At 69.9% G+C, this 41,544-nt stretch carries 34 protein-coding genes and 2 pseudogenes; 12 read left to right on the forward strand and 24 right to left on the reverse strand.

The window, feature by feature from the left end; all coding sequences use genetic code 11:
* Together CcI156_RS19275 and CcI156_RS27145 are read left to right on the forward strand one after the other, a co-directional pair.
* Positions 1-706: ISAs1 family transposase (locus tag CcI156_RS19275; RefSeq protein WP_035959147.1), on the forward strand; the 706-nt coding region annotated here is incomplete at its 5' end.
* Positions 707-769: 63 nt separating this feature from the next.
* Positions 770-990, forward strand: a pseudogene (locus CcI156_RS27145) (IS66 family transposase); the annotation flags it as partial.
* Between the two features lie 771 nt (positions 991-1,761).
* Here CcI156_RS27145 and CcI156_RS19285 read toward each other — a convergent pair.
* From CcI156_RS19285 to CcI156_RS19295, 3 genes are read right to left on the reverse strand one after another with little or no spacing between them, the layout of a single operon-like run.
* On the reverse strand, positions 1,762-4,032 hold the full coding sequence (locus tag CcI156_RS19285) for a carbon starvation CstA family protein (RefSeq protein WP_076807345.1): 2,271 nt from the start codon (positions 4,030-4,032) through the stop codon (positions 1,762-1,764).
* The gene (locus tag CcI156_RS19290; RefSeq protein WP_011436880.1) at positions 4,029-4,376 is read right to left on the reverse strand and encodes a hypothetical protein; all 348 of its coding nucleotides are present in this window, start codon (positions 4,374-4,376) and stop codon (positions 4,029-4,031) included. The genes CcI156_RS19285 and CcI156_RS19290 overlap by 4 nt, the downstream gene beginning before the upstream one ends.
* Positions 4,373-4,633, reverse strand: coding sequence for a DUF3311 domain-containing protein (locus CcI156_RS19295; RefSeq protein ID WP_076807387.1), 261 nt, complete (start codon positions 4,631-4,633; stop codon positions 4,373-4,375). The genes CcI156_RS19290 and CcI156_RS19295 overlap by 4 nt, the downstream gene beginning before the upstream one ends.
* Before the next feature lie 365 nt (positions 4,634-4,998).
* On the opposite strand from CcI156_RS19295, the gene CcI156_RS19300 reads away from it, so the two are divergent.
* The 5 genes from CcI156_RS19300 to CcI156_RS26330 all read left to right on the forward strand — a co-directional run bounded on the left by CcI156_RS19300 (position 4,999) and on the right by CcI156_RS26330 (position 9,946).
* Complete coding sequence (locus CcI156_RS19300) at positions 4,999-6,546, forward strand: sodium:solute symporter (RefSeq protein WP_076807347.1); 1,548 nt, start codon at positions 4,999-5,001, stop codon at positions 6,544-6,546.
* Entirely contained in the window at positions 6,543-7,139 is a 597-nt protein-coding gene (locus CcI156_RS19305; RefSeq protein ID WP_011436883.1) for a sigma-70 family RNA polymerase sigma factor, read from the forward strand. The genes CcI156_RS19300 and CcI156_RS19305 overlap by 4 nt, the downstream gene beginning before the upstream one ends.
* A complete protein-coding gene (locus tag CcI156_RS19310) occupies positions 7,136-7,414 on the forward strand; it encodes a hypothetical protein (protein WP_076807349.1) in 279 nt (92 codons plus the stop codon). Before CcI156_RS19305 ends, CcI156_RS19310 begins: the two co-directional genes overlap by 4 nt.
* A 98-nt stretch (positions 7,415-7,512) precedes the next feature.
* On the forward strand, positions 7,513-8,697 hold the full coding sequence (locus CcI156_RS19315) for a lipid-transfer protein (RefSeq protein WP_011436885.1): 1,185 nt from the start codon (positions 7,513-7,515) through the stop codon (positions 8,695-8,697).
* A 103-nt stretch (positions 8,698-8,800) separates the two neighbouring features.
* Positions 8,801-9,946 (forward strand): TetR/AcrR family transcriptional regulator, encoded by a 1,146-nt coding sequence (locus CcI156_RS26330; protein ID WP_256382311.1) that lies wholly within the window; start codon positions 8,801-8,803, stop codon positions 9,944-9,946.
* A 54-nt stretch (positions 9,947-10,000) separates the two neighbouring features.
* Here the strand turns inward: CcI156_RS26330 and CcI156_RS19325 are convergent, their stop codons facing one another.
* The 4 genes from CcI156_RS19325 to CcI156_RS19340 are packed head-to-tail and all read right to left on the reverse strand — an operon-like array spanning position 10,001 to position 13,731.
* The gene (locus CcI156_RS19325; protein WP_011436887.1) at positions 10,001-10,912 is read right to left on the reverse strand and encodes a metal ABC transporter permease; all 912 of its coding nucleotides are present in this window, start codon (positions 10,910-10,912) and stop codon (positions 10,001-10,003) included.
* A complete protein-coding gene (locus CcI156_RS19330; protein WP_076807354.1) occupies positions 10,909-11,835 on the reverse strand; it encodes a metal ABC transporter permease in 927 nt (308 codons plus the stop codon). The genes CcI156_RS19325 and CcI156_RS19330 overlap by 4 nt, the downstream gene beginning before the upstream one ends.
* The gene (locus CcI156_RS19335; protein WP_076807357.1) at positions 11,832-12,740 is read right to left on the reverse strand and encodes a metal ABC transporter ATP-binding protein; all 909 of its coding nucleotides are present in this window, start codon (positions 12,738-12,740) and stop codon (positions 11,832-11,834) included. Before CcI156_RS19335 ends, CcI156_RS19330 begins: the two co-directional genes overlap by 4 nt.
* A 16-nt stretch (positions 12,741-12,756) precedes the next feature.
* Positions 12,757-13,731, reverse strand: coding sequence for a metal ABC transporter solute-binding protein, Zn/Mn family (locus tag CcI156_RS19340; RefSeq protein ID WP_011436890.1), 975 nt, complete (start codon positions 13,729-13,731; stop codon positions 12,757-12,759).
* A 143-nt stretch (positions 13,732-13,874) separates the two neighbouring features.
* Between CcI156_RS19340 and CcI156_RS27885 the strand changes: the two are divergent.
* Positions 13,875-14,204 (forward strand): annotated as a pseudogene (locus CcI156_RS27885) (PT domain-containing protein); the annotation flags it as partial.
* On the forward strand, positions 14,195-14,587 hold the full coding sequence (locus CcI156_RS19350) for an SCO5389 family protein (protein ID WP_076807359.1): 393 nt from the start codon (positions 14,195-14,197) through the stop codon (positions 14,585-14,587). The pseudogene CcI156_RS27885 and the gene CcI156_RS19350, both read left to right, overlap by 10 nt.
* Positions 14,588-14,849: 262 nt before the next feature.
* Here CcI156_RS19350 and CcI156_RS19355 read toward each other — a convergent pair whose 3' ends face one another.
* Positions 14,850-15,359: a hypothetical protein gene (locus CcI156_RS19355; protein ID WP_076807362.1), complete on the reverse strand. Its 510-nt coding sequence runs from the start codon at positions 15,357-15,359 to the stop codon at positions 14,850-14,852.
* Positions 15,360-15,733: 374 nt separating this feature from the next.
* On the opposite strand from CcI156_RS19355, the gene CcI156_RS19360 reads away from it, so the two are divergent.
* Complete coding sequence (locus CcI156_RS19360) at positions 15,734-16,858, forward strand: CapA family protein (protein WP_011436893.1); 1,125 nt, start codon at positions 15,734-15,736, stop codon at positions 16,856-16,858.
* A 77-nt stretch (positions 16,859-16,935) separates the two neighbouring features.
* Here CcI156_RS19360 and CcI156_RS19365 read toward each other — a convergent pair whose 3' ends face one another.
* The 12 genes from CcI156_RS19365 to CcI156_RS19415 form a co-directional block, all read right to left on the reverse strand.
* On the reverse strand, positions 16,936-18,339 hold the full coding sequence (locus tag CcI156_RS19365; RefSeq protein WP_076807389.1) for a WS/DGAT domain-containing protein: 1,404 nt from the start codon (positions 18,337-18,339) through the stop codon (positions 16,936-16,938).
* Positions 18,340-18,617: 278 nt separating this feature from the next.
* Entirely contained in the window at positions 18,618-19,667 is a 1,050-nt protein-coding gene (gene pheA, locus CcI156_RS19370; protein ID WP_076807364.1) for a prephenate dehydratase, read from the reverse strand.
* A 72-nt stretch (positions 19,668-19,739) separates the two neighbouring features.
* A complete protein-coding gene (locus tag CcI156_RS19375) occupies positions 19,740-21,032 on the reverse strand; it encodes a dihydrolipoamide acetyltransferase family protein (RefSeq protein ID WP_023841666.1) in 1,293 nt (430 codons plus the stop codon).
* Between the two features lie 4 nt (positions 21,033-21,036).
* A complete protein-coding gene (locus tag CcI156_RS19380) occupies positions 21,037-22,026 on the reverse strand; it encodes an alpha-ketoacid dehydrogenase subunit beta (RefSeq protein WP_076807366.1) in 990 nt (329 codons plus the stop codon).
* On the reverse strand, positions 22,023-23,189 hold the full coding sequence (pdhA, locus tag CcI156_RS19385; protein WP_076807369.1) for a pyruvate dehydrogenase (acetyl-transferring) E1 component subunit alpha: 1,167 nt from the start codon (positions 23,187-23,189) through the stop codon (positions 22,023-22,025). Before pdhA ends, CcI156_RS19380 begins: the two co-directional genes overlap by 4 nt.
* Before the next feature lie 1,083 nt (positions 23,190-24,272).
* On the reverse strand, positions 24,273-25,880 hold the full coding sequence (locus CcI156_RS19390) for a ubiquinol-cytochrome c reductase cytochrome b subunit (RefSeq protein ID WP_083718688.1): 1,608 nt from the start codon (positions 25,878-25,880) through the stop codon (positions 24,273-24,275).
* The gene (locus CcI156_RS19395; protein WP_023841669.1) at positions 25,877-26,728 is read right to left on the reverse strand and encodes a ubiquinol-cytochrome c reductase iron-sulfur subunit; all 852 of its coding nucleotides are present in this window, start codon (positions 26,726-26,728) and stop codon (positions 25,877-25,879) included. The genes CcI156_RS19390 and CcI156_RS19395 overlap by 4 nt, the downstream gene beginning before the upstream one ends.
* A 101-nt stretch (positions 26,729-26,829) precedes the next feature.
* On the reverse strand, positions 26,830-27,006 hold the full coding sequence (locus CcI156_RS25920) for a hypothetical protein (protein WP_157493468.1): 177 nt from the start codon (positions 27,004-27,006) through the stop codon (positions 26,830-26,832).
* An 89-nt stretch (positions 27,007-27,095) separates the two neighbouring features.
* Positions 27,096-27,539 (reverse strand): cytochrome c oxidase subunit 4, encoded by a 444-nt coding sequence (locus tag CcI156_RS19400; RefSeq protein WP_076807371.1) that lies wholly within the window; start codon positions 27,537-27,539, stop codon positions 27,096-27,098.
* Positions 27,536-29,302, reverse strand: coding sequence for a cytochrome c oxidase subunit I (ctaD, locus tag CcI156_RS19405; protein ID WP_254847519.1), 1,767 nt, complete (start codon positions 29,300-29,302; stop codon positions 27,536-27,538). The genes CcI156_RS19400 and ctaD overlap by 4 nt, the downstream gene beginning before the upstream one ends.
* Before the next feature lie 260 nt (positions 29,303-29,562).
* Entirely contained in the window at positions 29,563-31,374 is a 1,812-nt protein-coding gene (locus CcI156_RS19410) for a glycoside hydrolase family 15 protein (protein ID WP_076807375.1), read from the reverse strand.
* Between the two features lie 270 nt (positions 31,375-31,644).
* The gene (locus tag CcI156_RS19415) at positions 31,645-33,444 is read right to left on the reverse strand and encodes a thiamine pyrophosphate-requiring protein (protein WP_076807377.1); all 1,800 of its coding nucleotides are present in this window, start codon (positions 33,442-33,444) and stop codon (positions 31,645-31,647) included.
* 414 nt (positions 33,445-33,858) lie between these two features.
* Between CcI156_RS19415 and hpnR the strand changes: the two genes are divergently transcribed.
* Positions 33,859-35,367: a hopanoid C-3 methylase HpnR gene (gene hpnR, locus CcI156_RS19420; protein ID WP_076807379.1), complete on the forward strand. Its 1,509-nt coding sequence runs from the start codon at positions 33,859-33,861 to the stop codon at positions 35,365-35,367.
* Between the two features lie 83 nt (positions 35,368-35,450).
* On the opposite strand, the gene CcI156_RS19425 is transcribed toward hpnR, so the two are convergent.
* The 4 genes from CcI156_RS19425 to CcI156_RS19440 all read right to left on the reverse strand — a co-directional run bounded on the left by CcI156_RS19425 (position 35,451) and on the right by CcI156_RS19440 (position 39,600).
* Positions 35,451-36,635 (reverse strand): cytochrome c oxidase assembly protein, encoded by a 1,185-nt coding sequence (locus CcI156_RS19425; protein WP_076807380.1) that lies wholly within the window; start codon positions 36,633-36,635, stop codon positions 35,451-35,453.
* A gap of 26 nt (positions 36,636-36,661) precedes the next feature.
* Entirely contained in the window at positions 36,662-38,014 is a 1,353-nt protein-coding gene (locus CcI156_RS19430; protein ID WP_083718686.1) for a Dyp-type peroxidase, read from the reverse strand.
* Positions 38,011-38,751 carry an SCO family protein gene (locus CcI156_RS19435; RefSeq protein WP_076807382.1) on the reverse strand — a complete coding sequence of 247 codons (741 nt, stop codon included), beginning with the start codon at positions 38,749-38,751 and terminating at the stop codon, positions 38,011-38,013. Before CcI156_RS19435 ends, CcI156_RS19430 begins: the two co-directional genes overlap by 4 nt.
* A 312-nt stretch (positions 38,752-39,063) precedes the next feature.
* Positions 39,064-39,600: a MarR family winged helix-turn-helix transcriptional regulator gene (locus tag CcI156_RS19440; RefSeq protein ID WP_011436910.1), complete on the reverse strand. Its 537-nt coding sequence runs from the start codon at positions 39,598-39,600 to the stop codon at positions 39,064-39,066.
* A gap of 80 nt (positions 39,601-39,680) precedes the next feature.
* On the opposite strand from CcI156_RS19440, the gene CcI156_RS19445 reads away from it, so the two are divergent.
* Positions 39,681-41,544: chloride channel protein (locus tag CcI156_RS19445; protein WP_076807384.1), on the forward strand; the 1,864-nt coding region annotated here is incomplete at its 3' end.

Below are 41,544 nucleotides of genomic sequence, written 5' to 3' on the forward strand. Positions count from 1 at the left end.
GCTCGGGCATCAACGGGTCGTGGCCGGCGACGAGATCGCCTCGGTACGGAGGCTGGTCAACCGGGTGTGTGACCACAACACGCTGGTCACGACCGACTGCCTGCACGCACACGAACCCTTGGCCCGGGCGATCCGGGCGAAGGGCGGCCACTGGCTTTTCTCGATCAAGGGCAACCAGCCCACCGTGCGGGCGAAGCTGGCCGGGCTGCCGTGGGACGAGTTCGGAAACCAGCACGTGACCCGGGAGAAGGCCCACGGCCGGATCGAGGAACGCGCGCTGAAGGCGTTGACCCCCTCCGCGCCGTCCCTGGTCGGGTTCCGAGGTACCCGGCAGGTGGTCAAGCTGGCCCGGACCACCCGCCGTAAGAAGACCACGACCAGCCCGGCGGCGACCTCGACCGAGGAGTTCTACCTGGTCACGAGCCTGTCCACCGACCAGGCCAGCCCCGCGCAGCTGGCCCGGTGGGCTCGTGGCCACTGGACGGTCGAGGCCATTCACCATGTCCGCGACCGGACCATGGACGAGGACCGCCACACCATCCGCACCAAGAACGCCGCCCTGAACTGGGCCATCGCCCGCGATACCACGATCAGCGCACTACGCCTGGCAGGCTACAAGAACATCAGACAGGCCCGCCGAGCCACCATCAGAGACCCTGGGCTCGTCCTCCAGATCATCGCCCTGACCAGCCAAAACAGACTTTGACGGAGCCCTGATGTCATGGGGCCGCGTCTCGCGGCAGCCGAGGAGCTGGCCGGCGAGTAGGTCGCGGCCCGGGCGGTGAACGACAAGCTGGCCGCGACGAACGAACGGCTGCGGCGGGCCGTGGCGGACGCGGCCGAGCGTCACGAGACGGAGTTGGGCGCGGCACGGGCCGAGYGAGACCGGGCACGTGAGCGGGTCGGGGAGCTCGATGTTGCCAACCTGCGGCGGCGGTTGTCGATGGACAGCACAAACCCTCGGTGCTGTCGTCGAAGGAGYCGATCGGCGTGGTTGCGCGTTTCAGATGGGACCAGATACCCTCTCGGGCTGGTTCAGGTCGGGGGGTGTAGCCGGACCGGTAGCAGACCATCCCGACCACACTCACCCGCCCGGGCCCACCCCGACCGGGTACCCGCACCACCGGGGGTCACCCCACGCCGCGCCCACGTCCGCCCCGTGGCGGCCTCAGGCCCTGCCCTGTCTCGTCGAGGAAACAGACCCGGRCATCCCGGGCCGCCGCCGTGGTTGTAGCGCCGGCCACTCCCACTTGACCCACTCCCGCGCCGCGGTGTCGTCGCGTTCCAGCGCACGACGGGCCGGCATCTGACCGACCAGCCGTGCCGGCTACGCCTCTCGATTCCCAGGCGCGATACCCGCAGCCCGCCGTTTTCGGGGTCACCTTGAATTCCCGCGCCATCTCCGTTCGGGTCGTTCCCGCCGCGAACCGGTCAGCCGCAGCCATCCGGACCCGCTCCCGTTCCACCTGCTCCGCGGGCGTCAACCCGTCGCACGCCTCATGCAAAGGATCTATCACACACCCACAGCCATCACCAGGAACACTAACCCCCACACATTGACCATCAGTACACCTCGTGAACACAGCCTGACCGAAGCCCGTGGCCGTGTGACCACGCATTCCAGCCTACCGCGAAGAGCCATTTAACGTACGGCCATTGCCCCGTCGGCCGCCGGCCCGTCAATTGGTCGCGCCGGGACGAGCGGGTTCCGGCCTGATGGCCGTCGCCAGCTCGTCCCGGCGCAAACAGATTCAACTCTCGCTATTTTCGCGGAATGTTGTCAGCGGCGCAGCGGCGCAGCGGCGGTGTGACGGGCTCGGGCTGAGKGGCCCCGGCCGCCTGGACCGCATCCGCGAGCAGTTGGCGCTCTTCAGCGATCGCCAACAATCCCCCGGACGCGACAAAACGGGAGGCTACATAGTCCGCTTCGGTGGTGGTTATCGGCGCCCGGGTGCGGACAGCCCGTATGCACACCCGTACCGCATCGGCGAGCACGACGAGCACTAGCAGAGCGAACACTATCGCTATGATCCCGTCCACGGTCGAGTTCTGGACGACTTTGTGCATGTCGCTGATACTCCTCGCGGGCGCCAGAACCCTGCCGTCGTCGAGCGCGTCGGCATAGCGGTGCCGTTGGGCGAGGAAGCCGAGCTTGGGATCGTCCGAGAAAACCTTCTGCCAGGCCGCGGTGAAGGTGACGGCGACATCCCAGCCGAGCGGGACGCCGGGCACCCAGGCCCACCGCGCTCGCCCACTCTTGACGAACAGGGTGGTGACGACCGCCAATGCGATGGCGGCAAGCATCTGGTTGGCCATCCCGAACAGCGGGAACAGCTGGTTGATGCCGCCGAGCGGGTCGGTTGCCCCGGTCCAGAGGAAGTAGCCCCAGGTGCCGACCACCAGCACGCTGCTCAGCCAGACCCCGGGCCACCAGCTCACCCGGCCGATTGGCTTCCATACGTTCCCGAGCATGTCCTGCAACATGAATCGGCCGACCCGGGTTCCGGCGTCGACAGTGGTCAGGATGAACAGCGCCTCGAACATGATCGCGAAGTGGTACCAGAAGGCGGCGAGGCGGCCGCCCCCGAATGCGCCTGAAAGGATGTTGGACATGCCGACAGCGAGCGTCGGTGCACCTCCGGTGCGGGCTACCAGCGTCGATTCACCGACGGCCCGGGCCGCGGAGTCGAGGGCGTCCGGGGTGATGGTGAAACCGAGGTCGGTGACCGCGGACGCAGCCGACGCCGCGGTCTTGCCGACGACCCCACCGGGCGCATTCATGGCGTAGTAGAGGCCCGGGCTGAGCACCGCCGCCGCGATCAGCGCCATCAGTGCGACAAGGGACTCGGTCAGCATCGCCCCATAACCGATGAACCGGACCTGGGACTCCTTTTGAATCATCTTCGGCGTGGTGCCGGACGCGATGAGGGAGTGGAATCCGGACAGGGCACCGCAGGCGATGGTGATGAAGACGAACGGGAACAGGCTGCCGGCGAACACCGGCCCGTTTCCCCTGGTCGCGAAAGTACTGACTGCGTCCGCCTGAAGTACCGGAAATTCGACGAGAACGCCGATGGCGAGCAGCCCGATGGTGCCGACCTTCATAAAAGTCGAGAGGTAGTCGCGGGGCGCGAGCAGGAGCCACACCGGCAGCACCGAGGCGACAAAGCCGTAGCCGACAAGGCAGGCGACCAATGCCTTCGGGCTGAGTGTAAAGGCGGAGGCGAGGGCGGAGTCCTGGATCCAGYGGCCGCCGACAAGGGCCGCGAACAGTCCGGCGACACCGACGGCGGTGGCCTCAGCGACCCGGCCGGGTCGCAGCACCCGCAGGTAAATGCCCATGAACAGGGCGATCGGGATGGTCATCGCGATCGAGAAGGTGCCCCATGCAGAGGCGGCGAGCGCGTTCACCACGACAAGCGCCAGCACCGCCAGCAAAATGATCATTATGGCGAAGACGGCGACTAGTGCCGCCGTCCCGCCCACCGGGCCGATCTCGTCGCGCGCCATCTGGCCCAGGCTCTTGCCGTCCCGCCGCATGGAGAAGAACAACGTCACCATGTCCTGCACGGCACCGGCGAAAATAACACCGGCGATGATCCAGATCGTCCCGGGCAGATACCCCATCTGTACGGCGAGCACCGGGCCGACGAGCGGACCGGCCCCGGCGATGGCAGCGAAGTGGTGGCCAAACAGGACCCGCCGGTCGGTCGGCTCGTAGTCGACGCCGTTGTYGAGGCGTTCGGCCGGCGTCGCCCGGCTGTCATCCACCCGCAGCACCCGGTTTGCGATGAACCGGGCGTAGAAGCGGTAGGCGATGGCGAAGGATCCCAGGCCGGCGAGCAGGATCCACGCCGCAGAGATCGACTCGTGGCGGGACATCGCGAGCACAGCCCAGCTGATCGCGCCGACCGCCGACACCGTGGTCCAGATGGCTATCGATCGGAGCCGGCCGGTCCTCCGGCCATGGCCAGGCGCACGACCGCCGCCAGGCGGAAGACCGGTTCCGGCAGTATCGAGATGGGTAGTCATACGATGCGTCCCTTGGCGAGAGCGGCCAGGCCGAGCAGGTCAGCGAGCCCGACATCGGGCGGCAGGTCGGTGCTGAAGCGCCGGAAGCCGAGCCGCGAGCGGCAGTCGATTGTGACATCGCGGCCCAGGAGGAACGGATAGGCGAGTGGATGGGCTACGGCGCTGCCACCGGGATCCGCGTCCACCGGGCGGAAGCCCCGGTGCCGCGGCACAAGCGCCCGCGGCGCGGGGCGCAGCCACAGTTGACCGGTGCAGGCGCAGCACAGCCCCAGCGGGGCCCAGTCAAAAATAACTACCTCGCCCTCGCGGAGCGCGGCCCGGGCCCGGTCGGTGACCTGGATCACCGCAGGCCTTCCGGCGCCGTCCCCCGGCTGTCCAGCCGCCAAGCGGCGGCGGTCAGCAGCGCGCTTAAGGGCACCCAGGCAAGCTGATACCAGTAAAAGAACGGCACCCCGGCCAGCCGTGGCTCATCATGCGCATAAAGCGGGACCGCCAGCAGGGCTGCGAACGGTGTCCCGAGACACGCGACCGCGGCGGTTTGCCGCCGACGTGCCGCCGCGCGGGCCGGACGACCGGCGGCCGGCCGGTCTGTTGCAGGCACGGGCCCTGCCGGGATTCCTGCCGCGGAGTTTGYCGGGACACCCAGCGGAGTGTCCCGGCCCTGCTCATCGTGCCACATCCTGATCTCCCTGCATTTTGATCTTCCTGGTGGACCACCGGCCGGCCCAGGTACCCAGGCCGGGTGGTCACGCAGGCCGCGATGGTGTCACCGGGAGAGTTGCTCGCCGCGCCTCCGCGGTTTACGACTTGGTGAGCTACAGGTTTACGACTTGTTGCGGGATGATGTCGTGTCAACCGCGCCGGCTCGGTGCGCAACTGGAATAAGGACCGGGGGACGACCGGGCGGGCTTCCACCGGCGACCTCGCSGCGCCGTACGGGAAGCCGCGTGCAACGGAAGGTGTCGGATGGCCGACGGGACGACCGTGGCGGGATTCACCGTCGCGATAGCAGGCACTTCGTTACTATCGGTAAGGGCGCGCGCGTTCCATCGGCGGGACGAGCTCCCCTCGCCGGAAGGGTGGGCGCTCGCAGGGCGCCCGTTCGGTGGCGTTCTGACCTGGTTCCTGCTCGGCGGTGCGATCTACACCGCATATACCTTCGCCGCGGTGCCCGGCCTCGTCTACGGCGTGGGCGCTCTCGGCTTCTTCGCGCTGCCCTACACGATCATCGTCTATCCGCTGGCCTTCGTGCTCCTCCCACGTCTGGCGGAGACGGCTCGGCGCCATGATTACGTCACGGTGGGCGACTACGTGCGGGAACGCCACCGGTCGCCGCTGCTCGCGCTCGCCGTGGCKCTGACCGGAATCGTGGCCACCACGCCGTACATCGCGCTGCAGTTGGTCGGCGTCCGCGCGGTGCTCGTTGCCGGCGCCCTCACCCCGCCTGGGCTGCCCGGCGACCTGGTGCTGGCCTCGGTGTTCGGGGTGCTCGCCGTCGCGACCTACCGCAGCGGCATCCGCGCTCCGGCACTCGTCTCGGTCGCCAAAGGAATTCTGATCTTTTTGGCGGTCTTCGCCGTRGTCGGACTCGTCCTAGCCAGGCTCGGCGGACCCGGCGAGATCTTTGCCGCAGCACGGCGGAACATGGCCACGGACGGCTTGCCGGATCCGTCGCTCACGCTGGAGCCGTCGACGTTCGCCTCGTTCGCGAGCCTCGTGCTCGGCTCGGCGATGGCCCTGCTGGTGTACCCRCACGTGCTCACCGCCGCATTTGCGGCGAAGGACCCCGACGTCCTGCGCCGCTCGGCGGTCACCCTGCCCGCATGGACGGGCCTGCTCGGACTCTTCGGGCTGCTCGGCGTTGCCGCCTTGGCCACGGGGGTACGCACACCCCGCGGGCAGGCCGAAGCAGCTGTCCCTCTGCTCGTCCAGCAGCTGGCCCCACCGGTTGTCACCGGCGTCGTATTCGGCGCGCTCGTTGTCGCGGCGCTCGTCCCCGCGGCGGTGATGTCGGTGGCGGTCGCCATGCTCTTCGTCCGCAACGTATACGTCGAGTATTTTCACCCCACGGCCACCCCTAAGCATCAGGTCCGGGTGGCTCGCGGTRTCTCGCTGGTGACAAAGATCGGGGCATTCGCCTTCGTGCTCGGTCTGCGCGACCAGGATGCCATCGATCTGCAGCTGCTGGGCGGGGTCTGGATACTCCAGACCTTCCCGGCGGTCGGGATCGGCCTGTTCTCCACCTGGCTGCATCGCGGTGCGCTGCTTGCCGGATGGGCGGTAGGAATGGCGGCGGGAACCTGCCTGGTAACCTCCGGCGAATTCTCCGCGGTGGTGAACCTGCACCTGTTCGGGGCGTCCGTGCCGCTGTACACGGCGCTCCTCGCGCTCGGGCTGAACCTGGCGGTCGCCACCGCGCTCACCCCGGTCCTTCACCGCGTCGGCGTGGCCCGGAGCAGCCGGACATCCCAGGTGGACCGACTCCCCCGGCCGGACGCGCCGGGATGGCGGTGAGGGCGGTGCGGGCGGTGCAGGGCATTCCCAAAGATCCAGCAGCCGTCACTGCCGGCGACGCCGCCACTCTGCTKCCGGCCGACAAGATCCAGGTGAATCTTCACGATCTTGATCGGGAGACCGCCATCGCGCGGCTCTTCAACACCCACTACGTCTCATTGGTACGACTGGCCGCCCTCCTCGGCGCGGACGACCCGGAGGATATCGCCGCGCAGGCGTTCTACGAGCTCTACCGGCGCTGGCGAAAACTGCGGGACTCGACYGCCACCCTGCCGTATCTACGTAGCATAGTCTGCAATCTCACCCGAATGCGACTGCGCCATCTCCAGGTTGTCCGAAAAAACATGGGATGGCCATCAGACCAGGTAGAATCGGCGGAGACGCAAGCGCTGCTGCGGCACGAACAGCGAGCTGTAGTCGTCGCGTTACAGCGGCTGTCGCCGCGCCAGCGGGAGGCCCTGGTACTGCGGTACTGGCTCGATCTGAAGGAATCCGAGATAGCCGCAGTCATGGGGATTTCCTGCGGCGCAGTGAAATCCCATGTGGCGCGAGGAATGACGGCRCTGTCCCGCGCGATGGAGTCCCAGACATGATATATCACACCGGGCCGCTCAGCGACACCGAACGACGGCTGCACGACGCCCTGGACGCTCTCGCCGGCGGCGTGCCCGTGTCGCCCGACGCCTACCGGCGGGCGCGGGCCACCTGGCGCCGCCGCGAGCGCCGCAGGCGGCTCATCCTCGCCGTCGTCATCGCGGTGGTCTTCACCTTCGCGAACCTGGTCGGCCTGTGGGCGCTCAACCACYGACCGGCGTGGAACTTCGCTCGACCGCAGGCCGTGACGCATCCGCATCGCTCCGCCTTGTGAATCCTCGCAAGCATGCTTACGCCACACCTCTCCCCCTGACGTGCGCTACTGTGGTGCTCACGGTATTAAGTGAACAGCAGCTAGCCTAGGGAGTGGTGATGAGCGGTCGGGTGATGGTGGCGGGCGTCGGCATGGTGCCGTTCGCGACGCCGAGCAGGAGCGACAGCTACGACGTGCTGGCCGAGGGGGCGGTCAGGGCGGCGTTGGCCGATGCCGGGATCGACCTGGCGGCGGTCCAGCAGACGTACGCCGGCTATGTGTACGGCGACTCGACGAGCGGGCAGAAGGCGCTGTACCGGGTGGGGATGACCGGGGCGCCGGTGGTGAACGTGAACAACAACTGCTCTAGTGGGTCGTCGGCGCTGTTCCTGGCGCGGCAGGCGGTGGCTTCCGGGGCGGCGGACTGCGTGCTGGCGTTCGGGTTCGAGCAGATGCGGCGCGGCGCGCTGACGATGCAGTGGGACGACCGGCCCAACGCCTTCGAGCGGTTCGACGAGGTGGTCACCAAGGTGCAGGGCGAGGTCGAGGGGGTGCCGTTCGCACCGCGGTACTTCGCCGGTGCGGGTGCGGCCTACTGTGAGAAGTACGGGATGGACCCGGCGGTATTCGCGCGGATCTCGGTGAAGTCGCGCCGGCACGCGGCMAACAACCCGTATGCGGTGTTCACTGATCCGGTGACCGTGGAGGAGGTTCTTGCCTCGCCGCGGATCCTCGGTTGGCTGACCCGGCTGCAGTGCTGCCCGCCCACCTGTGGCGCGGCCGCCGCGGTGGTCGTTTCCGAGGACTTCGCGCGCGCCCACGGCCTGCGCGCCGATGTGGCGATCACCGCGCAGGCGATGACCACGGATACCCCGTCCTCGTTCGACGGGGACCTGATGCGCCTGGTCGGTTACGACATGACCGCGGCCGCCGCGCGGCAGGTGTACGAGGTGGCCGGGGTGGACCCGCTCGATGTGCGCGTGGTGGAGCTGCACGACTGCTTCACCACCAATGAGCTGATGACCTACGAGGCGCTGGGGCTGACTCCGGAGGGCACGGCGGAGAAGTTCATCGTCGACGGCGACAACACCTACGGCGGCCGGGTGGTGACCAATCCGTCGGGTGGGCTGCTGTCCAAGGGGCACCCGCTGGGCGCGACCGGGTTGGCGCAGTGCGCGGAGCTGGTGTGGCAGCTGCGCGGCGAGGCCGACAAGCGCCAAGTCGAGGACGTGACCGTGGCGCTGCAGCATAACATCGGCCTCGGCGGCGCCGCCGTGGTCACCCTCTACGAGAAGGTAGGCTGATCCACACCGAGGAGACCGAGGGGGTTGTACCGAGGGGGTTGTTCTGCCGGACCGCACGCTTGCGCCGCCGCGCGGCACCCGCCCGCGTAACCGGCGGGCGCTGATCMTTGGCGCCGCCTCGGACCTGTTCGCCCGCCGCGGCTACGACCAGATCGGCATGACCGATCTCGCCGAAGCCGTGGCGGTCGGCCCGTCCGCGCTGTACCGGCACTTCTCCGGTAAACAGGACCTGCTCCGCGAGGTCATCGCCGCAGGCCTGGCCCCGCTGCGGCACCTGCTCGATGATCTCGATCTCGCCGACCGCGCSGACCACGCCACGGCGTCGGCCCGGCTCGCCGCTCGCTGCCTCGACGAACGCCATATCGGCGTGCTCTGGCAGCGCGAAGCCCGCCATCTGACCCCTGACGACCATGCCCTGCTGCGCGCCGAGGTCCGCGAGATCGGACGCCGCCTCACCGGCCGGGTGCGCGCCGCCCGCCCCGAGCTCGACGCCCCCACCGCGGACCTGCTCACCTGGGCGATGCTGGCCGTGCTGATGAGCCCGTCCTTCCACCACCTGGACCTGCCCCGGCCCGCCTACGACGACCTGCTCGCCGAGCTCACCGACCTCGTGCTGGACACCCCGCTGCCCGGCACCTGCGCCGCATCGCCGCCACCACCGGCCGGACCGCCACCACCGGCCGGACCGCCGTTGCGGCTGGCCTCCCGCCGCGAGGCGCTGCTCACCCAGGCGGTGCGGATGTTCGCCACCCACGGCTACGCCGGCGTCGGCATCGAGGACGTCGGCAACGCCGTCGGCATCACCGGCCCCAGCGTCTACCACCACTTCCCGAGCAAGCTGGACATGCTGCGCACCGCGTTCCAGCGCAGCACGGCCGCCCTGTTGATGGACGTCAGCGCGATCTATCGGACTTCGAACGGCGCCGCCGACGCCCTGCGCCGACTGGTCGGCTCCTACATCCGGTTCACCCAGGCCCACCACGACCTGATCGGGCTGCTGATCACCGAAGTCGAGCATCTGCCGGAGGACGAACGCCACGCCGCCCGTCGGGCCCAGCACGACTACCTCACCGAATGGGTTCACCTGCTMCGGCTCGTGCACCCCGAGCTCGACCCCACCGCCGCCCGGATCCGGGTGCACGCCGCGGTCGCCGTCGTCAACGACACGGCCCGCACCCCGCACCTGCGGCACAACCCGGGCGTGCCGGGCGCGGTCGAGTCGATCTGCGGCCGGCTGCTCGGGCTCTGACCTGGCGCCTCCCGGGATTGCGCGCGACCGCGCTGGTGGCGCCGGTGGGTTCGATCAGGCCGAACGAGGCGCATCCGCGGACAGATGCCGCACCGGCCGCGCCAAGCCCGAGTCCGCGACCAGTCGGGTGACGATCAGCGTGACGGTGTAGGTGGCGGTGGCGGTGGCAAGGATGGCGAAGCTCGGGGGGATCCGCGGGGCGAGGTAGCTGGTGGTMAGCCCGACCCAGGTCACCGCGACCGCCACCGCGGTGGAGATCATCATTCCGTGGTAAGGGTGGGCGGTGAGCCGGTGGGCGGTGCCGGCGGGTGCGGCGAGCATACCGAGGAGCAGCAGGGCACCGACGGCCTGGGTGGCATCGGCTGCGGTCGCCCCGACGAGGCCGAGGAAACCGACGCCGAGGAGGCGGACGGGGACACCTCGGGCGGCCGCGACCGCGCCGTCCAGGCTGGCGAACAGCAGGGGACGCCCGATCGCGATGGTGGCGAGACAGAGGATTACGGCGAGTATGGCAGCCTCCCAGGCGTGGGAGGCGTCCAGGCCGAAGATCGAGCCGAACAGGACGGTGACACCGGCGGTGCCGTTGCCGGTGTTGCGGTGGGTGGTGTAAAGGGTGAGGAAGAGCACCCCGAGGCCGAGGACCCAGGCGAACACGCTGCCGATGACGACGTCATCGGCGTGGCCGCGGGGGCCGAGGGCGCCGAGGGCGCCGAGGGCGCATCCGACGGCGACGGTGGCGGCGAACAGGCCGACTCGGGCGTCGATCCCGGTGGCCAGGGCGGCGAGTGCGCCGGTGAACGCCACATGGGACAACGCGTCGGCGGTGAAGACCTGGGCCCGCAGGACGAGGAAGTARCCGACGAGTCCGGCCGCCATGGCAATCCCCGTTCCGGCGATGAACGCATTCTGCATGAACGGGTGCTCGAACATCGCGGTCAGTCCCGTGTCCGCCGTGGCCGCGGTCATGCTGCTGCTCCGGTCATCCGGGGGACGCGGGCGGCCCGGCCGAGCAGGTCGTGCGCGCCGACGGCGAGACGGGCGAGGAGGTACAGGCCGAAGGAGAAGCTGGTGATGAAAAAGCCGATCGGATAGGGCGAGTAGTAGGCCACGGTCAGCCCGGCCCAGGTGACCAGCAGGCCTAGCAGCACGGTGAGCGTGAGGCTGAGGGCCGGTCGGGTGGTGAGGACCTGTGCGGTCGCGGCCGGGATGACCAGCAGGGTGAAGACGAGGAGGGTTCCGGTGATCTGGCTGACCTCCGCGGCGGTGCTCCCGAGCATGATCAGGAAAGCCACCGACAGACCCCGCACCGGCACTCCGGCGGCGGCAGCCACGGCTGGATCGAGCGAGGCGAACAGYAGCGGCCGCCCGATGAGCGCCAGCACTGCCAGGACCGCCACGGCGACGGCGGTCAGCGTGAGGACCATGTCGTCGGTGATTCCCAGGAAGYTGCCGAACAGCAGCGTGTTGACCCCGCCGAGGAATCCCTTGTACAGGCTGACGAACAGGAATCCGCAGGCCAGCGCGAACGCCTGGACGGTACCGATGGTGGCCGACTCCGCGGCCCGCCCGGCGGCTGCCCCGCCCGCCCCGGGGATGGCCGCGATGATCAGCGCCGCGGTGAGGCAGAAGGCGAAGTAGCCGTAGGTCGCGCCCAAGCCGAGCCAGATCGCCCCGGCCGCGCCCGGGAAACCGGCCACGGCGAGGGTGTGGCCGGCGAAGGCCTGGCGGCGTAGGACCATGAACCATCCGGTTGCCCCGGCGGTCAGCGCGACGATGGTTCCGRCCCGGAACGCGTTCACCATGAACGGGTAGGCGAACATCTGCCGAACGTCGCGGACCAGGTCCCACGACAGGCCCGCGTCGGTCGCGACCACCGCTGCAGTGATCACAGGTGGCCGGTCCCGTCGTGACGGTCGGCGTGTACGGCGGGCGGCTCGGGCTGGCCGACGACGACGAGGCGCCCGTCGGAGGTGGTCAGCACCTCGATGGGGGCCTGGTAGAGCCGGCTTAACGTCGCACTGGTGATGACCTCGGCGGGAGGGCCCGAGACCGCGCCGCCGCCGGCGAGGTAGATGACCCGGTCGAGGCTGGACAGGATTGGGTTGACGTCGTGGGCGACCATCAGCACGGTCACCCCCGCCGTCTGGCAGATGGTGCGGATGAGGGTCGCGACCGAGGCGGCGTTGGGCGGGTCCAGGCTGTCCAACGGTTCGTCGAGAAGCAGCAGCCGGGGCCGGCGGGCGAGCGCCTGGGCGATCAGAAGCCGCTGCTGCTCCCCACCGGACAGCCGGCCGATCGGCTGGTGGGCGTAGCCGGTGGCGCCGACCTGCTCGACGAGTTCGGCGACGCGCCGCCGCGCGGTCCGGGCGCGATCTCCGCCGGGCAGCGGCAGACCCCACCGGTGGCCGTCGAGACCGAGGCGGACGATGTCAAGCCCCCGGATCCGTACCGACGGGTCGAAGCTCCGTCGCTGCGGCAGATAACCGACCTCGGTGCGGGCCCGCCCGGGATGCCGGCCCAGCACCACCACCYGCCCCGCGGCCAGCGGCAGCAGGCCAAGGGCCGCCTTGAGCAGGGTGGACTTACCGACGCCGTTGGGACCGAGGATCGCGACGAACTCCCCCGCGCCGGCCTCGACGTTCACCCCGCTCCACACCATCCGCCCACCGAGACGAACCGCCGCACCCTCGAACATCACCGCCGGCGCGGCCGGCCTGCCGGCGCTGACCGGCGCCACCGCCGCGTCAACCTCGGCGCTCGCGCCGTCGGTTCGAGGGTGCGCCACCGCCGCCATTCTCGTCACCTTCCGCTTACTTTCCGGTTGCCTGCGCCAGCGACCCGCGCAGGGCTTCCAACTGGGCGACCTGCCAGTCCTGGAACGACGCTCCGGCCGGGACGAGCGTCTCGGTGATGGTGGTCACCGGGATGTGGGCCGCCTTCGCCTCCTCGATCTGCCGCCGCACGTCCGGGGTGGCGTTCTGGCTGTTGTAGACGTAGATTTTGATCTTCCCGGTCTTGATCTGGCTGTCGCTGGTGCTCTTGTCCGCGACAGTCGGATCGCTGCCCTCCGAGATCGCACGCAGGAAGGCCGGCGGGGTCAGCAGGTTCAGCCCGAGCGCTGGGGACAGCATCGCGAAGATGCTCTCCGAGGCCCCGACCGGCGTCCCGGCATACTTCTTCTTGATTGTCGCGATGAGATCGGTGTACGGCTTGAGGGTCGTGGCGGTGAAGGATGCCCGCTGCTGATCGAAGTAGCCCGAGTCGACGGGGTCGATCTTCTTGTAGTCGGCGGTGACCTGGTCGATCACTTTCGCGACGTCATCCGGGTTGTACCAGCGATGCGGGTTGTCGCCGTCCTTCGCGCCGACCAGGTCGCCGACGGTCAGCGTCACCCGCCCGGTCGCCGGGTTGGCCGCCGCCAGCTTGCCCGCCCACGGGTCGTAGCCGACGCCGTTGTCGATGAACAGCCGCGCACCGGCGATCGCCCGGCCGTCGGCGGGGGTCGGCTCATAGTCATGCGGGTCGGCGTCGGGATTGTCGATGATGCTGGTGACCGCCACCCGGTCGCCCCCCAGCTGGGCGGCGATGCTGCCCCAGAAGTTCTCGGCCGCCACCACGGTGATCTTCTTGCCGCCGGTGGCGCCGGTCCCGGTGTTCCCCGACGAGGACGTCCCACACGCGGCCACGACCATCGCCACGCCGGCGGCCACTACCCCCAGGCCGCGCGGCACCCGCCCGGGCCGCACCCGCCAGCGCCGCACCGTGACCAGCCGTGCACCATCCACCACGATCTCCCTGCTTGTTACCCGACCGGACCTGCTAGCAGGACCGGGATTCATTGCCGCAAAGGTAGTCGCTAATGGAAACCGTTACAAGTTCGAGTTCGAGCGGTCGGCGATGACGCGGGGCGAGCCTYCCCGCCGCCTACCCGTCCACCCGTCCACCCGTCCACCCGTCCGTCCACCCGTCCAACCGTCCAACCGTCCAACCGTCCAACCGTCCGTCCAACCGTCCACATGATCGACCAGGTGCTTTGTCGGGTCGGACGTCCTGTACCGTCCACCGGGGCGTGCGCCGGGTGCATGGAGGCGGACGCGTCGCATCGCATGGCAGATCCGGCGGGGTGTCGGGGCGCCCCGTCGCGGCGCAATCGATCTGCATACGGAGTATTACTGTTGGTATTGACAACGGTTGTTACATCCAAGACAGTGGTGATCGTTGTCGCTGCCACCAGCCCAGGAGGTATCCATGTCCCTGACGGTGTCGCCCGACCTGTTGGAGCAGGCCGAACAAGGTCACGTCGACGAGGCCGACTTCCTCGCCTGCATCCGCACTTCCCTGCCCTACGCCTACGGCCTGGTCGAGCGGCTCGCCGGCGAGCTGCCCACCGCAACCCGCGACTTCGCCGACAACCAGACCCCGCCCGYGGACGACGCCGAGCAGGGCCAGCTGTTGCGGGCGATGGCCAGCACCTCGATACGCGCGGCTCTGGAACGGCACTTCGGCGTGGCGCTGGCCTTCCAGAACTGCCATCGGCTGGCCGCTTTCCGCCCCCAGGCCACGAGCGGCGAGCAGTACCGCCGCTTCGTCTCCCCGGAGAGCCAGGTCCTCAACCAGCAACCGGAGTTCGTCAACTGCTAGCCTGGGCTCCCGGGATATTTTGATCCCGATGGCCTGGTGGGCCGGTGTTGTCCATTTTGTACCGGATTTTTTGTACCGGATCTGTCCTGGACGTTCATCCACCGGCCCGCCTGGCCCATCGATCAGAATCGGGTAACGCCCACAATGTGGCGTCGATCGGGGAAGCGTCGAGGCAGACGGACCTCCTACCTCGCGTTCATCAACGCCACGAACACCAAAGCGTCGATCGCGCAACGGGGCAGGGCGCTGTGGCGTGTTACCGCTACCGCGTTGGGATGCTCAGGATGACGTCGCGGCCCACGCTKCTCACGGTCGGATGCGCCGGCGGTGCTGGCCTGCGTCCACACAGCCCGAGGTAGTAGGTCACCACACCCTCGAAGTCGCCGYCCTGCTTCACGTGGACGACATTCGTTGTCCGGCCGAGAGGGAAGAGGTTCCTTGGAGCGGTGGGTCGACCTTCGATGTTGTGCGCGGCGGAATTGTGGAAGGTGACCTTCACGAAGGATCGGCCCAGCACAAAGACTCGATTACCGGATCCGTCCTGGATCAGCCCCGATCTCGGCACGTACTCGGCTCTGACATCTTTCGGCGCTGACGGCCGGAAGACGAAGGTGACGATGTCCACCCGGGCGCTGGCCGCGTGGGCGAAGCGGATGTGCATGAGCACGGGTGTGACYGGTGGAGCCGCCGCCCGAGAAACCCCCGCCTCGGTGAAGACCAAGCTGAGGGTGAGGAGCAGGACGGCGCTTATGGCTGCGGCGATCCTTCTCATTGCTGGTTCCTTTTTCTTCGCTGCTTGAGGGGCACCGAAAGGCGTCCAACCTGATACGTATGGCCAAGCGTCCCGTGGTGGCGCCCGGGCCGGGCCGGGCACMGCACGCGGGGCGTGTGCGCCGCTCGCGCGGACCGCTTCCGGGTAACTGGCGCACGGCAATCGGTATGAGTCAGGGCCCTGCCACGGAGGGAGACACGGATCGCCGTTATGAGTCTCGGCGAAGGCGTTGCTCCTTACTCCGTGCATGAGGCCACCCCCTCGGGGGGTTCCGCTCGCGGCCTACAGGTTCCGCCCTGCCCTGGGGGGTGTCAATTTGGCGAACCGGCGGAATCCGGGCCGGTGGCCGGGGGCCGGTGGCCTAGGCTGGAACCGTGCACGATGGCGTGGTGACGCTGTTCCTCTGCGGCGACGTGATGCTAGGTCGCGGTGTCGACCAGATTCTGCCGCATCCGGGCGATCCGAGGCTTTCCGAGGGATATGTCCAGGATGCCCGCGCCTATGTCGAGCTGGCGGAGGCGGTGAACGGCCCGATTCCTCGTCCGGTCGAATTCTCCTGGCCCTGGGGTGACGCGCTGCCCGTGCTGGATGAGGTCCGGGCCGATGTTCGGGTGGTGAACCTGGAAAACAGCATCACCCGGTGCGATGACTTCGCCGCCGGAAAGGAGGTTCATTATCGGATGAGTCCGGACAACCTTCCCTGTCTGGCCGCCGGCCGGCCCGATGTGTGCGTGCTGGCGAACAACCACCTGCTGGATTTCGGCCACCGCGGGCTCGTCGAGACCCTCGACGCGTTGTTCACGGCCGGGCTGAGAGCGGTGGGAGCCGGACGCGACGCGGACGAGGCGTGCAAACCGGCCATGGTCCCGCTCGGCGGGGGCCGGCGGGTCCTGGTCTCCTCGTTCGGCCTGTCCTCCAGCGGCATTCCACGGACGTGGGCCGCGGCCCCGGGCCGGGCCGGCATCGACGTCATCCCCGAACTGTCGGACGCCACCGCCGAGGAGGTGACCGCCCGCGTCCGGCGGGCGAAGCGCCCCGGTGACCTCGTCGTCGCCTCCGTCCACTGGGGATCCAACTGGGGCTATGACGTAGACGACGACCAGATCCGCTTCGCCCGCCGGCTCATCGATGGCGGTGTCGACGTCGTGCACGGGCATTCGTCGCACCATCCGCGTCCCGTCGAGGTGTACCGGGACCGGCTTGTCCTGTACGGCTGTGGCGACTTCATCAACGACTACGAGGGCATTACCGGCTACGAAATGTACCGGGACGATCTGCGGCTGGCGTACTTCGTCTCCGCCGGGGTCTCCGTCGATCCGCCCGGCGCGACGCTGACCGGCCTGCGGATGGTGCCCCTGCAGACACGGCGGATGCGGTTGTGGCGCGCCGCACCCGAAGACGCCGGGTGGCTACGGGGGGTTCTCACCAGGATCAGCCGTGGCTTCGGGACACGGTTCGATCTCAACGCGCCCGGCGTGCTGTCGCTGCGCCAGCCATGAGCGAACCCTCGATGGTGCGCTCCAGCGCTTCGACAGYCTCGGCCAGCGACGAAGGCCGGAAGGTCAGGACCGGTCCGTCAGGCACGCTCACGCCGGCGTGAGGGCACCAGCCGGCTGAGCACGTCGAGTTCCGCCAGCCACAGCTGCCCCAACCGGGCGTGGTTCGGCACGCTGGCACTGGCCACGAACGTGACACCGACCCGCTCGTCGATGCCAAGCATGGCGACGGCCAGATGCTGACGTCCGACGAGTAGTTGGCCCGTGCCGACCAGCCCGGTCACCGCGCGTCCCGCGACAGCCAGCGGCCCGCGCATCGTCCGGACGTTGCTCGCCACCAGGGCCATCTTCCGGATCTGGGCCGGGTAAGCGGCGGCGCCCGCGAGCATGCGGGGCGAGGCGATCGTCGCCAGGGTGGAGAAGTGGTRACGTTCCACCACCCCCAGCCCGCCCTTCTTCATGCGACGGGTCTCCGCGGCGATCCACGCCAGTCGCCGGCCGGGGTCCGGCTCCCCGCAGGGAAGCGGGACACGCACGCCCGAGGAATAGTTCGACAGCACGTTCCGTTCGGCGGCGGTCCGGAAACTGATGGGCATCAGCGCGTGGATGGGCTGACGGTCCCGGCGCCATTCGGGAAGGGACCACGTCCGCAGCGCCCCGGCGAGCGCGGCGAGATAGACGTCGTTGACCGTGACATCGTGGTGGCGGGCCACCGCTCGCAGCGTGCCCAGATCGGTGGTGACCCAGGAATGTCGCGCCGGCCCGGCCGGCGGCCCGCCCCAGGCGTCGAGGGCGCGGGTGGGCGCCAGGCAACGCAGCCCCCGGCCGACGAAACCCGCATAGTCCGAGGGCCGCGGCCGGCGGACAGCGGGAGGCAGACCGAGGTCGAGTTCGTCCTCCCCCCCGAAGAGCAGGTGCAGCGCCTGGTAGAGCGCGAAGCCGTCCTGCTGGATGTGGCTGGTCCGATACACCAGCACCGTGCCGGACGACCCCGGGGCGCGCAGCAGGTAGAGCATCCACGGCGACCGGCTGAGGTCGATCGGCTGGGCGGCAATGCGGTCGACGGCGGCACGCAGCCGCGCATCGCCGGCACCACCGTCGCCCCCGCCCACACCGCCAACACCGCCAACACCGTCGGCGGACGGTAGGTCCATGGCGACAACGTKGTCGTCGACGTTCAGGCCCGGACCGCGGACCCAGAGGGTCTCGTTCGCCGTCGAGCGGCGACCGGAGAACCGGACCGCGACAGTCTCGAGACGGTCGGTAAGCATCCGTGCCCGGGGGTCGCGCAGCCGCTCGGCGACGTGCGCACGCAGGTCCGCCAGCTCCAGCGGAGGGCCGTCGACGAACAGCAGCGCACCGACGTCCTGGAACTCCCCGGGATTGAGCCGGCTGAAGGCGAGGTAGGCCCGGTCACCCGAGGTCAGTGGACGAGCGTATGTCCGCTCGGGACCGGCCTTCGTGACCACGTCGAGCAGGGCCATCAGACGCTCCCCCACCCCGTCCTGGGGCGCGGAGCGCGGGCCTGGAAATCGGGCTGAACAACTTCACCAGATTGACGCGTCAACACGCCAAAGACACATGGGCCCATGTACCTATTACTCCTGATTCCGAGCAGGCCACCGGGGGTCTGTGTCGCACGTCTCCACGGAACAGACCCGAATGGGGAAAAGAACACCGTAGAGCACCATCACCAGCAACAATCAGATATGGCGTCGCCAGCGCAAGATAATGACACGTTTACGACATCACCACGAAAGGGCTATGGCACCGCTTCATCAGGCGCACCGAACAATGGCCGCCGGATCGCGTCCGCACGCCGCCCAGTTCGCACGCCGCCCAGGCACGCACGCCGCCCAGATCCGCACGCCTCCCAGTCCTCACCACGGCCGTCCAGGCAGCGAGCGAGCMAGTCGGCGGCCCTGACGAACTCGTGATCCGTCATGCTTGGGGGTACGGACGGGGCGGCCTCGTCGGCGCGGGGGTAAGACCCCAGGAAACGGATCTTCCGGCAGATCCGGTGCAGCCCCATCAGGGCCTCGCGCACCCGGCGGTCGCTGATGTGCCCTTCCGCGTCGATCGAGAAGCAGTACCGGCCCAGGCCCTCGCCGGTCGGCCGGGACTCGATCCGCATCAGGTTGGCCCCGCGAACGGCCCATTCCTGCAGGAGTTCCAGCAGCGCGCCCGGCTCGTCCGCGGCCGGCCACACCACGATGGACGTCTTGTCCGTGTTGGTCGGCGCGGTGGCGCGGCCTGGACGGCCGAGCAGGACGAAACGGGTGGTGGCGTCGGGGACGTCGTGGATGTCGGTCACGAGGGCCTCCAGTCGGTAGCGCCGTGCGGTGAACTCCCCGGCGAAGGCGCAGTCGAAGCGCCCCTCCCGCACCAGCCGGGCCCCCTCGGCGTTGGACGCGGCCGATTCCCACTCCGCGTACGGCAGGTGAGCCGCGAGCCAGCGGCGTACCTGGGCCCGGGCGACCGGGTGGCCGGTGACGGTCTTGACGTCCTCCAGCGTGGTTCCCGGCCGCACGAGMAGCGCGAAGCTGATCGGTAGCAGCACCTCGCGGCAGATCATCAGCGGCCTGCCGGTCGCGAGCTCGTCCAGCGTGGCGGTAACTGCCCCCYCGACGGAGTTCTCGATCGGTACCAGCGCGCCGGACGCGTCCCCGTTGCGCACCGCGTCCAACGCCTCCGCCACGGAGAGGGAGGGGAACAGCTCATGCGTCCGCGCATCCGGCAGCGTCCGCAGCGCGGCCTCGGTGAAGGTCCCCTCGGGGCCGAGGTAGGTGTAGCGGGGGGGGTAAGCAGGCAAGACAGACCTCCTAGGACCGGGGCKGGCAACGGTCATCGCCTGCTGGTAAGGCGGTGGTCAGAGGTGCGGTGGTCAGAGGTGGCGCAGCAGCACCGTGGGGTCTTCGACCGCGTCGGCGACGAAGCGCAGAAAGGACCCGGCGGTGGCGCCGTCGCAGACTCGGTGGTCAAAGGTGAACGAAAGCTGCACGATCCTGCGGACCGCCAGTTCGCCGTCCACCGCCCAGGGCCTGGGGACGATCCGGCCGATGCCGATCATCGCGGCCTCGGGGTGGTGGATGATGGGCGTGGAGCCGTCGACACCGAAGACGCCGTAGTTGTTGAGCGTGAACGTGCCGCCGGTCAACTCGGCGGGAGTGAGCGTGCCCGCGCGGGCGGCGGCGGTCAACCGGGCGATCTCGGCGGCCAGTCGAGCGGTGGTCAGGCCCTGAGCGTGGTGCACCACGGGCACGACCAGGCCGCGCGGGGTCTGGGCGGCGAATCCCAGGTGGACGGCGGCGTGGTGGCGCACGCCGGTCGCGCGGCCGTCCGCGTCGGTGACGACGGCGGAGTTGAGTGCGGGAAAGCGGACCAGGGCGGCGACGCAGATGCGGGCCAGGATCGCCAGGAGACCGATTCTGGGCTCGGCGCCCCCCGCGTTGCGGGTGTCGTTGAGGGTGTCCTTGGCGGCGAGCAGCGCGGTGGCATCCGTGTCGACCCAGCAGGTGGCGTCCGGCACCTCGCGCCTGCTGCGCGCGAACGTCTCCGCCGCGCGCCGCGCCAGCGGGTCCAGCGGGACGACGGTCGAGTCGGTCTCCGCCGGGCGCGACGGAGCGGAACGCGGGGCGATGGCACTCTCCACGTCCTTGCGCAGAATCAGCCCGTCCGGGCCGGTGCCGACGAGTTTTCGGAGATCGACGGAGTTCTCGCGGGCGAAGCGGCGAACGAGGGGCGAGACGACCTTGACCACGGTCTGGGCGGAAGGCCCGAGTGGCGTCGCCGGTCCGGGAGTCGGGGTGAGCGCCGGTACGGGGGGCGCTTCGGGAGCGCCGACGCGTCGTCGGCGGCGGGTTCGGGAGGGTTCCGTGCTGGTGCCGTAACCGACGAGGATGTTCCCGGAACCCGTTCGCCCTGCTGCCGGCTCGCTGACGGCCACGGTGATCAGTGGTGTGCCGACCGGGACACTGGTACCGGCCAGGCCGGCGAGGGAGGTGACGACGCCGGCGTAGGGGCAGGGCACCTCGACGACGGCTTTGGCGGTCTCGACCTCGGCTACGGGTTGGTCGACGGTGATGACGTCCCCGACGCCGACAAGCCAGCGGACGACCTCGGCGGAGGTCAGGCCCTCGCCGAGGTCGGGGAGGGGGAATTCGCGTACCGCGGCCACGGTGTCACTGCTCCCACTGGAGTCGGGCGACGGCGTCGAGGATGCGGTCGACGCTGGGAAGGTAGTGATGTTCGAGCATGGGGGGCGGGTAAGGGATGTCGAAGCCGGTGACCCGCAGGACGGGGGCGGCAAGGTGGTGGAAGCACCGCTCGCTGACGCGGGCAGCGATCTCCGCACCGACCCCGCCGAAACCCGCGGCCTCGTGGACCACAACGGCGCGCCCGGTGGCGCGGACCGCCTCGCAGACCGTCTCGTCGTCGAAGGGGACCAGCGAGCGCAGGTCGACCACCGCCAGGTCCCAGCCCTCCGAGCGCGCGGCCGCCGCCGCCTGGAGGCACACGGGGAGCGAGGGGCCGTAGGTCAGGAGGGTCGCCGAGGTACCGGTCCGGCGGACCACCGCCCGGCCGATCGGCGGCACCTCGGCCGCAGAGAAGTCGTCCGTGGACCGCTCGTCCGTGGACCAGTAGAGCCGCTTGGGCTCCAGGAACACCACCGGGTCGTCCGAGGCAATCGCCGAGCGGAGCAGCCCGTAGCCGTCGGCGACGGTGGCGGGGGTGACGACGTGCAGGCCGGGGGTGTGCGCGTAGTAGGCCTCGCTGGAGTCGCTGTGGTGCTCGACGCCGCCGACGCCGCCGCCGTACGGGATGCGGATGGTGATCGGCAGCGTGGTCTTCCCGGCCGTGCGGTTACGCATCTTGGCCACATGCGACGCGAGCTGCTCGAACGCGGGGTAGGCGAAGGCGTCGAACTGCAGCTCCACGACGGGCCGCAGGCCGTACATGGCCATGCCCACGGCGGTACCGAGGATGCCTGCCTCGGCCAGGGGGGTGTCCAGGCAGCGTTGCGCGCCGAATTCGGCAGCCAAGCCGTCGGTGACTCGGAAGACGCCGCCGAGAGTGCCAACGTCCTCGCCGAGGATGTGGACGCGCGCGTCCTCGCGCAGCGAGTCGCGCAGCGCGGCGTTGAGGGCCCGCACCATGGTCGYGGCGCTCATCGTGCGTCGTCGCTCTTGGCTGCGTCCGCGGCCTGCCAGGCCATCAGCTCGGCGGCCTGCTCACGAAGCTGGCTGGTCGGCTGGGCATAGACGTGCGTGAACAGTGAGCCCGGATCGAGATCAGGCACACGATCGAACTGGGCGCGCATCTCGGCGGCGAGYTCCTCGGCAGCCCGCGCGACTGCGGCGACGCCGGCGTCGTCGAGGAGACCGGCCTTGCGTAGCTGCCGCTCCAGCAGCGTCAGCGGATCGCGGGCCTGCCAGGCGGCGACCTCCTCCGAGGTGCGGTAGCGGGTCGCGTCGTCGGCGTTGGTGTGCGCCTCCAGCCGGTAGGTGACCGCCTCGACCAGCACCGGGCCGCGACCCGACCGCGCGTGCTCGACCGCCGCGCGCAGCACACCGTGCACCGCGGGCGCGTCGTTGCCGTCCACCAAACGACCGATGATCCCATGGCCCACCGCCTTGTGTGCCAGCGTCGGCGCCGCGGACTGCTGGGCCAGCGGCACCGAAATCGCATAGCCGTTGTTCTGTACCAGGAACACCACTGGCGCGTTCAGCACCCCGGCGAAGTTCAGCGCCTCGTGGAAGTCGCCCTCGCTGGTGCCGCCGTCGCCGATCAGGGCAAGCGCCACGACGTCCTCCGCCGCCCACGGATCCGAGGCCGCGCGCAGGCGAGCGGCGTGGGCCAGGCCCACCGCATGGCAGGCCTGGGTGGCCAGCGGAGTCGACAGCKGCGCGATCCGGTGCTCCCGCGGATCGTAGCCGCTGTGCGCGTTCCCGCGCATCAGCGTCAGCGCGTCCACCGGGCGCACGCCCCTCGACACCACCGCCAGCGTGTCGCGGTAGCTGGGGAACAGCCAGTCCGACTCCCGCAGCACCATGGCCGCGGCGATCTGGCATGCCTCCTGGCCGGTGGACGCCGGGTACACGGCGAGGYGGCCCTGCCTGGCCAGGGTCGTGGCCTGCTGGTTGAAGCGCCGTCCCAGCACCAGACGGTGGTACAGGACGCGCAGCAGATCGGTGTCGACCTTCCCCGCCGCCTCCGTGCCGAGGACCCGGACCGGCTCGGGGTCGGGCAGGAGCGGAGCCGGGTCACGACGCGGACCGTGGGAGCTCGGCGGCCCGACGAAGCCGGGCGCGGTGCTGTCGTCGAGGATTGTCATGGTCCACCTTCGGCAGTTRGTGGCGGAAAGGGTTCGGGGATTCCGGTCAGGTCTACGCCGCCGTTGACCGGCTGCTGATGCAGGTCGGAGCTGTCCGTGGGCTGGCGGACGAACTGGGGAGGAGTCGTCCACCATCGGGCCTGGTCGGTCTCGCGGAAGTGGAGCGCCGGTGCACGATCAGCAGTAAGGTCCGCTCGGCCAGCGGTCCTCGATGCGTGCTGGCTCGCGGTCTCGAGCTCCGGACGCGGACGCCGGACCTCGGACGTCGGACTCCGAGTCGAGCTGCGGGACCTGAGTAACAGCCTGGCCAGGACGAGAGGTGCTTCTCACCGTCCGGATGAGCCGCCCAGGCCAGGTTCGACGATCAGGAAGCGAGGTAYGGGGAGCCGTGGCCTCGCTTGAGCTGTCCCGGTTCGCCGGCTTGCCCGGTTCGGGCGCCGTCCGTGGTCACGATCCTCCTCCGCTCAACTTCTCGGCTCTGGTCCTCTGATTTTCCATCCCCCGTCGGCGGCTGGATCGTGTCCATAATCACCTTGATAGTCATCGTGCGGGCTCCGGCATGGCATTAATGCGTGGAGCGCGCCGCGCATCAGGTAGAAATACTTTCGTAGGTCGACTCGCCGAAGAGGCGGGGGTAGCGAGTCTGACGTAACCGGTGGAAAACCGACCCCGAGGGCTTGAGGTGATTGTCATCTCACCGGCGACAGGAGTGAATCTGCCTGGTCAGGGCCGTGCGGGCCCGATCCTCGCCGAGTCGGGCCCCGGCGGGCGTGAAGTGCGCAGCGCGACGTTCACCGAACGAGCCGGCCAGTACCGCTCGCCGCGGAAGTACCCGGCTGTTTCGATGCCATGTTTGTCGGTTGAATTTCCCTGGACATCGGTTCTCCGCTGTGACCAGCGTCTCGTGGGAGCCCGCCGAAAGTGCCTTCGACGGCTGTTACGTTGCTCTCCGAGCCCGCKYCAAGTTTTTATTGGTTGGGCCAGGCGAGTTGATCCTCTCGGCGCGCCGTTCAAATGGTGGTCGCCTGTTGGCTGATGCTTGCGTTCCGGGAATACCCATTATGGGCCCCCGCCGGCCGAATGCTAGGCGCGGGGACGGGTGAAGAAGCCGACGACGGCGCGACGGAGGCGGCCCTGCCCGCGCTGGCGGCCACTGGTGGGGCCTTCGATGGCGGGTGGGACTCGCTCGGCGGCGGCGAGGGCGGGTGCCGGGGCCGAGGGTTTCGGCAGTTCGACCTCGGTGTACCGGCCGGCGGGTTCGAGGCGGATCCAGCCGGTCTCTTCGGGAGCGGCCGCCTGCCGGCGTTCGCGGGCGGCAGCGGCGCGGCAGAGCCTGYGGGTGGCATAGAAGGCGAAGGGTGGCAGCACCAGCAGGCCGATGCGGCCGGCCCAGACGACGGCGTTGAGGGACAGGTGCAGGACGAGGGCGAACACGTCGTCGCCGCCGGCAAGCAGCAGGACGCCGTAGAAGGTCAGCGCCATCACCCCGAACGCGGTGCGGTCGGGGTGATGGCGGGGGCGTTGCAGCAGGTTGTGCTGATCATGATCCCGGGTGACCAGCGCCTCCAGGAACGGGTAGGCMGCGAGCAGGCCGAACAGCACTCCCGGCAGGACCACCCCCGGCCAGAGTACGGGCGGGACGTCGTGGCCGAGGCCCCSGTACTCCCAGGGCAGGAACAGCCGCAGCGAGCCCTCGAGGAACCCGACGTACCAGTCCGGCTGCGCCAGCGAGGAGACGTCCATGGGGGTGTACGGGCCGTAGGCCCAGACCGGGTTGATCTGCGCGACGCCGCCGAGCACCGCGAGCAGGCCGGCGGTGATGAGCAGGAAACCGACCGACTTGGCGGCGTAGCCGGRGAACAGCCGGCTACCGACAACGTTGTCCTCCGTCCGGCCAGGGCCGGGGAACTGGGTGTGCTTCTGGTGCCACAGGATCCCCAGGTGGGCGCCGATCAGCGCGAGGAGGAGACCCGGGACGAGCAGGATGTGCACCACGTAGAGCCGGGTGATGAAGTGCGTGCCGGGGAACTCGCCACCCCAGAAGCCCCAGGCGATCCAGGTTCCCACGACGGGGATGGACTCGGCGATCGCGTAGGCGATACGCACCCCGGTCCCGGACAGCAGGTCGTCGGGCAGGGAGTAGCCGGCGAAGCCCTCGGCGATGGCGAGCAGCAGCAGGCTCACCCCGATCAGCCAGTTGATCTCCCGGGGGCGACGGAAGGCGCCGGTGAAGAAGATCCGGCACAGGTGCACGATGATCGCCGCGACGAACAGCAGCGCCGCCCAGTGGTGGATCTGGCGGATGACCAGGCCGGCGCGGACGTCGAAGGAGATGTCGAGGGTCGAGGCGTAGGCACGGCTCATCGTCACCCCGCGCAGCGGCACGTAGGAGCCGTCGTAGACGGTCTGCTGCTCGCTGGGTTCGAAGAAGAACGTCAGGTAGACCCCGGTGGCCACGAGCACGCCGAAGCTGTAGAGCGCGATCTCGCCGATCATGAAGGACCAGTGGTCGGGGAAGACCTTGTTCATCACGCTGCGCAGGAACCTCGCGCTGCCCAGGCGCCGGTCGATGAATCCGACCGCCTTGTGACCGGCAGCGGTCACCGGCGATTCCCGCCCGGGGCCCGGCGATTCCCGCCCGGGACGGTCCGCGCGCCGCGTGGAGGTCCCGGAGCCGGTGGTGGCGGTCATGAGCGGCTCCAGAAGCCGGGCCCGACCGGTTCGGGGAAATCCGACCGGGCTCGGAAACACCCATCGGCGTCGACCGTGACGGGCAGCTGGGGCAGGGCACGGGTCGCCGGGCCGAAGATCGGCCTGGCCAGGTCGGTCATGTCGAAGACCGACTGGTGRCACGGGCACTGGAGCTGATGCGGCTGGCTCATGTACATGCTSACCGGGCAGCCCGCATGGGTGCAGATCTTCGAGAACGCGACGTGGTTGTCGTACCCGGCCGCGGCCTGCCGGGGCGGGGTGGCCAGTCCCGGGGGCAGCCTGATCAGCAGCGCCGCGCTGTCCGCCTGGGCGTCGAGGCCGAGATGCCCCTCAGGCAGCACGGTGAGGATGCCGCCGATCGCCAGGTCGCCAAGGCGCACCGGCCGGCCCTCCGGCGTCACCAGCCGCGCCCCGGGTGACCAGCGGGTGGTGAACAGGTCCCGATGCGGGGCCCGCCTGACCAGGTTGAGCAGCGGCACCACGGCTATCACCCCGAAACCGCCGAGCATGGCGAGCACGAGCCGGCGCAGCACCGGCAACTGGCGCAGCCCTGTCTCGGCCACGACCCGGTCCACGGTCTGCTGGGTGGCCGCCTCCTCGGCGCCCGGCGAGACCATGGGGTGACGTTCCTCGACCGCCTCCTCCTGGGGGATGAGACGCTTGTCCCACAGCACSGCGCCGATGCCGGCGGCGATGATGGCCAACCCCAGGGAGAGACCGAGCAGCGCGTTGTAGCCGACGGTGCCCGTCCGGCCGGTGAAGTTCACCACCGCGAACGCCACCGCGCCGACGAGCGAGAGCGACAGGCAGGCCGCTATCCCCGCCACGCCCCCGGGCCCGCCGGGCCGGGCTGCCCCGTCTGGTCCAGCCGGTCGCTGCGGTCGCTGCGGTCGCTGCGGTCGCTCCGCGTCGGCGGAGCCCGCCGGAGTCAACGCCGTCCCCGCGGAAGCAGTGCCATCACGCCCCCGAAGGCGAACACGGCGCCGGCGAGCACGAGGGTGTCACCCAGTGCCCGGCTCGTCACGACCACGGCATCGACAGCGAACAGCGCACCGGCAAGCGTCGCGAACGCCGCAGAGATCGCCAGACCGCGTGGAAAGATCATATACTCCTCCTTCGGGCTCATCGCCGTACGCCGCCGTGGCGGCCCCCACCGGCCTTCACCGGCCTTCACCGGCGCCCCTGTATCGACCATCACCGGCCCTCGCCCGGTGCGGAGGTGCCGTGACCCCGGGCGGCGTCCTGCGAGTTCTTCTCATCRGTGGATTCGTGCTGGAACACCAGGCCCACGATGGTGATCGCGGTCAGCACGCCACCGATGAACAGCAGCCAGTAGCTGATGATCGGCCCCAGCAGGAGCAGCCCGAAACTGACCGCAATCGCCGCCKGCCAGTAGCTGAACGGGCTGAAGAAGCCGATGTCACCGGCCCCCTCGGGGATCTCGATCTGGCTGTCGTCGGCGGGCAGGCGGCTGCGCCGGCCGGTGTACCAGAGGAATCCAGCGACCAACAGGCTCATCACCATGCTGAAGATGAGCGCGGCCGCACCTRCCGGGTCATGTCCGGTGAACAGGTACACCCCGCCGGTGACCAGGAAGAACAGAGCCAGAACGGCGAACAGCCGGGCGGAGGTAATCACCCGGCCGCGTCCGGGTCCACYGCGGTATCACGCCGCGAGGCCGTCTCCCCCTCGACGGAGRCCAGCTCGCGCCGGTGCCTCTGGTCGACCCGGCGCGGCTGCCGCTGGCGACCTTCCCGCCCCTCCGGCCCCTGCCGGGGGTGGTTCAGGTCGAAGGCCGGCCGCTCGGATCGGATACGGGGTATCTGGTGAAAGTTGTGCTTCGGTGGTGGGCAGGACGTCGCCCATTCCAACGAGTTCCCGTAGCCCCAGGCGTCACCACTGGTCGCCGGKTCACCATGCCGCAGCGACCGCCAAACATTGTACAGAAACGGTAGGGTGGACAGGCCGAGCAGGAAGGAGCCGGCACTCTCGATCGTGTTCAGCGTGGTGAAACCGTCGGTGGGCAGGTAGTCGGCGACCCGCCGCGGCATTCCCCTGACACCCAGCCAGTGCATCGGCAGAAACGTCACGTGGAAACCGACGAGAAGACTCCAGAAGTGCAGCTTCCCCAACTTCTCGTTCAGGAACCTTCCCGTCACCTTGGGGAACCAGAAGTACACACCGGCGAACGCGGAGAAGACGATTGTCCCGAACAGGACATAGTGCAGATGACCCACGACGTAATAGCTGTCGGTGACGTGAAAGTCGATGGGTGGGCTGGCCAGGGTGACCCCGGTCAGCCMACCGAACAGGAAGGTGATAAGGAATCCGATCGAGAACAGCATTGGCGTGTTCAGGATGATCGTTCCGCGCCACATGGTGCCGATCCAGTTGAAGAACTTCACCCCRGTCGGGACGGCGATCAGAAAGGACAGCAGAGAGAAGAACGGCAGCAGCACGGCACCGGTCGCGAACATGTGGTGCGCCCACACCGCCATCGACAGCGCGCCGATTCCCACGGTCGCGAAGACCAACCCCCGGTACCCGAAAATCGGTTTACGGCTGAACACCGGCAGGATCTCCGTRACGATGCCGAAGAAGGGCAGCGCGACGATGTAGACCTCGGGATGACCGAAGAACCAGAAAAGGTGCTGCCAGAGGATCGCTCCTCCGTTGCTCGCGTCGTACACGTGGGCGCCGAACCGGCGATCGGCCTCCAGCGCCAGCAGGGCCGCGGTGAGTACCGGGAACGCGAGCAGCGCCAGCACCGACGTAATCAGCACGTTCCAGGTGAAGATCGRCATTCGGAACAGGAGCATGCCCGGCGCGCGCAGCGTGATGATCGTGGTGATGAAGTTGACGCTCGCCAGCACGGTGCTCAGCCCGGACATCACCAGGCCCACCGCCCACAGATCACCGCCGAGGTGCGGCGAGTACTGCGCCGAGGTCAACGGGGAGTACGCGAACCAGCCGAAGTCCGCCGCCCCGCCCCGGGTCAGGAACCCGGAGACGACGATCAGACCGCCGACCAGATACAGCCAGTAGCCCAAGGCGTTCAACCGGGGGAAGGCGATGTCAGGCGCCCCGATCTGCAACGGGACAAGATAGTTCGCGAACGCGGAGAACAGCGGGGTCGCGAACAACAGCATCATCACCGTGCCGTGGATCGTAAAAAACTGGTTGTACCGCTCGTTCGAGACGATCTGTAGACCGGGCCGGGCCAGTTCCCCCCGCATTAGCATCGCGAGGATCCCGGCGAATAGGAAGAACCCGAACGAGGTCACCAGATACATCAGACCGATCGACTTGTGATCGGTCGTACCGAGGATGTCMAGGGCCGTCGGCGGCTCCCCTCGCTGCTCCCCGACACTCGGCGGAAARGGACGGACCTCGACCGTCATCGGGCCATCCGACCAGACACGGCCACGTCGGGCACGAGTTCCTCCTCGCATACTATTCAAGCCAGCGAAAACGGGCGGTCTCGACAACCGGACATGCCGCCAGGATCACCCGCTACGAATGGCTCACCCGCTCGTCGGCGTATGGATGTACCGGCAGTGCATCACGTCTCTACCAACCTCCGCCGCGTTGAAACGCCCGGCCACCGGAAAATCCACTCCCCACAGATCCGCGACCGCCGCCGGGCCGTGACAGAGACGCCTCATCCCGGGTCGGTGCCGTCGAGGGGTCGGAGGGTGRCGGCAGTCTCCAGAACCAGGGCATGGACGAACGCCTGGGGAATGTTGCCACGCAGCTGGCGCTGAGTGACATCGAACTCCTCGGCGTAGATGCCGGGCGGCCCGCAGGCGGCGCGGCCACGCTCGAAGTACCGCCGGGCCTGATCGTGCCGGCCGGCACGGTGGTAGGCCAGCGCCAGCCAGAAGCCGCACAGCAGGAAGGCCCCTTCGGCCACCCCGAGCCGGATCCCGGCATGATCGAATCGGTAGACGTAGCCGTCGTCGGTCAGCTGCTCGGCCACCGCCCGCAGCGTCGCCACCGACACCKGGTCGCGGACGTCGACCGCTCCCCGCACCGCGGGCAGCAGCAGCGCCGCGTCCACCCGYGGGTCGTCGGTCGCCCGCTGCCAGCGCCCGCTCGAATGCCGCATCTCCTCGCGGGCGGCGCTGAGCAGCCGCCTTGCCAGCGCCCGCCAGCCGTCGGCCTCCCCCACCCCGGCGCCGTCCACGCCGGCCAAGGCGAGCAGCCCTGCCGCGCAGGTCAACCGGCTGTGCGTCCAGTGCCGCGGCTCCAGCTCCCAGACCCCTGTGTCCGGGATCCGCCAGCGTGCCGCGATCACCCCGGCGGTCACCGCCGCGGCCCGCCGGGCGTCATCGGTCAGCCGGCCCCGCCGCGCCGCGGCCGCCAGCAGCAGCGCCGCCTCCCCGAAGACGTCCAGCTGGAACTGGTGGCCGACCTTGTTCCCGACCACGTCGTCGCCGCCGGGGTACCCCGGCAGATCGAGTCGGCGCTCGTCCGGGATCGGGCCACCGCGGGCGGTGTAGGCCGGACGCAGGTTCGGGCCGTCCGCCAACAGCCGTTCGGTGACGAACGTGACGGCGTCGTCGAGCAGCCCGTCGAGGCCGGCCCGCGCGGCCGCCAGCCCCGCGTAGCACTGATCTCGGATCCAGACATACCGATAGTCGTAGTCGCGGCCCTGACGGGCCCGCTCGGGCAGGGAGGTGCTGGCCGCGGCCACCATCCCGTGCCCGCCGCCGGTCAGCCCGCGCAGCACCGCGACCGCGTGCTGAGCGTCGCGGACACCGGCCAGGCTCGGCAGCTCCGGTACCGCGGACCGCCAGGCCCGCTTCGTCTCGGCCCACAGCACGTCCGGGACCGGACGGTCCGCCGGCAGCTCACCGAGCTCCAGCACAAGATCGAGACAGTCGCCGGCCCGCACCAGGCGCTCCGCGACGAGACTGCCACCGCCCGCATCATGGTCGATCCGGGCGACCGCCGCGAGCCGTCCCGACCAGCGCAGCTCCAGCTCGCCGACTCGCCCGCACCAGGCCTCCACCCCGTCCGGCCCGTCCGGCCCGTCTTGCCRCAGCCCCGCCACCGCCCGCCGGCCGAACCCGGGACGCGGATCCAGCGTCACCCGCACCGGCACGGTCCCCTCGACCCCGAGAATCCGGCGCAGCAGCACCGCACGGTGCCGCCGCCCGGGGAGGGCGAGAGCCTCCCGGCACTCCGCCACGCCCGCCCGCGTCACCCACCGGCTGTGCCAGATCAACGACCGGTCCTCGTAGTAACCGCCCCAGGTGAAGGCGGTCGCCGGAGTCACCGAGTAGGAGCCGGCGCCACCGATCAGCGTCGAGAACACCGCGTCGTCCGCCCACGAGGGCACGCACATCCAACACACGCGGCCGTCCGGGCCGATCAGCGCACCCCGTTCCCCGTCCGCGAGCAGGGCGAACTCACGCAGCGTCGGCACCAGCCCCGGATTATCGTCCCGCTCGCTCCGCTCCGCTGTCATCGGCGCGTGCCCTCCACATCCGGCATGCCCACCCCCTTCCCTGCCCCGCCACTCCCCGGACCGGGCTGTCACTCCCTCGGCTGTCGGCACGACGTAGGGGTTCCGCTGCCGGCACGACAGCTGCCGACACGGCACCTCGGCACGGCACAGGCCGCGATGCCCAGGCGCTCGATCGCCGGCACAGCGGCTACCTCCCGAGGTAGGGGCCCGAGGTAGGGGATGGCCTCCCCGGGCGGGGTGGCGGGAACGGGCAGATCGCAGGTGGGGAAACTACCTGCGGGCGGCGTGCGGGAGGTGCTCCCTCGCCTCCTGCCACTTGCCCTTGAAGCCCTGCACGGCGATGCCGACGGCCTCTGGGTCGCCCTGCAGGAACGCCCGGGCGGTCTTGCGCATCTGCTCGGGCCGGACGTGCGGCGGCAGCGGCGGCACCTTCGCGTCGACAACGACCTCAAGCACAACCGGCCGGTCCGCAGCCAGCGCCTGTTCCCACGCGGCACCGATCTTGTCCGGCGAGTCGCAGCGGATCCCGGTGAAACCGAGGAGCCGGGCGAAATCCGCCGCCGGCACATACGGGATCTTCTGCGTCTCGACATTGATCCGATCACCCGCCATCACCCGCTGCTCGTAGGAGACCTGGTTGAGGTCCTCGTTCACGAACACGGTGAACACCAGCCGCGGATCGGTGTTCATCCTCTCCCAGTACCGCTTGACCGTGAACAGCTCGTTCATGCCCAGCATCGAGAACGCCCCGTCGCCGACGAACGCGATCACCGGTCGTTCCGGATAGGCCAGCTTCGCCGCCACCGCGTAGGGCACTCCGGGCAGCATGGTCGCCAGGGTTCCCGACAACGACGCCTTCATGTCCCCACGGATGCGCAGGTAACGGGCCCACCAGGTGGTCGCCGACCCGGAGTCCGCGGTGAGGATCGCGTTATCGGGCAGTCGCTTGTCCAACTCGTACGCGACGATCTGCGGGTTCATCGGATCCGCCCGCAGCCTGGCCCGGTCCGCCAGCACCCGCTGCCAGGTCGCCACCTCCCGTTCGATGAACCGCCGCCAGGAACGGTCCTCCTTGCGGATGAGCAGGGRAATCAACTGGCGCAGCGTCTCGGCCGCGTCGCCGACGAGATGAACATCCATCGGATAACGAATACCGATCATCCGGCCGTCGATATCGATCTGGACGCCGGCGGCCTGGCCCTCCCGCGGCAGCCACTCCGAGTAGGGGAAGCTCGTCCCGACCAGGAGGAGCGTGTCGGCGCCCATCACCATCTTGTGGCTGGCTTCGCTGCCGAGCAGCCCGATGGGGCCGGTCACGAACGGCAGGGTATCGGGGAGCGCATCCTTGCCGAGCAGGGCCTTGGCGACACCCGCGCCGAGCAGGTCGGCGGCCTCCGTCACCTCCTCGCGGGCGCCGGCCGCCCCTTGCCCGATCAACATCGCCACCCGGCGGCCCCGATTCAGCACGGCGGCGGCGCGGCGCACCTCGTCCGGATCCGGCAGGATGCGTGGTTTCGTCCAGCCAATGCTGGTCCGCACCGCCCCGTGCTCATGCGGAGGCTCGGTGTACTTCTCCTCCTGGACATCCTCCGGGAAGATCAGGCAGACCGGCGCCCGGCTGGACAGCGCTGTCTTCATCGCCCGATCGACGAGATGACGGGCGCTGGGCGGGGCCATGCAGTACTGCACGTACTCGGTGACGTCCTTGAACAGCGAGATCAGATCGATTTCCTGCTGGTAGTGGGCGCCGAGGGAGGTCCGCCGCTGCTGGCCGACGATCGCCAGCACCGGCTGATGGTCGAGCCGGGCGTCGTAGAGACCGTTGAGCAGATGGATCGCCCCCGGGCCGGAKGTCGCGACACACGCGCCTACCTCACCGGTGAACTTGGCGTGCGCGCAGGCCATGAACGCCGCCATCTCCTCGTGCCGGGTCTGCAGGAACCCAGGATCACCGCCGGCCCGGTCGAAAGCCCCGAGGAAGCCGTTGATGCCGTCCCCGGGATAGCCGAATATGCGGTGAACACCCCAGCCGGTCAACCGCTGCAGGACATAGTCCGCGACCTGTGACATAGCTGCGCTTCCCTCCCACCCATCGATCAGCCGACCGCCGCTCGCACCAGCACCGTGAGTCTGGGTATGGACGGTGCACGCCACCGTCAAACCCGTTCGTCGCGGCCGGTCCCGGCCGGTCTCTCGTGCCGTTGAAGGACCGTCGCCCGACGCACCGACGTCATTGTCAGCCGAATGTAAGGTTCGTTCCCGAGTCATGCCGGCATCCCGGGGCAGGAACAGGAAGATGACAGGCGACGCGGAGTCGGCGCCCGGGCGGAGAGCGACCCACGGGCGACCCACGGGCAGTACCCGGCACRCAGGGTCCCCGGCACGCACGTTCGGGGCGGGACCGCATCAGTCCGCATCAGTCCGATCCGCCCAGGCCCGCCCTCGAACACCTAGATCCGTCCCCGAACAGGCGAGAGGAGCAACATGCGTGTCCTGCTGGTTCATCCCAGCGCGCTGATGTACTCGAAGATCTTCCTACGGCTCGAACCGCTGGGGCTGGAACGGGTGGCGGCCGCGCTGCTCGCCGCGGGCCACGAGGTGAGCATGCTCGATCTTCAGGTGGAGAAACCGGCCGCCTACGCGCGCCACCTGCGAAAGTGCCGTCCCGACGCGGTGATGTTCGGGGTGAACTATCTCGCGAACGTCCCCGAGGTCATCGAGTTCGCGCACCGGGCGAAGCGGGAACTGCCCGACTGCCTGGTCGTGGCCGGCGGCCACAGCGTCTCCTTCATCGCCGAGCACCTGCTGAAGCAGTGCGACGGCGCACTCGATGTGGTCGCGCGCGGCGAGGGCGAAGTGGTCGCCCCACGCATCCTCGAAGCCGACCGCGCCCGTCTCGCGGACGTCCCGGGCGCGGTCACCGCCGACGGGGCGGGCCCGACCCCGGCCCTGCTACCCGGCCTCGACGAGCCGCTACCGGCCCGCCATCTGCTGGCCCACCGCCGCCGCTACTTCATCGGGGAACTGGACCCGTGCGCCTCGGTCGAGTTCACTCGCGGCTGCCCATGGGACTGCTCCTTCTGCAGCGCCTGGACCTTCTACGGCCGCAGCTACCGCCGCCTCTCCCCGGACGCGGCCGGCGAGGAACTGTCCGCCATCCGGGAACCGAACGTCTTCATCGTCGATGACGTCGCCTTCATCAGGCCTGAACACGGCATGGCCATCGCCGATCAGGTCGAACGCCGAGGGATTCGCAAACGGTACTATCTGGAAACCCGTAGCGACGTCCTGCTGCGCCATCCCGAGGTGTTCGAGCGCTGGCGCCGCCTCGGCCTCGAATACATGTTTCTGGGCATGGAAGCCCTCGACGCGGACGGCTTGGACSTCTACCACAAGCGGATCTCCCCGGACGAGAACATCCGCGCCCTCGAAGTTGCCCGAAAGATCGGCATCACGGTCGCGGTGAACCTCATCGCCGACCCGGACTGGGACGAGAAGCAGTTCCGTCTCGTCCGCGAATGGGCGTTGTCGGTGCCGGAAATCGTGCATCTCACGGTGTGCACCCCCTATCCGGGTACGGAGATCTGGCACACCCAGTCCCGGCGGCTCACCACCCTGGACTACCGGCTGTTCGACATCCAGCACGCCGTCGTCCCCACCCGGCTCCCCCTCGACCGCTTCTACCGCGAGCTCGTCGCCACCCAGGCGGTCCTCAACCGCAAACACCTGGGCGCGAAGGCGCTTGCCGCGACCGCCCGGATCGTCGCCGCGAACCTGGCGCGCGGCCAGACGAACTTCCCACGGATGCTCTGGAAATTCCCCCGGGTCTACAATGCCGGCCGGCTGTACGCCGAGCACCAGCATCCCGCCCGCTACCGGCTGCCGGAGCCCGTCCCCGCGGCCATGACCCCGCGGCGGCGCGAGCTGTACGTCCATCAGCCCGCCGCTCGCCACCCAGTGGCGAGCAGGGAACGGGAGAGGACCGATCCATGACGACCGGGAGGCGGTCCTGCCGCTGAGGCTGCCACGGTCTCGGCTACCGCGGTCGCACCGGTCAACGGTCGTGYCCGCCCAGGTCAACGGGTCGTGTCCAGGCGAGCGAGCCAGTCATTGTACGCCCGCCAGCTCGCCTCATCATCGTCGAGGTCGACGGATCGCGCCCGGGCGGCCGGTCTGGCGACCACCATGGTGGTGGGGGCGGGTTCGTGGCCGGTGTGGGTGGCAAAGGTCGCGGTACGGGCCCGTTCCAGCCAGCTCGAACGGGCCCGGCGCACCGGCTCGGGTTTACGCGTCCATACCCGAAACAGCAGCACGATGAGCACAACCATGATCCCGTCACCGACGACCCACATGATAGCGCCGCCGGTCTGAGTGTCCAGCAGGGGGCTGCTGCCCCAGGTGTGCGGTGCCATGGCAATCGGGGTGCGGGACTGTAGCAGGACGACGCCGACGAGGGTGTCGACGCCCATGGACAGGATGACGAGCGCGAGCCGGCCGGGCATGGACAACCGCCAGCGGATCGGTTCGTCGCCGACGAGCAGCACGAAGAACTGGTAGCCGGCAGCGAGGTAGAGAACGTGTTCGAGCTGGCCGAGCCAGGGCCGGGCCATCGCCTCGTTCATGAAGCCGGTGAGGTGGGTTCCGATGATCGTGATGGCGTAGCCGGCGAGGGCGGCGGGCGGGGAGACCAGGACGCTGACCGGCCATGAGCGGATCATCTTACGGACCMTGGTGTGCAGGGGGTTGCCGACAGCGTGCAGCAGGAGGATGAGGGGCCGGCCCGCGACGAACAGCGGTGGCGCCACMATGATCAGCATCAGATGCTGGACCATGTGCATGCTGAACAGCGCTTCATCGTAGACGCCGACGGCGCTGCTCGTCGCGAGGACCACCACCGCGACACTGGCGAGGTGGGCGCAGGTGCGGGGCCAGGGCCAGGACCGCGCGGGATGGCGGGCGCGGACCCGGGCGACGCCCCACAGGTACAGGACAGTGACCGGCACGAGGAAGGCGAGCGCGGCCGCGTCAAGCTGCCAGGTGTCCACCAGACGCGCCGGGGTCAGCGGGGGCGGCCCGTCGCCCTGGCCCCAGCGGCACCACGAAACCGGCAACAGGGGTGTCGTCGGCTGGCGGCGGGTCCACCAGGTGGCCGCGGCCGCCGCCCCCGCCATGACAGTGACAGCGGCCAGCGCGACCCGGGCACGGCGCCCACGCCTTCCGCGCTCGCCGAGATCGATCAGAGATGAGGTGTCCCGGGTCATGGTGTCTCCGCGAGGTCGGGGTGCGCTCATGCGCCATCGAGGAGCTGCTGAGCGAGGAAGCCGCCCGGCGGCGGGGCGGGTGGGATGGCGAACAGGGCGTTGGAGGTATGCCGGATGAAGGTGCTCAACGCGTCGGAGGCGGCGAGGGCGCGCTGGACGGGAACGAAGGCGGTACGTGGGTCGGCCTGGTAGGCTTGGAAGAACAGCCCCGCGTCCGGTTCACCGGTGGCGTCGAGGCCGTCGTCGTAGGAGTAGCCGCGGCGGAACATCGCGACGCCGCCGTGGAACTGCGGATGGGCCAGTCGGRTGTGGGCGTTGACGGCGATCGCGGGCCGGCCGTCGGCAGTGCGGGCGGCGAAGTCCGGCGCTGTCGTCTCGCCCCCGCCCTGGTCGGCGGGCGGGGCGGACAGCGGTGCGCCATCGGACTTGCGCCGGCCGATGACCTCGCTCTGCGCCGCCTCGGTCAGCCGGTCCCAGCTGTCGAGCAGCATGCGGATCCGCCGGCAGACGACGTAGGTCCCGCCTCGCATCCATGCCGGCCCGTCGGCGGCCCACACCGCGAGGTCGAACTGTGCCGTGCCCGGCCGGGGATTGTCGGTGCCGTCGACCTGCCCCATCAGGTTACGCGGGGTGGCATCGGGGTCGGCGGCACCGGCCGCGGTGCGCTGGAACCCTCGCTGCACCCAGCGGGGCTGGACGTACGCAGCGGCGATGCGACGCAGTTGGCGGGCCGCCGAGTAAGCGACCATCGGGTCCTCCGCGCAGACCTGCACGGCGAGGTCCCCGCCGCCACGGGCCGCGTCGATCCGGTCGCCGGGCAGGGCAGGGATGTCCGCGAGCGGACCGGGAATCCGCGTGTCGAGGCCGGCGCGGCGCAACGCTGACGCGCCGAGCCCGACGGTGACCGTCAAGGCGGCCGGCCCGAGCCCCGCCGTGTCCCGCTCGGCGCCGGCGGTCGGTTCGCCGCGCATCAACACCGCCGAGGCCGACGTCCAGGTCCGCAGCAGCGCGGCGAGGGCGGATCGGACCGCCGTCGGCTCGGTCGAGATCAGGTCGTAGGCGGTGAAGATCAGATGCGCGGGGGCCCGTTCGGCGATCCCGGGCTGGTGACGGCCGTCACCGGCCACGGCGGCCACCGCGGCGCGGCGAGCCGCCTCGACCGGGTTCGGCCGGTCCGGTAGCAGGCGTTGCGTGCCCAGGGCGACCCCCGTGCCGAGGACGACTCCGCCACCGAGGCCGAGCAGCCCGGCGCCGCCCAGCAGCCGACGGCGGTCCGGCCCCGGCCGTCCGCGCTCGTCGACCGGCGCGGCTCCCGGGCTTCCGGTCGGCGCGTCGGTCGGCGCGTCGGTCGGCGCGTCGGTCGGCGCGTCGCCGGTCACGCGTCGCCCCGCAGGAGCAGCGGGAGGTCATGGGCGTAGTCGGCCACCGGGGTGCCGGCGAGGTAGACGACACGCGCCTGGCCCTTCGGCGTGAATGCCAGGACCTGAGCACCGTGGTCCACGGTGTAGCTCCCGTCGGCCTGCCGTCGCGGCGGCTCCAGCGGCACCCCGACGCTGCGCGCGGCGGTGTCGATGGTCTTCACGTCACCGGTCAGGCCGACGAAGGTGTGGTCGAACATGTCCAGCCAGTGGCGGATCACCGGCGGGGTGTCCCGCGCCGGGTCCGAGGTGACGAACACGACGCTCGTCTGCCGGCGCACGGCCGGGGAGACCTGCGTCAACGCGGCGGCGAGATCGGCCATCGTCGTCGGGCAGATGTCCGGGCAGTGGGTGTAGCCGAAGAACAGCAGGGTGAGCCGGCCCGCGGCATGCGGGCGCAGGTCGTAGGGCCGCCCGGCGGTGTCCGTCAGACGCAGGTCYGGCATCGCGATCGGTGCGCCGAGCGTGGTGCCGCGGATCCCCGCGCTCGGTGACGTGGATGCGCCGCGCACCAACGGGCCCGCCGAGGAGCCTCCCGAGGAACAGCTGGAGATCGCTACGAGAGCGACGAGAAGGACGAGGGGGAGGACGGGAACGAGGAATGTCCGGCCGGGAGGAAGGAACGGGCGGTCGGTCCCGGCGGGGGTGGACAGGCCACGGCGGAACCGGGTGKCGCGAGGCGCCGGCATGTAGGGCATGGGAGAACTCCAGACTGGGTACCACCCCGGCGACACGGTGTGACGCGAACCCGTCACTTTCGGCGATGATTCGGATGAGATACCCCAGGGGATCTCCACCCGGCCCGGCCGGGGCGGAACCGTGCCCGGCGAGATGGGCAAGCGCGGAGAGGGCCACGCATGTGCCGGCGAACACGGTTGTTCGCATCACGCGTGCCCCCGCTCCGGCGGACGCCTCCATGCCGTCAGAGTGTAGGAGCCTTCCCGACCGAATGTTCTACGTGACGTCGAAGATTTGGGTCGAAGATTTTGTCGGCCACCCGCGAAGGCCGGTCAGGTCCAGCCGAGGGCCGAGGCGTCCCGACCGGATATCGCCGCCGGTTCGCCGCCGGCGTCCGCGAAGGCGCGCAACGCGCCGACCAGGCTGCCCCGCACGTCCGGAGCGAGCCGGGCGACGATCGTCGCGATCTCGGCCCGGCGCCGGGCGGTGACCTCGTCGACGAGGCGCCGGCCCGGCCCGGTCAGCTCGACGATGACCTCCCGCCGGTTACGCGGGTTGCCGACTCGGAGGATCAGCCCGGCAACGACGAGCCGGTCGGCCATCCGGGTGGCCGTGGAGGGGTGCACGTCAAGCGACTCGGCGAGCTCCCCGGCGCGTTGCGGTCCACGCCCGGCGAGCACGACGAGCATCCGGAACTGCGGCAGGGTGACATCCTCGCCGACGGCGGCGATCGAGCGGGCCGACACCGCCACCAGCAGCCGGGATGCCGTCAGGACCGCATCGGTGACCTCGTCGACGTCCACGCCCGGCACTCCCGCGGGGTCGGGAACCGAGGGCGGCAGGGCGGAGCCATCCGGCGGGCATGCCATGTCACCGTTTTACCGCGCAACGCGATCTCTACTCGGACCGGATCATGACAAGCACAAAGCAACAGTTGTATGGTGCAAACATGCCGGTGACGTYACGCGGGATCTCCACCCGATGGGCAGCCCGTCCGGAGATCTACCAGCACCGAGCCGGCGCCGTCCTCGCGGCCCTGGCCGTCGTGATCGGCGCGGGGGTCGGGCTCGGCGCGGTCGCCTTCCGCGGGCTGATCAACCTCTTCACAGAGGTGTTCTGCGGCCGGGCGGACTGCTCGGTCGGCGGACGGCTGCCCAACCCCCACATCCCGGACCTGGGTTTCTGGTTCCTGCTGGCCGTCCCGGTGATCGGAGGCTTGGTCTACGGACCGCTCATCCACCGGTTCGCCCGGGAGGCCCGCGGCCACGGAGTCCCCGAAGTGATGTCCGCCGTCGCCGAACGCGACGGCCGCATCTCCCCCCGCGTCTCGGCGGTGAAGTCACTGGCCTCGGCGTTGTGCATCGGTGCCGGAGGGTCGGTCGGCCGGGAAGGCCCGATCGTGCAGATCGGCGCGTCCCTCGGGTCGGCTCTCGGCCAGCTCCTGCGCGTGCCGGGCCGCCGGCTGCCGATCCTCGTCGCCTGCGGCGCCGCCGGCGGCATCGCCGCCACCTTCAACGCCCCCGTCGCCGGCGTCCTGTTCGCCCTGGAGGTGATCCTGCGGACCTTCACCGCCGAGGCCTTCGGCGTCGTCGTGCTGGCCGCCGTCACCGCCAGCGTCATCGGGCGCGCCGCCTTCGGTGACACTCCCTTTCTCAGCCTGCCCACCTTCGCCCTTCACAGCCAGGGCGAATACCCCCTGTTCATCCTGCTCGGCGTGGTGGCCGGCCTAACCGGCGTGCTGTTCACCCGCCTGCTCTATCTCATCGAGGACCTCTGCGACTGGGCCTGGCGCGGCCCCGAATGGCTACGCCCCGCTGTCGGCGGCCTGCTCCTCGGCACCGTCCTGCTCGCCCTGCCCCAGATGTATGGCGTCGGCTACCCGGTCCTCGAACACACCGTTCACGGCGGGTACGCCCTGTGGTTCCTGCTCGTCCTCATCGGCGGGAAGATCGTGGCCACGAGTCTCACCATCGGCATCGGCGGCTCCGGCGGCGTCTTCGCCCCGTCCCTGTTCATCGGCGCGTCCACCGGCGCCGCCTTCGGCACCCTCGCCCACCATATCGCCCCGGGCACCATCGCCCCTGTCGGGGCCTACGCCCTGGTCGGCATGGGTGCCGTCTTCGCCGGCGCGGCCCGCGCGCCCATCACCGCCGTGCTCATCCTGTTCGAGCTCACCGGCGAGTACACGATCATCCTCCCCCTGATGACCGCCGTCGTCGTCGCCACCCTGACCAGCCGGCTCCTGAGCACCGACACCATCTACACCCTGAAGCTGACCCGCCGTGGCGTCGACCTCGACGCCTCCCACGACCTGCGCCGCCTGCGGGCCATCCCGGCCACCGCCGCGATGCGGTCACCGCCCCCGCCGGTCCCGGCCGGCGCGCTCCTCTCCGAGGTCGCCGCCCTGCTCGCCGGCTCGCCGTTCCCCGCCCGCCCCGTCACCGACGGACACGGGCACTACCAGGGGATCATCACCACACCGGCCGTCACCCACGCCCTCGAGACCGACGCCCGGGCCGAGCAGCGCGCCGCTGGCGACCTCGCTGTCCGCCCTCCCGCCCTCACCGTCGACGACAGTGTCGCCACCGCCCTGCATGCACTCACCGACGACCCCGGCGCCCCGGGCCTGCCCGTGCTCACCAGCGACGGCCATACCGTCGCGGGATGGGTCACCCACCAGTCGGTACTTGCCGCCGTCTACCCGCCGCCGGCCGAAACGGGCGGGACGCGCACCGAACCGGTCCAACGCGTCGACGAACACCGCCTTCAGGGTCAGGTCACTTTTCCCGGTGAGATCACTCATCGCACACGCT

Source organism: Frankia sp. CcI156, assembly GCF_001983015.1.
Lineage (GTDB): Bacteria > Actinomycetota > Actinomycetes > Frankiales > Frankiaceae > Frankia > Frankia casuarinae.

Coding starts and splice junctions, on each gene's coding strand:
- CcI156_RS25920 (WP_157493468.1), bottom strand. CDS start 27,006: ATGATCTTTCCACGCGGTCTGGCGATCTCTGCGGCGTTCGCGACGCTT.
- CcI156_RS19440 (WP_011436910.1), bottom strand. CDS start 39,600: ATGGCATGCCCGCCGGATGGCTCCGCCCTGCCGCCCTCGGTTCCCGAC.